A 42,874-nucleotide genomic window follows, 5' to 3' on the forward strand; every position below is an offset into this window, starting at 1 on the left:
AACTTAGTCGTTAGTATCGGATCGTCATTCCGGAGGGATTGTCATAATTCATAGAAATTATTATTAAAAGGGAATATATAATGAAAAGAAAAGTACTGGCACTCATGGTTCCGGCATTATTAATGGCTAGCGCCGCTAATGCCGCCGAAATCTATAACAAAAACGGTAATAAACTGGACCTCTACGGGAAAGTTGACGGCCTGCATTACTTCTCTGACGACGCTTCAGAGGACGGCGACCAGACCTATGTTCGCTTTGGTCTGAAAGGCGAAACGCAGATTACTTCCGAGTTAACCGGCTACGGTCAGTGGGAATACAACATTCAGGCGAACACCAGCGAAAAAGAAGGCGCGAATTCCTGGACCCGTCTCGGCTTTGCCGGCCTGAAGTTTGCCGACTGCGGGTCGCTGGACTATGGCCGTAACTACGGCGTGGTCTACGACATTGAATCCTGGACCGATATGCTGCCGGAATTCGGCGGCGATACCTACACCCAGACCGACGTTTACATGACCGGTCGTACTAACGGCGTGGCCACCTACCGTAACAGCGATTTCTTCGGCCTCGTCGACGGCCTGCATTTCGCCCTGCAGTATCAGGGTAATAATGAAAACGCCGGTTCTGGCGAAGGCACTAATAACGGTGGGAAACGTAAGCTGGCGCGGGAAAATGGCGACGGTTTTGGTATCTCCAGCTACTACGATCTCGATATGGGCATCAGCTTCGGGGCAGCGTATTCGTCTTCTGACCGTACCCATAACCAGCTGGCGGCCGCGCGTAGCAGCCAGCGTTATGCCAACGGCGATAAAGCCGATGCCTGGACCGTCGGCGCGAAATATGACGCCAATAACATCTATCTGGCCGCCATGTATGCTGAGACCCGCAACATGACCTTCTATGGCAACGATAGTTTTGGCGGAATTGCCAACAAAACGCAGAACTTCGAAGTGGTCGCGCAGTATCAGTTCGACGACTTTAATTTACCGCTGCGTCCGTCGGTGGCCTATCTGCAGTCGAAGGGTAAAGATCTCTACGCCTATTCTCGCTACGGCGACAAGGATCTGGTCAAGTATGTCGACGTGGGCATGACCTACTACTTCAACAAAAATATGTCCACCTATGTGGATTATAAAATCAACCTGCTGGATGAAGACGACCGCTTCTACAAAAACAGCGGTATCGCGACCGATGATATCGTCGCCCTCGGCCTGGTCTATCAGTTCTGATCCCCGTCAAAGCCCGCGTTCAGCGGGCTTTTTTATGTTCCCGCTCCGTTGAGATCACTCTTTTCGACATTGCCGCTTTCCAGGCGTACCTTCCCTCTTTATGATGCGTTTAAGCTCGTTCGGGCTAAAAGCGGCGATAAGGTGCCAAAAGGATAAAGCGCGCTACCGCGACTCTACGCTGAAACCAGGACGATGATGATGGTGATACCCCAGCGCAGGCGTTATACCTGAAGCTAACGGTGTTATTGAAGGGAAGGTTAGAGCAAGAAAAGTGGCGGAGAGAGGGGGATTTGAACCCCCGGTAGAGTTGCCCCTACTCCGGTTTTCGAGACCGGTCCGTTCAGCCGCTCCGGCATCTCTCCGCTGTGATGGTTGCTATAATGCCAGGATCTTTGGCATTTTAATAGCTCCCGTTTCGGTAATTGTGTTCAAGTGACGACTTTGCGAGCAATATGATGTTTAAATGGCCCTGGAAAGCAGATGATGAGTCCGGCAACGCAGAGATGCCCTGGGAGCAAGCGCTTGCCATTCCGGTTTTAGCCCATCTTTCGTCCACTGAGCAGCACAAGCTCACGCAGATGGCTGCCCGTTTTTTACAGCAAAAGCGGCTGGTGGCATTGCAGGGGCTGGAGCTGACCCCGCTGCATCAGGCGCGCATTGCTATGCTCTTTTGTCTGCCGGTGCTAGAGCTGGGCATTGAGTGGCTGGATGGCTTCCATGAAGTGCTGATCTACCCTGCCCCTTTCATCGTCGATGATGAATGGGAGGATGATATTGGTCTGGTCCACAACCAGCGGGTGGTACAGTCGGGACAAAGCTGGCAACAGGGTCCTGTAGTGCTGAACTGGCTGGATATTCAAGACTCTTTTGATGCGTCAGGCTTTAACCTTGTGGTGCATGAAGTGGCGCATAAGCTTGATACGCGGAACGGCGACCGGGCCAGCGGCGTGCCGCTTATCCCGTTGCGTGAAGTTGCCGGCTGGGAGCACGATCTCCACGCCGCGATGAACAACATTCAGGATGAGATAGATCTGGTAGGCGAAAGCGCCGCCAGTATTGACGCCTATGCCGCCACCGATCCCGCAGAGTGCTTTGCTGTCCTCTCGGAATATTTTTTCAGTGCGCCTGAACTGTTCGCGCCTCGCTTCCCGGCCCTGTGGCAGCGTTTTTGCCACTTTTACCGCCAGGATCCGCTGGCGCGTAGACGTGAGAATGGCCTGCAGGACGAAGGCGATCGGCGCATTGTTCACTAAAACAACGTGTTGAGCTAAATTTAGCCATTTGAATCAGCAGGTTAATTTTAGTGTTGACACAAAAATGCGAGGCCAGTAGTATGCGCCTCGTTCACACGATTCCTCTGTAGTTCAGTCGGTAGAACGGCGGACTGTTAATCCGTATGTCACTGGTTCGAGTCCAGTCAGAGGAGCCAAATTTAAAAATCCCGCTCAGGGAAACCTGAGCGGGATTTTTGCTTTCCGTGATCCTCTCCGCTCCCCAAGCATGCAATCTTATCCTGGTGTAGGTGCTATTTTCTTGCTATCAGGCAAGCTGAACGGCCGTGAGCCCCACGCTCCCGCAAAGGCTTAAATAAAGGCGGTTTAACCGTGCCGGACCATACCTGGGTGTAAGGCAATAATGCGCGGTTCCAAAAAAGAACGGCAACACCGCCGCTTCTGACATCTCTCCGCCAGCGGGTATAAGCAGCATCGTACCGTAGGTACCGTCCAAGGTTCCGTATGTGATCCCCGCAGGTGAAAAGCAGCGATGCTGCTCCCAACCTTATGGCTACAGACTTTCGATCCGGCGGTAACCGCTGGGTCTGCCGCTGCGTAGCAGACATGGAGGATGCTGAAAACAGCCTGTCCAGTGCGGCGATGACGCCCAGGGGACGGCTACGGGTGGATGTACCGAGTCCGCTGGCCCGCCTTATTCTGGTGCCGGCGCTTCCGGCTTTCCACGCCCGCTACCCTGATATCCAGATCGACATGGGTGTGAGCGACCGGGTAGTGGATCTGATCGGCGACAACGTGGATTGCGTTCTGCGCGGAGGTCAAATCACCGACCAGTACCTAATCGCACGCCATGTCGGCGATTTGCAAATCGGCGTCTACGTCGCCCCCAGCTATGTGGAACGCCTTGGCGCTCCCGCACACCCGCGCGAGCTGCAAAATACTGACCATTGCATAGTGGGATTCTTGTCCTCACGCACCAGTAAGATTGATCCTTTGGTACTGTGCAGTGAGAATGAACGTATTGAAATCACGGGCAACTAGGTACTTGCCGTGGATGATGGCAATGCTTACCTCGAAGCTGGGTTAGTTGGCTTAGGCGTGATTGCGCTGCCCAACTATATGGCGGCAGCGCATCAGGCCGTTGGCGCTTTGATTCCATTATTTACACAATGGCGGATTAGCCCAATGCCTCTGTACCTGGCGTTTCCACCGAACCGCCATGTCAACGCCAAGCTGCGCGTTTTTATTGACTGGATCGTTGAATTGATGCTGCAGCATGTCCCCATTACCAACAATAAGTAACGACATCNNNTGATTCGCTTATCAGCGGCGATGGGGTTCAGCGGTAGTGACTGTGGTCAGGCGTGTTTTGACAATAGGGATTCAGCAGAACTCATCCGTCTTATATTCTGGATAATGGCTATCATAAAGGGGATCTTCGCTTTCATGGACAATGGCAGCCAAAAAAAAGATCCTCAGTAACAATATTAAGTCCATAGATATATTTGCAGACTTTATCATCCCCTCCTGAGCATCTCCTGGCGCCCTCATTAAAACGCCATCACAGCCACTATTGATAAGTTAAGGATCGGTTTCCCGATCCTTATTCCCAACAACGTTGAATGCATCGTCAGCAAAAGAGCCTTCTTACAATAGCCGTTAATCAGACTAAACGACCCGCTACAAACTTCCCTGCGCCGCTGTGGCGCTGATATTCACCGGCATGCCGGAGCGGCGCTGCAGGGTTTGCTCGGCCTGCGAAGGACTCACTCCCGGCCCCTGAGTAAACTCGCGCAGCGCCGAGGTCATCGGCAAGGGGACTTTTCTGTCGGATTCAAACTCCGCGCGGTTGCGCGACAGCGGCTCGTGCACCTCCAGCCAGTGACTGCCGTCCGGCTCCACGCTGTACTTCACCGGCTGATCGATCAGCTGAACCCGCGTCCCAACCGGCACGTTATCAAACAGGAATTTAATATCGTCATTGCGCAGGCGGATGCATCCCTGGCTGACGCGCAGCCCGATACCAAAGTTGGCATTGGTACCGTGGATGGCGTAGAGCCTGCCGATGTAGATCGCATACAGCCCCATCGGATTATCGGGCCCGGGGGGCACCATCGCCGGCAGCGTTTTGCCCTCTTTCGCATACTCGCGGCGGGTATTGGCGGTTGGCACCCAGGTGGGGCCTTCCTGCTTACGCTCTACTGCCGTCACCCAGTTACGCGGCGTTTCGCGTCCCGCCTGACCAATGCCGATTGGCAGGACTTCGACGCTATTGCCCAGCGGCGGGTAATAATAGAGACGCATTTCGGCAACGTTGATCACGATCCCTTCGCGCACGGTGTCGGGCAGGATCAGCTGTTGCGGAATAGTCAGTGTCGAACCGGAGCGTGGCAAATAGACATCGACCCCGGGGTTGGCTTCCAGCATATTGCTTAACCCCTGGCCGTACTGGGCGGCAAAACTTTCCAGCGGCTGGGTGTTATTGTCCGGAACGGCAATGGTAAATGCGCTGCCCACCAAACGGCTCCCCTCCGGCGGCAGCGGATAGCTGACGGCCAGCGCGCCGTGGCTGGCAAGCAGCATCAGCGCCGTACAGAGTAATTTCACACGCCGCATCGTCATTTTCCCTTCCTCAGTCGCGACTCACGTGTGTGAATTATAGCGTTATTTCCACTCCCCGACCCGCTGGCCAGCATTTCCTTAAATCTGATAGTCGATTGCGACCTCTTCCGGCTCCATCGCCTGACGCTTAATCTCATCCAGCGACAGTCCGGCATTGCACAATTCGATAAAACGCCAAACGTAATTCCGCTGCAGCTGGCCCCGCTTCAGTCCCAACCACACGGTATTGGCATCGAACAGATGGCGGGTATCAAGACGCGTAAAGGTGTCCGCTTCCCGGGCATCACCGGACTGCTCGGCGACCAGCCCGACGCCCAGCCCCAGCTCCACGTAGGTCTTGATCACATCGGAATCCTGCGCGCTCAGCACGATATCCGGCATCAACCCCTTGCGGTTGAACGCCTCATCAATGCGCGAACGGCCAGTGATCCCCTGGCGGTAGGTGATTAACGGCCAGCGGGCGATCGCCTCCAGCGTCAGGGGAGAAACCTGCGTCAAAGGATGATCCTTCGGCACCAGCAGGCTGTGATGCCAGCGGAACCAGGGGAAAGCCGCCAGCGTCGGATCGTTGCTCAGGCGCTCGCTGGCGATGCCGATATCCGCTCCGCCGTTATGCAGCAGCGCTTCGATTTCCTGCGGGGTACCCTGCACCAGCTCGACGCGAACATCTGAGAACAGCTCGCGGAAAGCTTTAATGACCGGCGGCAGGCTGTAGCGCGCCTGAGTATGGGTGGTGGCGATAGTTAAGACGCCTGACGCATCGTTAGTGAAGAGATCCGCCAGTCGCCGAACGTTACTGGCTTCATTGAGGATCCGCTCGGCAATCGATAACAGCGCTTTACCCGGCTCGGTCATGCCTAACAGGCGTTTGCCGCGGCGGATAAAGATCTCAATCCCCAGCTCCTCTTCCAGTTCCCGGATATGGCGACTGACGCCTGACTGCGAGGTATAGAGCATATTCGCGACTTCCGTCAGGTTGTAATCCTGACGGGCCGCCTCACGGATAATTTTCAGCTGCTGGAAGTTCACCCTTTCCTCCGGGCCAATGGACTTAACGTATCTGCTATTGTTAAAGTCTGTTGTCCCAGGTAACAAATAATAAAAACCAGCAACTTATTCCTTAAGAGAATATACCCTAACTGACCAGCTGCAGTTCACGGTTTTCCAGCGATGGGCGGCTCACCAGAGACAGCAGGATCTCTTTCACCGCCTGCGCCTGCGGCGACAGACTGCCGCGAGCCGACATGTTCAGCGACAGCGACAGGCTCATTGAAGGCGTGCTGATCCGCGCCATCCAGCCGTTCGCCGCCCCGCACAGGGAACGGGCAGCGGATTCCGGTAACACTGTCGCCCCCATGCCGCTGGCGATGGCCGCGGTCAGGGTGGTAATGGATTCGATCTCGCCGATAATTTTCGCCGATAGACGACGCAGGGTGAATGCCTCGGTGACCCGCGCCCGCACTGCGCTGTAATCGCGCGGCAGGAACAGGTTCATCTCCGCCACCGCCGTGAGATCCACGCTCTGCCCCGGGCAGTCGCGGGTGCCGACCAGGTAAAGGTCTTCTTTCAGCAGCGGCTGGCTGACGATGCCTGCCACCGGCGAACGCTCATAGAGCACCGCCATATCCAGCTGGCCCGCCAGCAGCTTGTCATTCAGCGCTGTGCCGCTGCTCTCCTGCAGATAGACCATCACCTCGGGCAACTCATTGCGCACCGTTTGCAGCAACGGCATGGTAATGGCGGAGGCCGCGGTGCCCGGCGCCAGGCCGATCGACACCTGACCACGCAGCGTCTGGCCGACGTTATTGACCGCCAGCTGCGCCTGCTCGCACTGGCGCAGGATAGTGCGCGCATGGGTGTAGAGAATTTTACCGGCTTCCGTTGGCGTGACCCCTCGCTTGGTGCGTATCAGCAACTGCTGGTCCATTTCACCTTCCAGGGTCGCGACCTGTTGGCTGAGGGCCGGTTGGGCGATATGCAAGACTTCAGCGGCCTGGGTCAGACTGCCGATATCGACGATTTTCACAAAATATTTCAGTCGTCTTAAGTTCATTTTGCCTCCTGTAAGGAACGCCAGCGTCAACGCTGGGAGTATGATGCACTGGCTTTTGCAATTTGCTTGCCAGCTTTGCATTTCCTCGGCTGTCGCCCGCCGCAGGCAGTGTTATAAGGGATAGTGATAGCAATTCGGTTTTTATTTGCCCGGTAAGCAGATTGTGGTATGCCCCATTAGGGGTACATTCGCACTACAACGGTGCAGCATGGTGAAAAAAACAGCGCATGGGTGGCGATTGCTGAAATTGTCAGCAGTCGAACGCAATTCTTTGAATCAGGCTTTGACAAGGCCGGATGGCATCGTTAATATGCGCCCCGTTCACACGATTCCTCTGTAGTTCAGTCGGTAGAACGGCGGACTGTTAATCCGTATGTCACTGGTTCGAGTCCAGTCAGAGGAGCCAAATTTAAAAAGCCTGCTTTCGAGCAGGCTTTTTGCTTTTCAGCGCCGGTACTTCTGCCGGAAGGCGAATGGCCACCCTCCGGCGATTGCGGCTTTAGCGTAAACTCTCTTCCTTCAGATCTATCTCCCGCAGCACCTCATAAAAAGTGATATCGCTGATGTTATGGGCGCGGCGCAGCCGGAACAGCTCCTGACGCTGGGCGATAATGACCTCTCGTTGCATATATTTCTCCAGCCTGGCGCGCTTAGCCAGCTCCAGCCCGACATCCTGCCCCTCGTCATTGTCGTTATAGTGAAGCCGCCGCTGATAGGTTTCGAGCAGCATATTGCCGGCATCGGCCCGCAGGGCCTGCTCACTGGGATCCTCCACCGGCTCGTCCAGTAGCGCGTTAAGACGGTTAATGGCCACCTCGGTCATCACGGCGCCAATGTCGTCCTTACCGGTGTCATGCGGTAGATCATCGGCAAGATAACGGGTCATAAACGGCAGACCGATAGCCGCCACCACCAGCGACATCAGGATCACTGCCATCGAAAGAAAGATCAGTAGTTCACGGCCCGGGAACGGCGAACCATCTGCCAGCACCACCGGCAGCGTCAGAATACCGGCGAGGGTCACAGAGCCCTTCACTCCCGCCAGCGCCATGACGGCGAGGATACTGAAGCGTGGACGGACGGTGATGGCCTTGCCCCGACGTTTACGGCGAAAAATTGTCAGCTTCATCGACAGCCATACCCAGGCGAAGCGCATCAGACCGAGCGCCAGGGTGATGGCCACGGCGTACAGCAGCAGATACCAGGGCGAAGAGACGCCGGCCTGGCTGGCTACCGCCGGCAGCGTCCTGAGCATGCGCGGCAGCTGCTCGCCCAGCATCAGAAAGATCATCCCGTTGAGGGTGGTCTGCAGCATGGACCATACCGCGCTGCTTTTCATGCGCGTCGCCGGAAGCCGGGGCCCCGACAGCTGCTCATAATGCATCGCAATGCCGGCGGCGACGGCGGCAAGAATGCCCGAGACATGGAACGCCTCGGCCAGCAGGTAGGCGGCGAAAGGGATAAGCAGGCTGATCAGGATCTGGATGGCTGGCTCCTCGCGGGTGCGCCGAACCAGAAAGTTATTACATTTGCCGGTGACCCACACCACCACGAGGCCACTGAGGATGCCCCCGAAGGCCATCAGGAAAAATTTCACCACCGCGTCTCCCGGGGAGAAGCTGCCGGTCAGCACCGCGGCGATGGCGAAATTAAAGGCGACGAGCCCTGAAGCATCGTTTAACAGCGACTCCCCTTCGAGAATATGCGCCATCCTTGAGGGAAGCGGCGAGCTGGCGGTCATTGCCGATACCGCCACCGGATCGGTAGGCGACAGAATAGCCGCGAGGGCGAACCCTGCCGCCACGGTGATAGCCGGGATCAGCCAGTGAATAAACAGGCCAATACCGAGAATAGTCACCATCACCAGGCCTATCGCCAGCGATAAAATCGGCTTCATATCGCGGAAAAAAGCGTCTTTGGGGATGCGCCAGCCATCGAGGAACAGCAGCGGCGGGATAAACAGCAGTAAAAAAATATGCGGGTCAAAATCGACCTGAAAGCCACTGGCGGCCAGCGCGGCGCCCGCGGCGATTTGGATCAGCGGTAGCGGCACTTTAACGGGCAGAAGATGGGACAGGAACACGGTCACCACGATGGCCATGATAAAGACCAGCACGATAGCAATTAGCGACATTCATCCCCTCCTCTGACGGCAATATTCATTCTGTACATCAGGCTGTTAATCCTTTTTCGCAGGTGTTGTTTCGGTAACAGATTATTTACCCAGTCACCGATAATTTAAGACAGACGTCATTGTCTGCCGGCGATAATATTTAAACTGAGGTGGCAACCGGTGCCGGATCAGGGGTGACAATGTCTTTTATCAAGCCGCGTTTGTCAATCCGCTATCGTCTGCAAATCATCGCCGGCCGGCATTCCGGGGAGAAGTCCTCACAGGACTGTCGACCGGGGACTTCGCAAATTAGCCTCTTCACATGGACAAAACCACTCAACCGCTCCAGCCCTCCGCTGTTTATATATTCCCAATATTATTAATTCGTATTATGCATTGTGAATATGGATATTAATGACCAGTCTAATATACCCGGCAGAGTTATATTTCGTGCCCCCGCCGGCAGTGCGAACCACGTATTTGCGATAAATAATTCTTAACGCCCCCCAGTTCAGGATGATTGGTCAGCCAGCCTTACGCTACGCGCAATGCTTGCCCTACCCCTAAATTGGGCGTACCCTGACCAACAATTAAACCACACGGTCTAAATCATGAATCCCGATACCTCCGCCGTCCTGAAGCCCCGCCGCGGCCGTCCACCCAAGGTCGATCGCCAGTTTGACGATACGCGTCAGGCGCTGATTCGCTCAGGACTTGAAGTGCTGACCGAAACGGGCTATCTCGCGGCGGGTATTGATGCGGTGATCAAGAATATCGCCGTGCCAAAGGGGTCGTTTTATCACTGCTTTAAAAGCAAAGAGGCCTTTGGCCTCGCCGTGCTTGCCGCCTATGGCGACTTCTTTGCGCATAAATTAGATAAATTCCTGCTGGACGACGCCGTGCCGCCGCTGGAACGAATGGCGGCCTTTGTGCGTCATGCCGGTCAGGGAATGGAGAAATTCCAGTTTCGCCGCGGCTGCCTGGTGGGCAACCTGCTGCAGGAAGCCCCGTTGTTGCCCGAGACGTTTCCCCAACGGTTGATGGCTATCCTGTCGGCATGGGAGTCGCGCGTGGCGCGCTGCCTGCGCGAAGCGCAGGCAGCCGGGGCCATCGCCAGCGACGCCTCACCGCAGGCGCTGGCCCAGGTGTTCTGGATCGGCTGGGAAGGCGCGGTGATGCGCGCCAGGCTGGTCCAGTCTGCCGCACCGCTTAACCAGTACTGGGATTTTTTTGCGCACAGTATGACAACAAAAACACCTGCACAGGACGGCGCTAGCGCCGATAACCCCCTTCCGACGAGGAATACTCTGTCATGAAAGCATTAGTTCTGGACCAGATCGACAACCGCACCGTCGCCACCGTCAAAGATATCGACCTGCCCGCTCTTGCCGAAGGCGACGTCCGGGTCGCCATCGACTGGTCGAGTCTCAATTATAAAGACGCCCTGGCGATCACCGGCAAAGGCAAAATTATCCGTCAGTTTCCGATGGTACCGGGCATTGATTTTGCCGGTCAGGTGAAAGAAAGCCGCGATCCGCGCTTTGTTCCCGGCCAGGCCGTGATCCTCACCGGCTGGGGCGTGGGCGAAAACCACTGGGGTGGCCTGGCCACCGAAGCCTGCGTTAAAGGCGACTGGCTGGTTGCTCTGCCGGAGACGCTCAGCGCGCGCCAGGCAATGATCATCGGCACCGCCGGCTTTACCGCGATGCTATGCGTTGATGCTCTCGTTAGTGCGGGTGTCACCCCTGACAGCGGGGATATCCTGGTCACCGGCGCCAGCGGCGGGGTCGGCAGCACCGCCGTGGTGTTGCTGAAAGCCCTTGGCTACCGGGTGACGGCCGTATCGGGCCGGGAATCGACACACGATTACCTTCGCCAGCTGGGCGCCGATACGATCCTGCCGCGCAGCGACTTCGCGGAGACCCGTCCGCTGGAGAAACAGCTGTGGGCGGGCGCGGTGGATACCGTTGGCGGCTCGGTGTTGGCCAAAGTGCTGGCGCAAACGCAATATCGCGGCTGCGTCGCCGCCTGCGGTCTGGCCGGGGGCTTCGATCTGCCGACCACCGTGATGCCGTTTATTCTGCGCAATGTGCGTCTGCAGGGGGTGGATTCGGTGATGGTGCCGACCGCTGAACGCGACACCGTCTGGCAGCGTCTGGCCCAGCTTCTGCCGGAGAGCTACTACCAGCAGGCGGCCACAGAAATCACGCTGGAGCAGGCGCCAGCGTATGCCGCAGATTTCCTCAGCAATAATATTCATGGTCGGACGCTGGTCAATATCGGCCAGTAATCCTCTTCTCCCGGCGCCCGTGCGGCGCCGGATCCCGAGAGGGATCAAGGCATATCATTTCCTTCCCCACGGGATTATGATGACGCGAACGAATAGCTCTGCGAGTGGTAAAAAAAGTAAATGGATGTCATAAGCATCATTATGGCGGCGGGCAAGTCGTCCGTTGACGTCGCGCTGTATACGCTGTTGCCGATCATGGTGATCATGCTGATCATCATGAAATACCTTGAGGTCCGCGGTATCCTCGATGTGATTGTTCGCTGGGTGGCCCCTCTGCTGAAGCCCTTCGGCTTAACCGGGATGAGCGCCTTCGCCCTGATCCAGATTAACTTTGTCAGCTTTGCCGCCCCGCTCGCCACGCTGTCGATTATGGATAAACGCGGCGTCTCGGACCGACAAATGGCCGCCACGCTGGCCATGGTGTTCGCCATGGGGCAAGGCAACGTCTTCTATCCTCTTACCCCTTTTGGTCTGCACTGGCTGGCCTCGATCGTTATCTCGGTGGTCGGCGGCCTGTGCGCGGCCGCCGTCGCCTGGCACGTCACCGGACGGCGCTTATCGGTCGCCGAGAACCCCCGCGCGGAAGCGCTGCCGAACGCCGAGCAGAACAGCCAGGGAATTCTGGCCGTGATTAATAGCGCCGGCTCCGACGCCATCCGCCTGGCGCTCGGCGCGGTGCCAATGCTGATCCTGTCGTTAACCATCGTCGGGCTGCTGCAGGGCGCCGGGGCTATCGACCTGCTGCAGCAGCTGCTGAAGCCGCTTCTCAGCTGGCTGCACATCCCCCAGAACTTTGTGCTGCCGGCGCTGGTGAAGTGCGTTGCCGGGGGCACCGCCTACTTTGGCGTCATTTCCGAGCTGATCCAGCAGGGCAAAGTCACCGTGGACCAGGTCAACGCCTCGGCAGGTCTACTGATCCAGACCTTTGATCTTCCCGGTATCGGCATTTTTCTTGGCATCAGCTCACGGTTTGTCCGCCTGTTCCGCTTCGTGGCTCCCGCGGCGATCGTCGGTATCCTGCTGCGTACCGTTCTGCACCTGATCCTGTTTTAATGCCTCTGCTCTGGTCTGCGCTTTCAGGCAGGCCGCCACCGCCGCCTGTTCGCCGCAGGCGATGCGCTCATCGACGCGCGTCATCATCCATGGAAAGAATGGATTGGAGGTGACGCGCATTAACGTCTCCAGCCCCACGCTCAGCGTCCCGGTCTCTCCGCGCAGTGAAATGGTGCCCAGGCTAATGCCGTAGCGGTTCTTCTCGTCCGGCTCGCGACCATACAGCGAGTCGCTCAGGGGAAACGGCACCGCCACATGCGACAAAGAGTACATATCCGCCGGCCAGGCCAGGTGTAAAGGATAACGATGCTCTTCCCGTTCCTGGGCCAGCGTGGTCCGGGCGACGGTCTGCAGCGTGTGCGCCGTCGCGTTGGTCACCACCGTGGTGGTATAGGCCCGCGGCGCCGGGGGCAGCAGCGTATTCACCGCCGCATAGAGCGCAGGGCGAAACAGGACCCGGAGATCCGCCGCCTGGTTAATATCGAACACCACCAGCTCGCTGCCGTTATCCGGCAGATAGCGATACAGGGACTCCACCACCGCGCGGGTGCTGACCGTGGAATCCATCACCGACTGAAAGGTGAGGATCGGCGGCAGCGCTTTCAGCTCGCCCTGCCGGGCCGCGCGGATAATCTGCTGCTGCAGCGCCTGGCTCAATAACCACGATTGTCTCGCCGCCTTGACCGGAAAGGAGTTGTACTTGAACGGATTAAACTCAGGCGCCACATTCAGCCAGGCCGCGCGGGCGAACGCCGGGAAGACGGACGGTAGCCCGGCGAGGCCGGCGAAACGGGCAAACGCGGTCACGCCGATCATCGGCGACAGCAGAATAATCTGCTGCGGCTGACGCAGGTGGCTATCCTCCAGGCTATCGAGGGCATACTTGAGCGCCAGCGCGCCGCCGTTAGAGTAGCCGACCAGATGCAGCGGCACGTCCGCCCCGGCAAGGCGGGTCGCTTCGCGTACCGCCAGACGCGTCGCCGCCAGCCAGGTCTCCCAGTCAACCGCCGTTAACGCCCCCGGCGCGGTGCCGTGTCCCGGCAAACGCGGCACCACCGCCACATAACCCCGCTGCTGCCAGAGTTGCGCCAGATAGCGCACGCTGTAGGGCGAATCGGTCAGGCCATGGAGGAGCACCACGCTGCCGCGCGGCTTGCCCAGCGGCATCAGCACAAAAGAACGGTTCCAGTCCTGCTTAAACTGCCCCGGCCAGACCCGGCTGTGACGATAAAAGCGGTTGACCGGGGTTTTATCTTCCTCCGGCAAAGCCTCTGTCACCTCACGCTGGAGATCGGCGAAAATCGTCTTCTCCCGCGCCAGATACTGGGCAAAGGTCGCCTGGTCTATCTCTTCGGCCGACATCTCGTTGCCACTCCAGGTATGCCAGCGATGCAGGGCCGGGCCGCGCTGGGACTCATAGATCCGCCCGGCGAGAAAGACCACCAGCAGCGCCAGTACCGCAATGCTCCCTTTTTTCAGCAGTGAGCCGATAACGGCGCCCGACGTTCGCCAGTGTCGAAATAGATGCTTCATGACGCTCTCTCTTATATTTATTGCGTAGCCGGACTTATCAGCCCTCTTCCTGACAGGCTATTCTCACGGACTGCTTTTCAGCATAGTCATCGCTTCCTGCAAATTAAACCCGGCAGATCATTGCCCCCCGGCATAAAAAAACCTAGCGCACAGATCAACAATCGGTTGCGTATTTTTAAACACTGCATAAACCAAGGGGATAATCTTATTGTCAGATTTTTAAGAAACATGAATTATCGACGCACATGTCGCTATGAGAGGATAAAAAACAGATGGAGTGGTGGGTAAAAAAAGTACAGGACAACGCTTCGGCCAGCCTCTGCCGCGTCGTGCTTCAGAGCGGTGCGCTGGAGATGATCGCAGAGATTGAAGCCTGTCGCCTCCGCCTGCGGGAAGGGGATAAACTCACTCCGCTGGCCGATGCGCGCTATTGTCTGAATAATAATCCGACGCAAACTTTGAAGATCCGCAACGCCACTCATTATAGCAGCGAGCGTTGGACAAACGCCGGCAAATAACACGAGCCCGCTCCCTTTACTGGTTATGGTCTGAGTATCGTCGCATTTGACAGATAAATTCTCCTTCGCCCTTTTCCCGCTGTGACATACTATCGGGAATGTCAGCAGACCTGAAACAAGGAGCGAATCATGAATATCAAGGCCGCCAGTCTGACCCCGGAACAAGCGCTTGCCGAGCTGGAAGCGCGCTATGAAGCCTCGGTCACGGCGTTACGCAAAGCCATCGGCGACTATATCGACCATAATACGCTCCCCGATACCGAAGCCCGCGCGGAAGGTCTTTTTGTCTATCCGCAGCTGTCGGTCTCCTGGGACGGCGCCGATCATAAAGCCCTCAAAACGCGCGCCTGGGGACGTTTCACCCATGCCGGTTGCTATACCACCACCATTACGAATCCGAAACTGTTCCGCAACTATTTGCTGGAACAGCTGACCCTGCTGTATCAGGACTATGGCGCGCATATCAGCGTCGAGCTGTCACAGCATGAGATCCCCTATCCTTACGTGATCGATGGTTCCACCCTGACACTCGACCGCTCGATGAGCGCCGGTCTGACGCGCTATTTCCCTACCACCGAGCTGTCACAAATTGGCGATGAGACCGCGGATGGCCTGTTCCATCCCACCGAGTTCTATCCGCTGTCGCACTTTGACGCCCGCCGCGTCGATTTTTCGCTGGCGCGTCTGCGTCACTACACAGGCACGCCGGCGGAACACTTCCAGCCCTACGTGCTGTTCACCAACTATACCCGCTACGTGGATGAGTTCGTCAGCTGGGGCTGCAGCCAGATCCTCGATCCCGACAGCCCCTATATCGCTCTCTCCTGCGCCGGCGGGATCTGGATCACCGCCGAGACCGAAGCGCCGGAACAGGCCATTTCCGATCTGGCGTGGAAGAAGCACCAGATGCCGGCCTGGCATCTGATCACCCACGACGGCAAAGGGATCACCCTGATTAACATTGGCGTCGGCCCGGCCAACGCCAAAACCATCTGCGATCATCTCGCGGTACTGCGGCCGGACGTCTGGTTAATGATCGGCCACTGCGGCGGCCTGCGCGAAAGCCAGGCCATCGGCGACTATGTGCTGGCCCACGCCTATCTGCGTGACGATCATGTACTGGATGCGGTGCTGCCGCCAGATATTCCGATCCCCAGCATTGCCGAAGTGCAGCGCGCCCTCTACGACGCCACCAAGCAGGTGAGCGGGATGCCCGGCGAAGAGGTTAAGCAGCGGCTGCGTACCGGGACGGTGGTCACCACCGACGACCGTAACTGGGAGCTGCGCTATTCCGCTTCGGCGCTGCGCTTTAATCTCAGCCGGGCGGTAGCTATCGATATGGAGAGCGCGACCATCGCCGCCCAGGGCTATCGCTTCCGCGTCCCCTACGGCACGCTGCTCTGCGTCTCGGACAAGCCGCTGCACGGTGAAATCAAGCTACCGGGCCAGGCTAACCGCTTTTACGAGGGCGCTATCTCCGAGCATCTGCAGATAGGCATCCGGGCGATTGACCTGCTGCGCGCCGAGGGAGATCACATGCACTCGCGTAAGCTGCGCACCTTCAACGAGCCGCCATTCCGTTAATCGTCGATGACGTGGGAATCGTGAGATAAACGCTGACGTTACCCGCCAGGGAGCGTCAGCGTCCGGATAAGCGAAACAAACGACCCGGCGGTGTTTGTCCACGGAAGAAAGGTGGTAGACAGAAAAGCAAAAAGCCTGCTCGAAAGCAGGCTTCTTAAATTTGGCTCCTCTGACTGGACTCGAACCAGTGACATACGGATTAACAGTCCGCCGTTCTACCGACTGAACTACAGAGGAATCGTGTGAACGGGGCGCATATTATCGATGACGCCCGGCGCTGTCAAAGCCTGTTTTCAATAAAATGAATCGTTTGCCGAATTATTCTTCACTTTGCGCAAAAAATGGCGTTTAGCCTCGCAAACGGCTCAGCTTTCCTCCGATGAAGCCTTCACGCGCGGATATTTCCACAGCCAGCGGCCGCTCACCATGCGGAAATAAAACAGCACGCCGCGCACCGCCCAGTCGAGCACCATCCCTAACCAGACGCCAATCACCCCCATCCCCAGCACGATGCCCAGGGTATAGCCCGCCACCACCCGGCAGCCCCACATGCCGAGCATCGACACCCACATGGTGTAGCGTACGTCACGGGCGCCTTTAAAAGCGCAGGGTAAAGTCCACGACAGCGACCAGATCGGCATAAACAGGGCGTTGAGCCACAGTAGCTGTTTAACCACTTCTTTTACATCTTCTTCATGGGTGTAGAACGAGGCGATAAAGCCGGCGAAGGGGGCGCTGCCCCAGGCGATCAGCGTCAGAATAATCGTCGACAGCCAAAATACGTGCCAGGCCTGGAATTCAGCCTGACCAATCTGCCCTTTTCCCAGCCGCTTGCCGGTAATGATCGTCGAGGCAGAGCCGAGGGCGTTGCCCGGCAGGTTAATTAGCGAGGCCACCGAAAAGGCGATAAAGTTGCCGGCGATAACGTTGGTGCCCATCCCGGCGACAAACATCTGGGTCAGCAGCTTGCCGCCATTGAAGAGGACAGATTCGATACTGGCCGGGATGCCGATCCCCATCACCTCCCAGATAATGGCGAAGTTAAAGGGTTTGAAGTAGCCCTTCAGCGACAGCCGCAGCGCCGGATTGAGGCCCACCATCAGCACCCAGATCGTGGCTATCGCGCCAATATAGCGGGCAATGGTCAGCCCAAGCCCGGCGCCGACAAACCCCAGCCCCGGCCAGGAGAAGATGCCGTAGATGAGCACGCTGCTGATTAAGATATTGAGGATATTCATCCCGCCGTTGATCAGCAGCGGGATTTTGGTGGTGCCGGCGCCGCGCAGCGCCCCGCTGCCGATCAGCGCAATCGCCGCCGCCGGGTAGCTCAGCGCCGTCAGTTCCAGATAGGTCAGCGCCAGGTCCTTGACCTGGGCGGTGGCATCGCCGGCGACGAAATCAATAATCTCCTGGCCAAAGGCATGGATCACCCCCGCCAGCAAAATGGAAAACAGCGTCATAATGGCCAGCGACTGGCGCGCGGCCGCCCTCGCCCGCCGCCGATCGCGCTTGCCGAGGCTAAAGGCCACCACCACCGTGGTGCCCAGATCGATGGCGGCAAAGAAGGACATGATGACCATGTTAAAGCTATCGGCCAGCCCCACCCCGGCCATGGCCNCTTTTCCCAGCCAGCTGACAAGGAAGGTGCTCAACACCCCCATCAGCAGCACACAGGCATTTTCCAGCAGAATGGGTACAGCGAGAGGGCTGATTTCGCGCCAGTACAGCACACGATAACGCTGACGTTTTTTAAACCAGGATGTCCGTTCGACAGCCTGGCGTACGGCGGAGGTGACGTTCAAGAGAGACCTTAGTGAGAGATGTTGAAACAACATTTCAAATGATGATTGAGAAATGGATATCCTGCAAAGTATTTTCCGTAATAATTGTCGGAAATGACAACAAATTGTCGATGGAAGCGGCAGTTGCACCTGAACAGGCGAATTGATGTTTGACAAAAGTTTTTTCGCCGCTAAGATACGACTCCACACGATTCCTCTGTAGTTCAGTCGGTAGAACGGCGGACTGTTAATCCGTATGTCACTGGTTCGAGTCCAGTCAGAGGNGCCAAATTTAAGAAGCCTGCTTTCGAGCAGGCTTTTTGCTTTTTTGCATCGCTGACGTTAACTCAGCATCGCATCCAGCCTGGCAAGCACCTCGTTGACAACGACGCCAGGTATGCGTTCCAGACGCTTGCCTTTCCCTACCGCCTTCCTACGCCCCGCGTGTCCTCCGTGAGCGCACCCCAGCTCAGCCTGAAAAAGCGCCTGCCAGTAGGATGAATTCACTATCATTTGCGGGTGAGATAGCGTGGATTATCCACTCTGTCTAACGTTATACCCGGAGGCACCATGAACCTCAGACAACAGCAACAGCAGGCGTTCGATCGCAGCGGAGAACCTCTTATCGTCGGCAACGTCAGCCACTGCCCGCTGCCGCCGGAGACCCTCGCCGCACTGGGCCCCGATTCCCCCTATGTGGTGCAGGTATACGGCTCAGGCCTGACCGGCGAGGTTTATCGTCTGCGCATCGCCGGCAAGGAGTACAATTTAAAGAAACGTCGCGCCGTCGCCGGCGTTGCCAACCTCAACGGCCAGCTGTCGTTTTTAAATGAGGTACAGCGTCGGCAGGCATTGCAACAGCTGAAGGATGACCCGGTCACCGCGCCGCGCTTCACCCACATCGTCCCAACGCTGTATGCCGATTATCGCCTCGGCATCCTGCTCTCCCCCTGGATCGATGGCGAGCCGATACACCAGTTGACCCCGCCGCTGATCGCCCAGCTATTTACTACTCTGGAAGCCTGCGAAGAACAGGGGCTGATGGAGTGGGATCTCTGTAGCGGGAATCTGCTGGTGGACCGGCAGGAGCAGTTATGGCTGTTCGATTTTGGCTATATGTATCCCTTCGACCCGCTGAGAGAATTCAACAGCAATGGTCTGGCCGACCCGCTGTTCCACTTTGTCGAACGTTTTGAGACTCGCTTCTTTTTTAGCTGGCTGATGACCAGGATCCCTGACGCCGAACAGCAGCTGGCGCAATATCGCGAGATGAAGCGGCTGGCGGTCGAAAGCTACCGCCGGAAGCTCGTCTGGCTTCGCGCCCGGCGCGCTGACCCGCTGGTGCTGGTTCACTTTCAGCAGTTGACGGCGCGCTGGGAGTCGGCGCTGGCGGACCCTGCCGCGCTGAGCCGGCTGTTTGCCGTAGAGGCCTTTCGCTCACATGTGCTGGATATTGAAGACGACCTGCATGGTCAGTCCTGTACCTTACTCACCCTGCAACGCATTGACTGGGTGATAAACCAGCTGGAACAGCATTATCGCTTTATCGCCGACGAAGGCGGCCTGTTTTACGATAACGAAGGGAAATCGCAGCAGGCGCTGCTCAGCAGCTATGCGCAGAAGCGGCAGCAGGCGCAGCAGTACCTGTTGAGTGCCACCGCCGCAAAGGATTAACGGCGCTCGCGTCCCTGCTTCTGCTTCGCCTGGTACATCAGGCGGTCAGCGGTGGCCACCAGCGCGTTGAGACTGGGATGGCTGGCGGGATCATATTCGACGCAGCCCCAGGAGAACGCCAGCTGCCAGGGATTGGCCGCCTGCTGGTTGAAACGCGCCACGTTGTGGCTGAGCGTCTCCATCGCCGTCGCGGCATCGTGGCGGCTGGTATTGGCGAACAGAATGATAAATTCGTCCCCACCCTGCCTCGCGAGGATATCGGACTCGCGGAAGGCCGCTTTCATCAAGTCGGCGATGGCGATCAGCGCGCGATCGCCCTCTTCATGCCCCCAGGTATCATTGATGTGCTTGAAGCGATCGAGGTCGACAAACGCCAGGCTCACCGGCTCATGGCGGCGCTGGGCCGTCAGCAGGGCATACTCTGCCAGGGTGAGGAATCCCCGGCGATTAAACAGTCCCGTCAGCTCATCCGAGGTTGCCGCATCCAGCACCTTGAACTCATCCTCCACGATCGCCGCCAGATCGCTTAAGATCTGCATTTCATGGGCGGAAAACGATCGCGGCTGGTGATCCATCAGGCAGAACGACCCGACGGTCGCGCCATCCGGCAGTTGCACCGGATACCCGGCGTAAAAGCGGATAAACGGCGCCTCAATGACCAGCGGGTTATCGTGAAAGCGCTCGTCCTGCTGCATGTCGTTGACGATAAGCGGGTCGGTTTGCAGAATGGTATGGGCGCAAAATGAAATATCTCTCGGCACCGTGTCCACATCGAGACCGGCACAGGACTTGATATGCAGGAGATCTTCCCCCACCAGACTGATGGACGCCACCGGCAGGTTATACAGCGAACGGGCAAGCCTGGTCAGGCGATCGAAGCGTTCTTCTTTTCCGCTATTCAACAGCCCGGAAGAGCGTAGCGATTGCAGGCGACGCTGCTCGTCGGGATGAAGTCCGGCTAATTTCATTGTCTCTCACTTGTCTCTTGCGCAGAATTCCGCCGGGTTTCCGCAGAGAAACCCGGCGTTTTATCCTGCGAGGGGAAAATAGTCGTCAGGTACCCCATGAGTTAAGCAGATTTCCTCTGCACGTCAACCGGCGCGCCCCAGGCGACTGGCGCCCAGGGCGCTGGCGGAATGCCATTAACGGCACTCTGCCCGGCAAATAGGGCAGATCAGGCGCGGATAAACGCCAGCAGATCGGCGTTGATAGTATCGGCGTGGGAGGTATGCATCCCGTGCGGGAAGCCAGGATAAATTTTCAGCTGGCTGTTCGGCAGCAGCTTGTCCTGCAGGATGGCCGCATTTTTATAGGGCACCACCTGGTCGTCATCTCCCTGCATCACCAGCACCGGCAAAGTGATCGACTTAAGGTCTTCCGTCTGGTCGGTCTCTGAAAACGCCTTAATGCCTTCATAATGGGCTTTAGCGCTGCCGATCATCCCCTGTCGCCACCAGTTCTGGATCGTCCCCTGGGATATCTCTGCTCCATCACGATTGAAGCCATAGAACGGGCCAGAGGCGACGTCGAGATAGAACTGGGCGCGGTTCGCCGCCAGCGCTTTGCGGAAACCGTCAAACACCTCGATCGGCGTCCCGCCCGGGTTCTGCTCGGTTTTCACCATTAGCGGCGGGACGGCGCTAATTAACACCGCCTTCGCCACCCGCCCCTGCGGCTGACCATAGCGGGCGACGTAGCGGGCGACCTGGCCGCCGCCGGTGGAGTGCCCGACGTGGACCGCATTGTGCAGATCCAGATGCTCCACCACCGCCGAGACGTCCGCCGCGTAATGGTCCATATCGTGCCCCTCGCTAACCTGATCGGAGCGGCCATGACCCCGACGATCGATAGCGATGACCCGGAACCCTTCGGCAAGGAAAAATAACATCTGGTTATCCCAGTCGTCAGCGCTTAACGGCCAGCCGTGATGAAAAACAATCGGCTGAGCTTCCTTTGGACCCCAGTCTTTAAAGTAAATATTGACGCCGTCTTGGGTGGTGACAAATGCCATATTACAGACTCCTCTTTCAGGATAACCAGCCTGCAGGCCCGTGCCTGGGCTGAACGCCGACGGCGGCCGGCAGGAGTGCCGACCGCACAGGAATGTGATGCCTGTAACAGTGTAGAAGATATTTAACGCCGGGCGGGACAACTTACCCTGTCTCGCTTGATTCGCCGATCCTGGACCAGACCGCGTCTGGTATCAGGCCGCACTCTCCTGCTGGCGGATCCGCACCATCAGCGCGCCGAGCAGCGCCCAGTCAAGCAGCACGGCGAAGGCAAAGCAGACGCCATGGCGTCCTCCTCCCGCAGTATGCCAGGTCAGTAGCGTCGCCGCGATGGCGATAGCTACGCTCAGCACCGTGGCGCCGCTGACCCGCATCCCCGGCAGCGCCGTCCTACCCGCCGCAATGCGCCAGGCGACAGCCGCTCCCGCCCCACCGCACGCCACGCCCGGCAGCAGTGCCGGCCAGTCCTGCCCGCCATACCAGGCCACCAGCGCCAGCAGCCAGCCGGCCGCTGACAGCAGAAAGGCCCAGCGCGTCGCCGCCAGGGGTGAGCGATAAAGCCAGGATTGTCCGCGAGTGAATCCCCACCCGACGCCAAAGGCCGCAATCAGCGCCGTCAGCAGACTCAGCGTGCCGGTCACCCCGATAACCGGGGGCATGATTAACAGCAAGGCCCCGGCGGCGATGACCACGCTAAGGGCGATAGCGCGGCCGCGGGGGTCGATCGTTGCCGCGGCTTCCGCGGCGGTGTAGCGGCTTACAACGTGCATAGTTGACTCCTGACAGGCGAAGCTGCATGAATTTAATTCATGTCATTGTCTTTACATGCCCGTAGCCTATCGCCACAATATCGCTTTACACAAACGCATAGTTTTCAGCCATAGATGAGAAAAACTCAGCCATGAGACCGCCCCGTCTGCCGCCGCTGGGGGCGCTACGCGCTTTTCATGCCGTCGCCCGCCACCGCAGTTTTAAACAGGCCGCCGAGGCGCTCGACGTCAGCGCGACGGCGGTCAGCCATCAGATTAAACTGCTGGAGTCGGTGCTGGAGTGCCGGGTCTGCGAACGCAGCGCGCAGGGCGTCAGTCTGACCGCTGATGGCGAGATCCTTTACGCCGCCACCCAACGCGCCTTTAGCGCCCTGGAACAGGCCGTCGTCCAGATCGCTCATGCCCGTCAGCCGCTATCCTTAACCGTCACCACCACCTCCAATTTTCTCACCCACTGGCTGGTGCCGCGGCTGGCGGATTTCACCGCCCGCTTTCCGGCTATCGACCTGCGGCTACACACCAGCGTCGAACGAGTGGATCTGCATCTGGGCACGGTAGACGCCGCGATTCGCTATCGTGAAACGCCGGAGCCGGACCTGTACTGCACGCTGCTGTATGAGGATCGCTTTATCGTGGTCGCCAGCCCGACTCTGGGCCTCAGCCGGCCTGAAGATCTGCAGCGGGTGACGCTGTTTCACGTTGCCAACCGGCGCGTGCCAGCTGATTCGCCTAGCTGGGAGAACTGGCGTCGGCGCTATGGACCGCCGACGCTGAATATTGATGCGGGGTTAACCTTTAGCGATGAGACCCATGCCCTGCAGGCGGCGGTGGCCGGTCAGGGAGTGGTGATCGCCAGCGAACTGCTGGCGCGGGATCTGCTGCAGCGCGGCGTATTGTCCGCGCCGTTCAGCAACGCATTGCCTGGCGCCCGCTACTACCTGGTCACTACCGAAGCGGTAGCGCAGCGGGCGGATATTATCGCTCTGCGGGAGTGGCTGCTCAGCCAGATGGCGTCGGGCGACGGCGGCCATCCGACTGCGGGATAGCGGGCTTACCAGCCGCAGACGTTGGTCTCTTCATCGGACTCGTAGCCGCGAACGATATTGATCAGATCCTTCACCGCATCAGCCGCGGTGAGTGGGTCGCGCAGCGCCGCCAGCGAGGAAAAGGTTTTATCAACCGAGACGCCGTTATTATTATTGGTGACCGTCAACAGAAACTCCCCCTCTTCCCTGTCGTCCGGCAACTTGCTCAGCAGGTCATTAACGGCCTCCACCGCCTGCTGTGGAATATACAACACCATTGGTTTAAGAAATATTTTTTCCTGCTTCTGGTGAAGTCGGCCATTCTCTAGCGCTAAGGTATAACCTTTATTTTCACTGGTCATCTCTTGTTATCCCTCGATGAGAATTTTTGGATCAACATAAAAGTCGACATTAAAAACCGTGTCCTCTGAGAGGGCCTCAATACAGTGCCACTTCTCCGGCGGAAAGACGCCAAACTGGCCGGCTTCAATAGTCAGGGTTTCAACGGGCTCGGGGCTGGTTTCATCGGCATAGCCGAGATAGCGGATCGCCCCCTGCATCACCGAGAGACGAGGGTAGACGCCCTGCCGGGTGCCGGCATCCAGATGGCGGCGCCAGATAGAGGCCGGGGCGGTCTCTTTGGTCCACAGCGGCGTGCTGCGGGTGTGAACGTAATGGGTGGGAATAATGATTCGCTGCATGATTGTGCCTCACTTTACCGTCTCAAACGCGACGTTCAGAAATAGCCTATATGATGCATATCATATACCCCTTTTAAACGTTAAGGATATTATTTTGTTGTGGAATTTTACGCCTACTCCTTTTTATACCTCGCAGGGATTAGCGCTAAGAGAAAATAAAAAAGGCGATTTCAGGATCCTGAAATCGCCCNNAGAATAAAAATAAACGCGTTAAAAATTTGTTAGCGCAGCGGACTCGGTTTGCCGATTAAATATCCCTGAACCAGGTCACAGCCCAGCGCCTGCAGCGAAGCCAACTGCTCTTCGGTCTCTACACCTTCCGCCACAATGCGCATATGCAGGCTCTTTCCCATGCTGATAATCAGGCGGACGATATCCAGATCGTCTTTTTGTTCCGGAATATTGATGACAAACGAGCGGTCGATTTTAATTTTATCGAACGGGAAGTAGCTTAAACGGGACAGGGAAGAATAGCCGGTACCAAAGTCATCGATGGAGATCTGAATGCCCAGCTCGCGCAGCTGGCTGAGAATTTCCAGCGAACGGGTGTTCTCATTGAATACGTCCGACTCGGTGATCTCCAGATCAAGACGTCGCGGATCGAGGCCGGTCTGATGCAGCACCTCGATAATGGTGTCGGTCAGCGATGTATTCATCAACTGAATTGGTGAAACGTTGACCGAGACCTTCAGCGGCGTCGCCCAGCTGGCCGCTTCGGCACAGGCGGTTTTCAGCACCCATTCGCCAAGGGCATTAATAAGACCGATTTTCTCTGCCACCGGAATAAACACCGTCGGCGGCACGGCGCCACGCACCGGATGGAACCAGCGAACCAGAGCTTCATAGCCGTAGATTTCGCGCGTGACGGTATCGGCGATCGGCTGATAGTAGACTTTGAATTCGTCATGGGCCAGGGCCTGCAGCAGATCGTCTTCAAACGATTTGTTCTCCTGCAGGCGCTGCAGCATCCCCGGCCGGAAGATTTGCACATGGCCGCTACCCTCTTTTTTCGCCTCATACAGCGCGAGGTCGGCGCACTTGTACAGATAATCGGTACGACTTTCACCGTCAGAGATCACGATCCCAATGCAGGCGTCGATATTAATCTGCGCATCGTAGATCTGATAGGGCTGGCTGATCTTCTCCCGGATAACATTGGCCCGCTCAAGGGCCATCTCCTCAGTGAGATCGTAGGAGAGCATCGCAAACTCATCACCGCCAAGGCGATACAGCGTCTCGGAGGTTTTGCGGAAAAAAGAGAGGCGACTGGCCAGATCCTGCAGCAGCTTATCGCCAGCATCATGGCCAAGGGTATCGTTCACATCCTTAAAGCTGTCGAGGTCGAAAAGCATCACCACGGCGCATCCCTTATACGGACGCACCTGGTTGACGATCTCCTGCAGCCGCTGCCAGAAAGAGAGACGGTTGGGCATACCGGTCAGCGAATCATGGTAGGCATCGTACTGCAGTCGGCGGTTCTGCACCTGCAGCTTCTCTTTCGAGGCCTGCAGATCGTTGGCCAGCGTTTTCATACGAACATGGGCGCGACGCAGATTATTATTCTGTCGGAGCATCAGCAGACCGAGAGTTATACACATGGCAATCAGCAGAATGGAGATCACCGAGTAGATATAATAGAGATGCTGGATTTTATCATGGGTGATATTAACGATATTGATATCTTGCGTCAGGGTGGCAGCGGCTATTGAGGTCAGCGGACCATCCAGCTCGCTTAACACCGGCAGGATCTGTCTGACCTGCTCCGGCGTCATGGTATCAACTTGTTTATCGAGCAGATGAAGATTACGAATCAGCGTCGCAACCACCGTCTTCCGCTGCTCGCTTTTATTGATGAATTTACCCAGATCGCCCTCCTGCAGAAGCTCGATCTGGCTCATCATGATCTCAAGACGCAGGCGCACCTCATCGTGGTCCGCCCCTTCGGCCCCAATCGCCATTCCCGCCAGACGAGACTCCAGCCGCATATATTCCGACACCATTTGCGACATTGACCACGAGTCCGTATAGCGGGTAAATTTTTGCAACTCACTTTGTCGCTCATGCACCAGATAAGTAATATATCCGGTGACAACAAATAACGACAAAATAATAGCCGTGAGTATTCGATTCAAGATCCAACCCTTATTCTATAATCATCTTTGAAACTTGCCAGGCCGATCGGGAATAATAGATCTGGTTCTGTAATTCAGCACTGCTGTCGTAAGGGTAGACAATAAATAACGGACCTTTATCACGAATGCGCATATATTGACCGTTCATTTTTAACGCCATAATGACCGGGAATTTATAAAAATCATCAATCGGGATAATGGTGGTGTAGTCGTTCAGCGCCAGCACGCGGGCCGATGTGCCTTTCGCGCCGACTAAATCCATGAGTTTATTAAGGGGAATGCCGTCAAAACGAACCTTGCCGGTGTACCAGGGGGTGGTGGTTTCTATCGTCTTCATCCCCAGTTTTTCCAGCATTGCGAGATCAAAAACGGCCTTGTCGCCGACATTCATATTTCCGATTTTTCCGGAAATGGTCAGTACAGGTTTTCCTGTCGGCGCAGGCAGTTTTTCAGCATAAGCAGAAGGCAACATGACAGAACAAAATAAAACTGCAAGAAGTAGACGCATTTTACTCACCATTCCAGAGAGGGAGACACGTTAAGTGTAAACCATTTACGTCGATTCTTAAAAGGTGTCCATCTTTGTTATCCGTTGATTTAATTAAAAGTATAAGCTGGATGGCAAATTGCCAGAATGTTAAGTCCAGGGTGTGATTTCGACCGTCTTTCCCATCGATTCTTTTTTGCGCCATCTCCCCCGCTTAGCAGGCAAACTACTTTCCTCCACGGCCGCTGCGCGGTAGTCTCAGAGCAGACGCAACGGTAAAAGCGTCTCATTCCAATAACAATGAAGTACGTGACTGACAGGACAGGGTATGGATTCAACAATAAGCGTGCAGCCCGGCGAGGCGCCAGATTCACTACATCGGGCCCGGCGGGCGGCCTGGGGTAGTTTTGCCGGCGCGGTGGTCGACTGGTACGATTTTCTTCTCTATGGCATTACCGCCGCGCTGGTGTTCAACCGCGAATTTTTCCCGCAAATCGGCCCGGCGATGGGAACGCTTGCCGCCTTTGCCACCTTCGGCGTTGGGTTTCTTTTTCGCCCGCTCGGCGGAATTATTTTTGGCCACTTCGGCGATCGCCTCGGGCGGAAACGGATGCTGATGATGACCGTCTGGATGATGGGTATCGCCACTGCCTGCATCGGCCTGCTCCCCTCGTTCAACCAGATCGGCTGGTGGGCGCCGGTGCTGCTGGTGTTCCTGCGAGCGGTTCAGGGATTCGCCGTCGGCGGCGAATGGGGCGGCGCGGCGCTGCTCTCGGTGGAGAATGCCCCACAGGGGAAAAAAGCCTTTTACAGCAGCGGGGTGCAGGTGGGCTACGGCGTCGGCCTCCTGCTCTCTACCGGGCTGGTATCGCTGATTAGCAGCCTGACCAGCGACCAGCAGTTCCTCAGCTGGGGCTGGCGCGTACCGTTCCTGTTCAGCGTGGTGCTGGTCCTTATTGCGCTGTGGATCCGTAACGGCATGGCGGAATCGCAGGAGTTTGAAGCGCAGCAGAGCCAGGACAACGCGCCGCAGATGAAAAAGCGGCTACCGGTAGTGGAAGCGCTGCTTCGCCATCCGGGAGCGTTTTTACTGATTATCGCCCTGCGGCTGTGTGAACTGCTGACGATGTATATCGTCACCGCCTTCGCCCTCAACTACTCCACGCAAAACCTCGGCCTGCCGCGCGAGCTGTTTCTCAACATTGGCCTGCTGGTGGGCGGTCTTAGCTGCCTGACTATCCCCTGCTTCGCCTGGCTGGCAGACCGCTTTGGCCGTCGGCGGATCTATATCACCGGGGCGCTGATCGGCACTTTGAGCGGTTTCCCGTTCTTTATGGCGCTGGAGAGTCAGTCCGTTTTCTGGATCCTGTTCTTCGCCCTGATGCTGGCCAATATCGCCCATGATATGGTGGTCTGCGTCCAGCAGCCGATGTTTACCGAGCTGTTCGGCGCCAGCTATCGCTATAGCGGCGCCGGCGTCGGCTACCAGGTGGCGAGCGTGGTCGGCGGCGGCTTTACCCCGTTTATTGCCGCGGCGCTGGTCACCTTCTCCGGCGGATCGTGGCACAGCGTGGCCCTCTATCTGACCGCAGGATGCCTGCTGTCAGCGCTCACCGCGCTGCTGATGAAAAAGCACCCCGTCGACTGACCCACCAGCGGAGGGCGTAACCCGCGCCCTCCGGTAAGGAGAATGCATGTCTCAGTTAACCCTGGCCGACTGCTGGCCTCGCCGTTTTTCCCCCTCCTCGCTGGCGCTGCAGTTTTGCGAGGATCCCTCCCAGGCCGAACAGCCGCTGTTTGCCAAAGCCAGCGCCGGCGAGGCCGTCGCCCAGCTCTGGCAGGCGCCGCAGGGATTGGTGGTGCCGGGGAGCTATCGTCAGTTTACGGATCTGCCGGCGGTCAGCGCGCATTTTGCCGCGCGCGGCTGGCCGGTATGGCTTCGCCGCTCCGGCGGCGGTCTGGTGCCCCAGGGGCCGGGCATTATCAACCTTAGCCTCGCCTGGCCGGTGCAGCAGCCGCTCGGCGAAGCCGCCGAACCGATCTATCATTCGCTGTGCGCGGTGCTGCAGCGTACCCTCGCGCGCTTCGGCGTTGCCAGCCACGCCCGGACGGTAAACGGTTCCTTTTGCGATGGCCGGTATAACCTCGCCTGCGGGGAGGGCGAGGCGGCGCGCAAGATTGTCGGTACCGCCCAGTACTGGCGGCCGCTGACGGCAGGCCGCGGCCACGTGGTGCTGGCCCATGCGGTGATCCTTATTGACGCCGATCTGAGCGCGGCGCATCAGGCGGCGAACGCCTTCGAAGCGCAGCTCGGCAGCGAGCGGGTCTATTGCGCTGACAAGACCGTTACTCTCGCGCAGCTGCTTCCCGGCGAGCGCCATCTGCTGCCCCGCTTTAGCGAGACGCTGGCGCAGGAGCTGGACGCGGCTCGCTGAAGGTCGCTTTCAGGTAGCGGCTGAAGGTTTCCACCGCGCGCGACACGCGCGGAGTATAGGGCCGAATGACGTACAGCCGATCGGCAAACACCTCTACTGGCTGCCACGCCGGCAGCAGCTCCTGCACCAGCCCGCGGCCAATGGCCTCCCGGGCGCTGAAATCCGGCAACAGCGCCACCCCAAGCCCCGCCAGCACTGCATCACGTAGCGACTCGCTGTTATTGGTGGCGAATGGCCCCTGCACGTTGATGGTCACCCGAGCATCGGGCGACTGACGGGAGGCGAACGTCCACTGCGGGCGCTGTGGCCCACGGGGATAGGTCAGGCATTGGTGGTGGCGCAGATCTTCGGGGGTCTCCGGGCGGCCATGGCGGCGAATATAGTCGGCGGACGCGACGGTAAGCGTCGCGGTGTGACACAGCGGCCAAGCGACGTGGGTATCGGGGAGCGCCTCGCGTCGACAGTGGCGGATGGCGAGATCGAACCCTTCGCTGGCCAGAGAGACCAGCCGGTCGGTGACCTCAAGCTGCAGATGCAGATGGGGATGCTGATGCAAAAACGGCGCGATTGCCGGGACCAGCTGCTGGCGGGAAAAGGCCACCGGCGCGGTCAGGCGCAGCGTTCCCCGCAGCGGCCCGCCTTCATCGCAGGCGCCGGTGAAAATATCCCGCAGCTGACCAAACGGCTCGTTGAGCTCCGCCACCAGCCGCAGTCCGTCGTCGCTGAGGCTCACGCTGCGGGTGGTGCGATGGACGAGGGTTTTACCGGTCACCCGCTCCAGCTCGCTGATTTTCTGGCTGATAGCCGACTTGCTGATCCCCAGCTTTTCCGCGGCCCGGGTATAGCTTTTTTGTTCTTCCAGCACCGTCAGCCAGTACAGATGGGGCCAGTAACTCTCCGGACGACTCTCGCTCATGTGATTGTTCACCAGTAAAAACAATGTATTCAACTATAGCGGTTTTTGCCGGCGGCGGCATCGGCTAGCATCTTGTTGAGCCCATCATTATTCCCTAACGATAAGGAGCACCTGCATGCCATTACTGACATTTGACCTGATTGAAGGCCGTACGGAACAGGAGGTCAAAACCCTGCTGGATGCCGCCCATCGCGCCGTGCTGCGCGCCTTTGAGGTACCAGAACGCGACCGTTACCAGATTGTTCATGAAAACAAAGCCCACCATATGGTGATTGAAGATACCGGCCTCGGACTGACCCGCACGCGGGATCTGGTGGTGGTGCGGGTCTATACCAGCCCGCGCAGCGAGGCGCAGAAGCAGAGCTTCTTCGCCATTTTGCAGGAGGAGCTGGCGGAACACTGCGGCCTGAGCGGCGATGACCTGATGGTGTCGATTATCAGTAACCAGAAAGGCGACTGGAGCTTTGGCCGCGGGGTCGCGCAGTATCTTACCGGCGATCTGTAACCCGCAGCCCGCAGTACACCCTTAGCGGCGGGCTGCCGTCGCGATACGCTGCCGCGCCTGCTGCTCGATATTCTCCAGCAACTCCTGGACATCGTCTTCATCAATGTCGAGGAACTGGCCTTCCAGCAGCGCGGCGTGAATATCTTCCCGGGTGACCGAAATACCCAGCGGCACCGCCCTGGATTTGACCTCCTCTGCCGCCAGCGGATGCGGATAACGGCGGCCAACCAGGTTATTAAACACAATAGCCAGCAGCGCCAGCATCAGCGAGTTGAGGAGCACCGGGGTCAGCACAAAGTGATAGCCTTCGCTGTGCACCCCGGCGCCGCCGAGGATCGCCGTCAGGGCCACCGCGCCGCCGGGGGGATGCAGACAGCGCAGAAAATACATCCCGGCGATGGCCAGAGCCGCCGCCAGACCGCAGGCCAGCGCCGCATCGGGGACCAGCATACCCACCGTGACACCGATCAGCGCCGACAGCACGTTGCCGCCGACAATCGACCACGGCTGCGCCAGCGGGCTGCTCGGTACGCCAAACAGGAGTACCGCCGAGGCCCCCATCGGGGCAATAAACCACAGATTGACTTCGCCGAGCAGCCAGTGGCTGAACATGCTGGTCACCGCCAGTCCGGTGCCGGCGCCAATGGATCCCAGCACGATATGCCGGCGGGCCACCGGCAGCGCGTGCGGCTTCAGGCGGCCAAGGAAAATCCGCAGCCGTGAAAATATCCCCGCAGGAATAACACTCAACATCGCTTCATCGCTCAAATCATAGGAATTACTTATATTTTATTTTCTTTTTTTAACCTTAAATTAACAACCCTGTCTTTCGCAGGGGATAGCGCNNNCGGCGATGTCCGACGGCATTGTGCTGTGAATTCTCGCGGGGGCTGATAGAATCCCTTTTCGGTCAGGGGGATACCCCTTTTGCGAATTGAAGGTCATAACCCAGTGAATAATAAAATCTCTTTAGCGAAAGAAGTGGCATGGGCCAGCCAGAATATGCCGCGTACCCTGCGTCAGGTCGCCGCGCTGCCCGACCTCAGCGGCGTGCGTCTGGCCTGCTGTATGCACCTCGACATGAAAATGATCCCGCTGGTACAGGGGATCCTCGACAAGGGCGCTCAGGTCTTTTTAACCACCTGTAACCCCACCACCGTGCAGGACGACGTGGTGGCCTGGCTGGTGGAGCGCGGCGCCGAGGCCTGCGCGTGGCGCAATATGAGCGATGCCGACTGGCAACAGTCATGGGAAAAAGCGATTGCCTGGCAGCCCACTCACCTGTGCGAGATGGGCGCCGATATCACCACCCTGCTCCACCAGCGCGGCGAGTTTGGGAACATCGTGGCGGGTCTGGAAGCCACCGGCTCGGGCGTCAATCGGCTGGGGGATATTCAGCCAGGCTATCCGATCTTTAACTGGGACGATCTGCCGGTCAAAGAGGGGCTGCACAACCGCCATATGGTCGGTCTCACCGCCTGGCACACCTTCTTCCAGACCACTCACCTCACCCTGCATGAGAAAAAAGTGCTGGTGATCGGCTACGGCCTGGTCGGCCAGGGCGTCGCGGCGGCGGCAAAAGCTTTTGGCGGTCAGGTGATGGTGGCGGAGATCGATCCTGCCCGCCGTCTGCAGGCGGCCTACGACGGCTGGCACGTGGTGGACCTCCAGGAGGCAATCGCCTCGGCGGACGTGGTGGCCACAGCGACAGGCGGTAAAAACGTGGTTAATCGCCAGGCGCTGGACCGCGCGAAAGCGGGAGTATTTATCCTTAACGTCGGCCACGTGGCGGAAGAGATCGACGGCGATTACCTGCGCCAGTACCCCCAGGAAGAGGTGATGCCGTATATCAACGCCTACCGCATGGCCGACAAAACCCTCTATCTGCTGGCCAATGGTTCGATGCTCAATCTGACCGCTGGCTTCGGCGACAGCCTGAATGCCTTTGACGTCACCCTCGCGGTGATGGCCAGCGGCATCCGCCATATTGTCACCGACGGCATGCGCGCCCCGGCGAAGGTTTATCTCCTGCCCCAGGCGGTCTGGCAGCAGGCCCTGTAAACCCGGCGCATCGCCTCCATCGCGGGACGATGCGTTTTACCATCAGGACGACGGCGCGCTATCGGGCAACACAATATTGCTCTGCGCCAGCGTTCCCATCTGGTTGTACATCACGCTGGCGGCATCCAGCAGGTGCATCGCCAGCGCGGCGCCGCTGCCCTCTCCCAGGCGCATGTCCATATCGAGATACGGCCGCAGACCCAGCGCATCGAGGGCGATCTGCGCCCCTTTCTCCGCCGACAGGTGTGAAGGAATAAGATAAGGGTGCGCCGACGGGGCCATGCGGCAGGCGGCCAGGGCAGAGGCATAGGAGAGGAAGCCATCCAGCACCACCGGCAGGCCACAGGAGGCCGCCCCGAGGATCACCCCGGTCATGCCCACCAGATCGTAACCCCCCACCTTCGCCAGGACATCCAGCCCGTCCGCCGGGTTCGGCTGATTATGGGCTATCGCCTGGCGCACCACCGCCACCTTATGGCCCCGCTGCGCCAGCGGCAGATTGGCCCCACAGCCCACCACCGCGTCAGGGTCGCTGCCCGTCAGGACACTGATCGTCGCTGCGGCCGGGGTGGTATTGGCCATTCCCAATTCGCCGACGCCGAAGGCTTTCACCCCGTCGGCAGCGAGCTGGCGGGTGAGATGCATGCTGGCCAGCAGCACCGTCTCCGCCTGCTGGCGGCTCATGGCCGCCGTCCGGGCGATATTCTCGCTACCGCGGGCCACTTTGAGGTTAATCAGGCCCGGCAGCGGGTCGGCATCGATGCCGACATCCACTACCTGCACCCTGGCCCCGGCCTGCGCCGCCAGCACGCAGACGCCGGTGTTGCCCCGCACCATATTGCCGGCATGAATGGCCGTCACCACCTGCGGCGAAGGAGTCACGCCTTCATGCCAGACGCCATGGTCGGCGCACATGACCACAATCGCTTTCTCCGCCAGCGCCAGCTGCCCCTGCAAGCCAGGCAGACCGGCCAGCTGTACCGCCAGCGTCTCCAGACGGCCAAGACTGCCGGGCGGCTTTAACAGGCCATCTATATGCTGCTGAGCGCGCGCCATGCCCGCCACATCGGGCTGCGGAATGGCAGCCAGTAACGCCGAAAATGTTTCCATTCTGTTCCTCACCGTTGGCGTCAGGCCTTACAGCAGCGCCAGTAAAAAGAGTAATTCGCCCAGCTCAATCGCCGCCCCGAGGGTATCTCCGGTCTGCCCGCCGAGGGTTCGCTTCAGCGCCCATCCCAGACCCCAGATCAGCACCAGGGTGATCAGCGCGGCGCGCAGCCCCTGCAGCCCCATCAGGGCGGTGGCCAGCGCGATCGCCATCGCCATCGTCACCAGCGTCTGCTGCAGGCTAATTTTGCCGATAAACAGATTGCCCAGCCCCTTTTCCCGCGCATAGCGATGACGATACATCAGCAGCACCGCCATCCCGCGACCGACGGCGCAGGCCGCCGCCAGGGCTGCGATGGGGTGGATATCACGCAGCAGCAGCTCGCCAATCACCAGCACTTTCGCCACCAGCACGAAGATCAGCGCCAGCCCGCCGTGGGTGCCCAGCCGGCTGTCGCGCATGATCTCCAGCATCCGATCGCGGGTGCGGGCGGAGAAAATGCCGTCGCAGGTATCAGCCAGCCCGTCAAGGTGGAATCCGCCGGTGAGCAGCGCCAGCGCCAGCACGCCGAACAGCGCCGCCAGCGGGACGCCGCACCACGGCTGCAGGAGGAGCGCCACCGCGCCGGCGATGGCGCCGAGCAGTAAACCGACCAGCGGAAAGGTGACGATACTGCGCTGGTACTGTTCGATCTCCAGGCCCTGAGATAACCGCGCCGGGACCGGCAGGCGGCTGATAAACGAGAGTGCAGCAAAGAATGACTTAATCACGTGAGGTTGACTCCTGTCGGCGAAAGCAGCGGAAGAGTTCTGTCGCGCCCGGTCAGCACCTGAATTTGTCTTCTGGCGAATCGATCGTCGGAGAGGTGAGAGGTGTTGAGATATCGCCCTGACGCCGCTGCGTCAGATGCCCGGCCAGGATGAGAGAAACCTTTCCGATATCAATACGTTTTTCGCGGGCCAGTATAGCAAAGTGTCGGTGAGGAGAGGCAGTTGCCGGAACAAAGTTTTCGCAGAAAAAAGCAGGGAAGAGAGGGAAACGCGGAACAGCCCGGCGACGCTGACCGCCGCCGGACCGGCAGGGTTTAGCCTTCGACTTTGGCTTCGCCCATCACTTTCAGTTTTTTCGAGATGTCGCGGCGCTCTTTGGACAGCTCGGCATTTTTGATGATGTAATCATCAACGCGATCTTCGTAATCGCTCTTCATGCTGGCGATGATGCCCTGGATGGCTTCCACGCTCATGCCCGGTTTGATGTAGTCGCTGAGGTTGTCCAGCAGCAGAACGCGCTTCTGGTTATCACGGATCTTTTTCTCAACGTCCTGAATTTCACGCTGCAGTTTGTTCTTACGACGGTACAGACGAACAAACTCCAGTACGTCCTGGAAAGAAGGCTTAGTTGTTTCCATTTTTACACCCCTAATAATTGAGATTCGGATTCGTAAAGCGACTGCGTTATAGGGCTAACATAACTGCTAGCAGCCGCTGATGACAATGTTTTTTCCTTTGCGTTTATCATAACCCTAAACGCTGCTGAATCGAAACAACCCATGTGGTTACCCGGTGCATCTGGTGTTTATTTGCGCAACGCGCGGCAGATCAGATGCGAGAGCAGCTCCAGCTGGCGCGCCAGTTCGATTGAGAGCCAAACATAGCCATGGACCGGGGTTTCCGCCAGGCCGTCATCACCCTGCTCTTTCAGCAGCTGGCGCAGTTCGAGGACGATCTCAGTCAGCTTTTCATTGTTGGCGCGCACAGGCTGAGGGTTCCCTTCGTACAGCGCGTGGGCGATGGACAACAGCGTCTGCTGGGTCATCTGCTGCGTCTCCCGCAGGGTGTGCGCATTGAGCATCACGAAGTGACCCGGACGCGTTGCCCACCAGGCGTTGATCTGCAGCTCCAGCATGCAGACGAGGTTGCGGCTGACGGTCTGGATAGCCTCGAAGATCGCCTTCTGGATGTGCGTCTCTTTGCTGGCGGGGGTGATCAGCCCGCGCATTTTAACCACGTCGTTCAGCGCCTGCTGGAGATGCTTTTCCAGCCGCGGTCGATCCACCAGATTTGGCGAGAAGCCGGCCTGGTAGAGGCGGTTAAAGTTGGTGACATAGCTGGCCATCTGGATGCGCCAGTGGATGAACGCCCGCTGCGGCCAGATGCCGGTAAACAGCATCGCCAGCAGCGAGCCGAAGATCACATCGCCGCTTCGCCACAGCGCGGTATGCATATCGCCGGGCGGCGCCCCGACCACCACCGACAGAGTAATGCCGATCAGCAGCGCCTGATAGGGTTTCTTGCCCAGCGCCAGCCAGCCGCAGAGGAACATCGCCGCCGCGCACCAGAGGACCATCAGCGGCAGGGAGATGAGCTCAAGCTTCAGCGCCACCAGCCCCAGCGCCGAACCGAGGATCGTGCCGCCGATACGCTGAAACGCCCGCGGCACGACGTTACCCCAGAAGGAGATCGGCCCCATCACCACCACCAGAGTGATGAGAGGCCAGGTTCCCTCAGGCACGTTCAGCAGCCGCACCAGCAAAAAAGTGAGCACAAAGGCCAGCGCAATCCGCACACCATGCACCACCCGATAATGGCGATACAAGCGGATCTCAAATGGCTTGAGTGATTTATCAGCGCGCACAACCCTCTCCGGCAAAACGAAAAGGCCAATTGTAACTGCTTTTTCGCCCGGAGCATGCCGGGAATGTAAAAAACCTTGTCCGGAACAGGGGTAAACCGCTACGACGCGACGCGCTCAACGGGAACATACATGTCGATATCCCAGTAGCCGTCGTGGTTGCCGTCGTTAAGATAGACCTCAAAGCAGGGCTGGGGGGCGATGCGATACGCCGTGCTCTGCTGCAGGCTGTCGAAAAACTGCATCCACGGGGTGGCGAAGTCGTAATCCACCACCCGCGCGCGGGCGCAGGCGTAATCCCCGCCGGCAATCGCCGCCAGGATCACCCCTTCGCTGTTGGCGGGAATGACATAATCCTCATCCACGGTGACCGCTGTCGCGCAGCGCAGTTTTTCCGCCGGCACTTCCTCCGGGTTATCGTAGTAGACGGCCACCCATTCGCGGGCGGGCACCTGGTGGTTCTCAACCCACATCATCAGTTGCTCAAACCCCTGCTTGACCGTGTGATCCCAGGGCCCGACCAGATGGAAACCGGCGATGGTTTTCTTGCCGAGGGTGGTGATGCTGTAGTTCATCTTGCCTCCTTTGGAGATAAATCACTGTATGAATATACAGTTAATTTAACAGGAGATCCCCCTTCAGTATGTGCGCGAATTCACAGAGTCGCCACCACACCGCTGTAAAAACAGGCGCCCCGCCAGCACGAGCGACAGGCGAAAAAAAACCGCCTGCAAAGAGGCGGTTGGCGTGGTTACAGCTCGTGATGCAGGTAATCGCTCATTCGCGAGAACACTCCGCCTTTATTGATGCTTTCGAGGGTGACCAGCGGATAGTGCCCCACCACCTTGTCGCCGTCATACAGTGAAATCTCGCCAACCCGCTGATTGGCGGCGATCGGCGCCTCAAGATCCTTCTTATCCAGCACATATTTCGCTTTAATGCGCGACACTTCCGCCTTCGGCAGGGCTAACCAGAAATCCTGATCGGTGCCGAGCTTAATCTGCTCTTTATCGCCGTACCAGATACGCTCGGTGCCGACCTTCTGCCCCTTCTGCAGCACCTGCACGGTATCAAAGTTCTGCTGCCCCCAGTGCAGCAGTTTAGCGGCCTGCTGCTCGCGGCCTTTCGGACTGTCCGCCCCCATCACCACGGCGATCAGCCGGCGCTGGCCATCCACCGCCGAGGCGATCAGGTTGAACCCGGCCCCCGAGGTGTGGCCGGTTTTCAGGCCATCGACGTTCATCGTTTTATCCCACAGCAGACCGTTACGGTTTTGCTGGGTGATCCCGTTCCACGTCAGGCTTTTCTGGCTGTACATGTGGTAGACGTCTGGTTCGCCATGAATAATCGCCCGCGACAGCACCGCGAGGTCATAGGCCGAACTGTGCTGGCCCGGAGCGTCGAGGCCGTGGACGGTTTCGAAATGGGTGTCCCGCAGGTGCAGTTTTTCGACATACTGATTCATCAGGGCGACAAACTGCGGCTGGCCGCCGGCGACATAGTCGGCCAGCGCGACGCAGGCGTCGTTACCGGAGTCGACAATCAGCCCGCGGCTGAGGTCGCGGACGCTGACGCGATCCCCTGGCTTTAAGAACATCAGCGATGACCCGTCGAACACCGGGTTGCCCTTCGCCCAGGCGTCTTTACCCACGGTGACGATATCGTCAAAGGTGATACGATGGCTGTCGATGGCGCGATCGACCACGTAGCCGGTCATCAGTTTGGTCAGACTGGCAGGATTACGCTGCTGATGTTCGTTACCCGCGGTCAGGACCTGACCGGTGGTGTAATCCATCAGCACCCAGGAGCCAGCCTGAATAGAAGGCGGCGCGACCGTAGCAGGTAAGTCGACGGCAAATGCGCAGGAAACGCTCGAAGCGAGCAAAGATACAGCAATAAACAAACGGCCTTTCAACGGCATATCCTCTAGATTTACAGATCCGCCGTCCTTTTTACGGAACTTCGCGTTTCATATCAGGGTTTAATTGCAAGAAAATATGACACAGCGGAGGAAGTTGCTTGCCGCGACCCTTCTGATGACCGGGCAAATCGTTTACCATACCGGTCGCACGCCACCACGGATAATGAACAGACTATGCAAGATAGCGTCAACCAGCCCGGATTTTTATTCCACGATTATGAAACCTTCGGCACCAGCCCTTCCCTCGACCGGCCGGCGCAGTTCGCCGCCATCCGCACCGACGCGGAGCTGAACGTGCTCGGCGAGCCCGAAGTGTTTTACTGCAAACCCGCTGACGATTACCTGCCGCAGCCGCAGGCGGTGATGATCACCGGGATCACGCCGCAGGAAGCGCTGGCCAAAGGGGATAATGAGGCCACATTTGCCCGCCGCATCCACGATCTGTTCACGGTGCCGCAAACCTGTATCGTCGGCTATAACAACGTGCGCTTTGATGACGAAGTGACGCGGAATATCTTCTATCGCAACTTCTATGACCCTTATGCCTGGAGCTGGCAGCACGATAACTCGCGCTGGGATCTGCTCGACGTGATGCGCGCCTGCTATGCCCTGCGCCCGGAAGGGATCGCCTGGCCAGAGAATGACGAAGGGTTGCCCAGCTTCCGGCTTGAACATCTGACCGTCGCCAACGGTATTGAACACCAGAACGCCCATGACGCGATGGCCGACGTATACGCCACCATCGCCATGGCGAAGCTGGTGAAAACCCGGCAGCCGCGGCTGTTTGATTATCTCTACAGCCACCGCAATAAGCGCAAGCTGGCGACGCTTATCGACGTGCCGCAGATGAAGCCCCTGGTGCATGTCTCCGGCATGGTTGGCGCCGCGCGCGGCAACACCAGCCTGGTGGCGCCCCTGGCCTGGCATCCGGAAAACCGCAATGCGGTGATTATGGTCGATCTGGCGGGCGATATGGCGCCGCTGCTGGAACTGGATGCCGATGCCCTGCGCGAGCGGCTTTACACCCCGCGCGCCGAGCTTGGCGATCTGCCGGCGGCGCCGATTAAGCTGGTGCATTTAAATAAATGTCCGGTACTGGCCCAGGCCAATACCCTGCGCCCGCAGGATGCCGACCGGCTGGGGATCTCCATTCAGCGCTGTCTGGAGAACGCCCAGCTGCTGCGGGCGAATCCGCAGGTGCGGGAGAAAGTGGTGGCGGTCTATGCCGAAGCCGAGCCGTTCGTGCCGTCCGAAAACGTCGACGCCCAGCTGTACAATGGGTTCTTTAGCGATGCCGACCGCGCGGCGATGAAAATCGTGCTGGAAACCGAACCGCGCAATCTGCCGGCGCTGGATATTACCTTCGCCGACCAGCGTATCGAACGCCTGCTGTTTAACTACCGGGCGCGCAACTTCCCCGGCACGCTCGATGAACATGAGCAGCAGCGCTGGTTAGAGCATCGTCGTCAGGTGTTTACGCCAGAGTTTTTGCAAGCCTATGCCGATGAGCTGCAGATGCTGTATCAGCAGTATACGGATGATAAAGAGAAGCTGGCGCAGCTGAAGGCGCTGTGGCAGTACGCACAGGATATTGTCTGATTGGCTGAAATTCCCGGGTTGCGGCTAACGCCTTACCCGGGCTACAAACGATGACCGGGGAGGACGCCTGACCGTAGGCCCGCGCAAGCGCAGCGCCGCCGGGCATTGCGTCCCCAGTTCGTGCTTACCTTTTTGCCCGGTGGCGGCTTCGCCTTACCGGGCCTGGGCGCTGGTACCAGAGTAGCCCGGGTAAGACGCCTCGCGTCGCACCCGGGAACGTTGCTTAGCTTTTCGCGCGGCTGGCGATGATTTCATCCGCCACATTACGCGGCGCTTCCGCGTAATGGTGGAACTCCATGCTGTAGGTTGCCCGTCCCTGCGACATCGAGCGCAGCGTGGTGGAATAACCAAACATCTCCGCCAGCGGCACGTCGGCGCGGATGATCTGGCTGCCGAAGCGCTCTTCCATCCCCTGCACCATCCCGCGACGGGAAGAGAGATCGCCCATAATATTCCCGGCGTACTCTTCCGGCGTCTCCACCTCGACGTGCATCACCGGCTCAAGGATCACCGGGTCCGCTTTGCGCGCGCCCTCCCGGAAGCCAAAGATCGCCGCCATGCGGAACGCCATCTCCGAGGAGTCCACGTCGTGGTACGACCCGAAGGTCAGGGTCGCTTTCACGTCAACCACCGGATAACCCGCCAGCACGCCGGTGCCCATCGCTTCGCGCAGCCCTTTCTCCACGGAAGGGATGTACTCGCGCGGCACCACGCCGCCTTTGGTGGCGTCCTCGAAGACGAAACCGCTGCCCGGCGCCAGCGGCTCCAGGGTCAGTACGACGTGGCCATACTGCCCTTTGCCGCCGGACTGGCGCACAAATTTGCCTTCCACGTCCGTCACTTTCTTGCGCAGGGTTTCGCGGTAGGTGACCTGCGGACGGCCAATGTTGGCCTCGACGCCAAACTCGCGCTTCATCCGGTCGACAATGATCTCCAGATGCAGCTCACCCATGCCGGAGATAATCGTCTGGCCGGACTCTTCATCGGTATGCAGACGGAACGACGGATCTTCCGCCGCCAGTCGCTGCAGCGCGATGCCCATTTTCTCCTGGTCCGCTTTGGTCTTCGGCTCAATCGCCAGCGAAATCACCGGCTCCGGAAACTCCATCCGTTCGAGGGTAATCACCGCATCCGGATCGCATAACGTATCGCCGGTGGTCACATCCTTCAGACCGACGCAGGCCGCGATATCCCCGGCGTGCAGTTCGTCAACTTCGTGACGGTCGTTGGCCTGCATCAGCACGATACGCCCGATGCGCTCTTTCTTACCCTTCACCGGGTTCCACACCGCATCGCCTTTCTTCAGCGTCCCGGAGTAGACGCGGATAAAGGTCAGCTGGCCGACGTAGGGGTCGGTCATCAGTTTGAACGCCAGCGCCGACAGCGGCTCATCGTCGCTCGGATGGCGTTCCGCCGGCTGGCCTTGCTCATCAACGCCCTGTATCGCCGGAATATCCAGCGGCGACGGCATCAGCTCCACCACCGCATCGAGCATGCGCTGCACACCTTTGTTTTTAAAGGCGCTCCCGCAGAGCACCGCCTGGATCTCCCCCTTCACCGTGCGTTGGCGCAGACCGGCGACGATCTCCGCCTCGTCCAGCTCACCGGTTTCCAGGTATTTATCCATCAGCTCATCGCTGGCTTCCGCCGCCGCCGAGACCATTTTCTCCCGCCACTGCTGCGCCGTCGCCAGCAGATCGTCTGGGACTGGCCCATAGCTAAAGGTCATGCCCTGGGTGGCGTCATCCCACAGGATGGCGCGCATTTTCACCAGGTCGACGACGCCGGTGAAATGCTCTTCAGCGCCAATGGGGATCACAATCGGCACCGGGTTAGCCTTTAGGCGGTCGATCATCATCTGCACCACGCGGAAGAAGTCCGCCCCCGGGCGGTCCATCTTGTTGACGAAGGCCAGCCGCGGAACGTGGTATTTATTCGCCTGGCGCCAGACGGTTTCCGACTGGGGCTGCACCCCGCCGACGGAGTCATACACCATCACCGCGCCGTCGAGCACGCGCATGGAACGCTCCACCTCAATGGTGAAATCCACGTGCCCCGGGGTGTCGATGATATTGATCCGGTGCGGCTCGAAGCTGCGGTCCATCCCCGGCCAGAAGCAGCTTACCGCCGCCGAGGTAATGGTGATCCCGCGCTCTTGCTCCTGGGCCATCCAGTCGGTGGTTGCCGCGCCATCGTGTACTTCACCCAGCTTATGGCTCATCCCGGTGTAAAACAGGATGCGCTCGGTGGTGGTGGTTTTACCGGCATCGATATGCGCGGAGATACCGATGTTGCGATAACGTTCGAGAGGGATGGGTCGGGGCATGATGCGTCCTTAGTCGTTTTGACGGTCAGTCTGCGGTCGAAATGATCCGCAGTTCATTTAACTGCGTCTATCATAGTACAACTGTACGAGTATATTCGAACTATTTTTGCTATCATTACGATTGGGCAGGTTGCGGCGGCGCGCGTGGTATCAGAACCGGAGTTTGGGTATAGTAGCCGCCAGCCGCCGATATGGGCTGCGGCTACCATGCGCCGCGCCACCGCCGACACAGGATTATTATGATCGCCAATCACCCCGAACGAGAACAAATTCGCCTGGAAAATGTCCTTTCCGCGCTCGGAAACCCGCTGCGACTGGAGATCATTCGTACGCTGGCCGACGGCAGCGAGCTGAGCTGCAACGCCCTGCGCCAGGAGGAGGTGGCCAAGTCCACCATGACCCACCACTGGCGCGTCCTGCGCGACAGCGGTGTGATCTGGCAACGGCCTCAGGGACGGGAGAACATGATTTCGCTGCGCCGGGAAGATCTGGACGCCCGTTTTCCCGGCCTGCTGGATACGCTGCTGAAAGTTATGGTGCAGGCAGGATAAGCTTTTGTGCCGGGTGGC

The 42,874-nt window shown here is 58.5% G+C and carries 37 protein-coding genes, 4 tRNA genes and 3 pseudogenes; 19 read left to right on the forward strand and 25 right to left on the reverse strand.

Annotated elements, in window-relative coordinates; genetic code table 11:
* Positions 1-80: 80 nt before the first annotated feature.
* On the forward strand, positions 81-1,226 hold the full coding sequence (gene ompC, locus VZP09_RS12285) for a porin OmpC (protein WP_002911596.1): 1,146 nt from the start codon (positions 81-83) through the stop codon (positions 1,224-1,226).
* Between the two features lie 272 nt (positions 1,227-1,498).
* Here the strand turns inward: ompC and VZP09_RS12290 are convergent.
* Positions 1,499-1,588 (reverse strand) — tRNA-Ser (locus VZP09_RS12290).
* Positions 1,589-1,678: 90 nt separating this feature from the next.
* On the opposite strand from VZP09_RS12290, the gene mtfA reads away from it, so the two are divergent.
* From mtfA to VZP09_RS12305, 3 genes and pseudogenes are all read left to right on the forward strand, one after another.
* Positions 1,679-2,479, forward strand: coding sequence for a DgsA anti-repressor MtfA (mtfA, locus tag VZP09_RS12295; RefSeq protein ID WP_004227143.1), 801 nt, complete (start codon positions 1,679-1,681; stop codon positions 2,477-2,479).
* Positions 2,480-2,579: 100 nt separating this feature from the next.
* Positions 2,580-2,655: transfer RNA gene (locus VZP09_RS12300), tRNA-Asn, on the forward strand.
* Positions 2,656-3,007: 352 nt separating this feature from the next.
* Positions 3,008-3,760: pseudogene (locus VZP09_RS12305) on the forward strand (LysR substrate-binding domain-containing protein).
* Between the two features lie 378 nt (positions 3,761-4,138).
* Here the strand turns inward: VZP09_RS12305 and ldtA are convergent.
* From ldtA to nac, 3 genes are all read right to left on the reverse strand, one after another.
* Positions 4,139-5,080, reverse strand: coding sequence for a L,D-transpeptidase (gene ldtA / locus VZP09_RS12310; protein WP_004175386.1), 942 nt, complete (start codon positions 5,078-5,080; stop codon positions 4,139-4,141).
* Positions 5,081-5,158: 78 nt separating this feature from the next.
* Positions 5,159-6,109 (reverse strand): HTH-type transcriptional regulator Cbl, encoded by a 951-nt coding sequence (gene cbl, locus VZP09_RS12315; RefSeq protein WP_004175385.1) that lies wholly within the window; start codon positions 6,107-6,109, stop codon positions 5,159-5,161.
* 106 nt (positions 6,110-6,215) lie between these two features.
* On the reverse strand, positions 6,216-7,133 hold the full coding sequence (gene nac, locus VZP09_RS12320) for a nitrogen assimilation transcriptional regulator NAC (RefSeq protein WP_002911729.1): 918 nt from the start codon (positions 7,131-7,133) through the stop codon (positions 6,216-6,218).
* Between the two features lie 330 nt (positions 7,134-7,463).
* Here nac and VZP09_RS12325 point away from each other — a divergent pair.
* Positions 7,464-7,539, forward strand: a tRNA-Asn gene (locus VZP09_RS12325).
* A gap of 93 nt (positions 7,540-7,632) precedes the next feature.
* Here VZP09_RS12325 and VZP09_RS12330 read toward each other — a convergent pair.
* Positions 7,633-9,267, reverse strand: coding sequence for a Na+/H+ antiporter (locus VZP09_RS12330; RefSeq protein WP_004148971.1), 1,635 nt, complete (start codon positions 9,265-9,267; stop codon positions 7,633-7,635).
* Positions 9,268-9,857: 590 nt separating this feature from the next.
* On the opposite strand from VZP09_RS12330, the pseudogene acuR reads away from it, so the two are divergent.
* From acuR to VZP09_RS12345, 3 genes and pseudogenes are all read left to right on the forward strand, one after another.
* A pseudogene (gene acuR, locus VZP09_RS12335) lies at positions 9,858-10,683 on the forward strand (acrylate utilization transcriptional regulator AcuR).
* Positions 10,616-11,536 carry an MDR family oxidoreductase gene (locus VZP09_RS12340; protein ID WP_269562469.1) on the forward strand — a complete coding sequence of 307 codons (921 nt, stop codon included), beginning with the start codon at positions 10,616-10,618 and terminating at the stop codon, positions 11,534-11,536. The pseudogene acuR and the gene VZP09_RS12340 overlap by 68 nt, the downstream one beginning before the upstream one ends.
* Positions 11,537-11,656: 120 nt before the next feature.
* Positions 11,657-12,589: a nucleoside recognition domain-containing protein gene (locus VZP09_RS12345; RefSeq protein ID WP_004184763.1), complete on the forward strand. Its 933-nt coding sequence runs from the start codon at positions 11,657-11,659 to the stop codon at positions 12,587-12,589.
* Here the strand turns inward: VZP09_RS12345 and VZP09_RS12350 are convergent.
* Positions 12,500-14,122, reverse strand: a complete 1,623-nt coding sequence (locus VZP09_RS12350; protein WP_134915415.1) for an alpha/beta hydrolase — start codon at positions 14,120-14,122, stop codon at positions 12,500-12,502. The genes VZP09_RS12345 and VZP09_RS12350 overlap by 90 nt on opposite strands.
* A 272-nt stretch (positions 14,123-14,394) precedes the next feature.
* Between VZP09_RS12350 and pmrD the strand changes: the two genes are divergently transcribed.
* A complete protein-coding gene (gene pmrD / locus VZP09_RS12355; RefSeq protein WP_004141189.1) occupies positions 14,395-14,640 on the forward strand; it encodes a signal transduction protein PmrD in 246 nt (81 codons plus the stop codon).
* A gap of 129 nt (positions 14,641-14,769) precedes the next feature.
* Positions 14,770-16,224 carry an AMP nucleosidase gene (locus tag VZP09_RS12360; RefSeq protein WP_004148975.1) on the forward strand — a complete coding sequence of 485 codons (1,455 nt, stop codon included), beginning with the start codon at positions 14,770-14,772 and terminating at the stop codon, positions 16,222-16,224.
* A 161-nt stretch (positions 16,225-16,385) separates the two neighbouring features.
* Here VZP09_RS12360 and VZP09_RS12365 read toward each other — a convergent pair.
* The 3 genes from VZP09_RS12365 to VZP09_RS24855 all read right to left on the reverse strand — a co-directional run bounded on the left by VZP09_RS12365 (position 16,386) and on the right by VZP09_RS24855 (position 18,213).
* Positions 16,386-16,461 (reverse strand) — tRNA-Asn (locus tag VZP09_RS12365).
* A gap of 128 nt (positions 16,462-16,589) precedes the next feature.
* Positions 16,590-18,026, reverse strand: coding sequence for an EmmdR/YeeO family multidrug/toxin efflux MATE transporter (locus tag VZP09_RS12370; RefSeq protein ID WP_328795174.1), 1,437 nt, complete (start codon positions 18,024-18,026; stop codon positions 16,590-16,592).
* 34 nt (positions 18,027-18,060) lie between these two features.
* Positions 18,061-18,213 (reverse strand): DUF5951 family protein, encoded by a 153-nt coding sequence (locus tag VZP09_RS24855; protein WP_004225945.1) that lies wholly within the window; start codon positions 18,211-18,213, stop codon positions 18,061-18,063.
* Between the two features lie 362 nt (positions 18,214-18,575).
* Here VZP09_RS24855 and VZP09_RS12380 point away from each other — a divergent pair, with 362 nt between their 5' ends.
* Positions 18,576-19,679 carry an AarF/UbiB family protein gene (locus tag VZP09_RS12380; RefSeq protein WP_328795175.1) on the forward strand — a complete coding sequence of 368 codons (1,104 nt, stop codon included), beginning with the start codon at positions 18,576-18,578 and terminating at the stop codon, positions 19,677-19,679.
* On the opposite strand, the gene VZP09_RS12385 is transcribed toward VZP09_RS12380, so the two are convergent.
* From VZP09_RS12385 to VZP09_RS12395, 3 genes are all read right to left on the reverse strand, one after another.
* Positions 19,676-20,647 (reverse strand): sensor domain-containing diguanylate cyclase, encoded by a 972-nt coding sequence (locus VZP09_RS12385; protein WP_002911798.1) that lies wholly within the window; start codon positions 20,645-20,647, stop codon positions 19,676-19,678. The two genes, VZP09_RS12380 and VZP09_RS12385, sit on opposite strands and share 4 nt — an antisense overlap.
* A gap of 206 nt (positions 20,648-20,853) precedes the next feature.
* The gene (locus VZP09_RS12390; RefSeq protein WP_004180471.1) at positions 20,854-21,690 is read right to left on the reverse strand and encodes an alpha/beta fold hydrolase; all 837 of its coding nucleotides are present in this window, start codon (positions 21,688-21,690) and stop codon (positions 20,854-20,856) included.
* A 192-nt stretch (positions 21,691-21,882) separates the two neighbouring features.
* Positions 21,883-22,458: a hypothetical protein gene (locus VZP09_RS12395; protein WP_004175291.1), complete on the reverse strand. Its 576-nt coding sequence runs from the start codon at positions 22,456-22,458 to the stop codon at positions 21,883-21,885.
* Positions 22,459-22,589: 131 nt separating this feature from the next.
* On the opposite strand from VZP09_RS12395, the gene VZP09_RS12400 reads away from it, so the two are divergent.
* Entirely contained in the window at positions 22,590-23,504 is a 915-nt protein-coding gene (locus VZP09_RS12400) for a LysR substrate-binding domain-containing protein (protein ID WP_048332907.1), read from the forward strand.
* A gap of 5 nt (positions 23,505-23,509) precedes the next feature.
* On the opposite strand, the gene VZP09_RS12405 is transcribed toward VZP09_RS12400, so the two are convergent.
* Positions 23,510-23,845, reverse strand: coding sequence for a DUF1869 domain-containing protein (locus VZP09_RS12405; protein WP_002911862.1), 336 nt, complete (start codon positions 23,843-23,845; stop codon positions 23,510-23,512).
* Positions 23,846-23,851: 6 nt separating this feature from the next.
* Positions 23,852-24,184: a DUF1971 domain-containing protein gene (locus tag VZP09_RS12410; protein WP_002911866.1), complete on the reverse strand. Its 333-nt coding sequence runs from the start codon at positions 24,182-24,184 to the stop codon at positions 23,852-23,854.
* 97 nt (positions 24,185-24,281) lie between these two features.
* Here VZP09_RS12410 and VZP09_RS12415 point away from each other — a divergent pair.
* A pseudogene (locus VZP09_RS12415) lies at positions 24,282-24,409 on the forward strand (hypothetical protein).
* Here VZP09_RS12415 and VZP09_RS12420 read toward each other — a convergent pair.
* A complete protein-coding gene (locus VZP09_RS12420) occupies positions 24,406-26,316 on the reverse strand; it encodes a putative bifunctional diguanylate cyclase/phosphodiesterase (protein WP_016831855.1) in 1,911 nt (636 codons plus the stop codon). The pseudogene VZP09_RS12415 and the gene VZP09_RS12420 overlap by 4 nt on opposite strands.
* Before the next feature lie 10 nt (positions 26,317-26,326).
* Positions 26,327-26,824, reverse strand: a complete 498-nt coding sequence (locus VZP09_RS12425) for a molybdopterin-dependent oxidoreductase (protein ID WP_016831857.1) — start codon at positions 26,822-26,824, stop codon at positions 26,327-26,329.
* Positions 26,825-27,131: 307 nt separating this feature from the next.
* On the opposite strand from VZP09_RS12425, the gene shiA reads away from it, so the two are divergent.
* Both shiA and VZP09_RS12435 read left to right on the forward strand, forming a co-directional pair.
* Positions 27,132-28,451, forward strand: a complete 1,320-nt coding sequence (shiA, locus tag VZP09_RS12430) for a shikimate transporter (RefSeq protein WP_004899343.1) — start codon at positions 27,132-27,134, stop codon at positions 28,449-28,451.
* Positions 28,452-28,497: 46 nt separating this feature from the next.
* On the forward strand, positions 28,498-29,238 hold the full coding sequence (locus tag VZP09_RS12435) for a lipoyl protein ligase domain-containing protein (protein ID WP_004899345.1): 741 nt from the start codon (positions 28,498-28,500) through the stop codon (positions 29,236-29,238).
* Here the strand turns inward: VZP09_RS12435 and VZP09_RS12440 are convergent.
* On the reverse strand, positions 29,198-30,154 hold the full coding sequence (locus tag VZP09_RS12440; RefSeq protein WP_110210595.1) for a LysR family transcriptional regulator: 957 nt from the start codon (positions 30,152-30,154) through the stop codon (positions 29,198-29,200). The two genes, VZP09_RS12435 and VZP09_RS12440, sit on opposite strands and share 41 nt — an antisense overlap.
* A gap of 115 nt (positions 30,155-30,269) precedes the next feature.
* Between VZP09_RS12440 and VZP09_RS12445 the strand changes: the two genes are divergently transcribed.
* On the forward strand, positions 30,270-30,659 hold the full coding sequence (locus tag VZP09_RS12445; RefSeq protein ID WP_328795176.1) for a tautomerase family protein: 390 nt from the start codon (positions 30,270-30,272) through the stop codon (positions 30,657-30,659).
* 21 nt (positions 30,660-30,680) lie between these two features.
* Here VZP09_RS12445 and VZP09_RS12450 read toward each other — a convergent pair whose 3' ends face one another.
* Positions 30,681-31,412 carry an HPP family protein gene (locus tag VZP09_RS12450; protein WP_002911879.1) on the reverse strand — a complete coding sequence of 244 codons (732 nt, stop codon included), beginning with the start codon at positions 31,410-31,412 and terminating at the stop codon, positions 30,681-30,683.
* Between the two features lie 198 nt (positions 31,413-31,610).
* Between VZP09_RS12450 and VZP09_RS12455 the strand changes: the two genes are divergently transcribed.
* Positions 31,611-32,720, forward strand: coding sequence for an adenosylhomocysteinase (locus VZP09_RS12455; protein ID WP_040182625.1), 1,110 nt, complete (start codon positions 31,611-31,613; stop codon positions 32,718-32,720).
* A 42-nt stretch (positions 32,721-32,762) separates the two neighbouring features.
* On the opposite strand, the gene cobT is transcribed toward VZP09_RS12455, so the two are convergent.
* The 6 genes from cobT to dacD form a co-directional block, all read right to left on the reverse strand.
* Positions 32,763-33,830 carry a nicotinate-nucleotide--dimethylbenzimidazole phosphoribosyltransferase gene (cobT, locus tag VZP09_RS12460; protein ID WP_048332909.1) on the reverse strand — a complete coding sequence of 356 codons (1,068 nt, stop codon included), beginning with the start codon at positions 33,828-33,830 and terminating at the stop codon, positions 32,763-32,765.
* Positions 33,831-33,857: 27 nt separating this feature from the next.
* Positions 33,858-34,598, reverse strand: a complete 741-nt coding sequence (gene cobS, locus VZP09_RS12465; RefSeq protein WP_032415205.1) for an adenosylcobinamide-GDP ribazoletransferase — start codon at positions 34,596-34,598, stop codon at positions 33,858-33,860.
* Between the two features lie 314 nt (positions 34,599-34,912).
* The gene (locus VZP09_RS12470; RefSeq protein WP_002911883.1) at positions 34,913-35,236 is read right to left on the reverse strand and encodes a DUF496 family protein; all 324 of its coding nucleotides are present in this window, start codon (positions 35,234-35,236) and stop codon (positions 34,913-34,915) included.
* 167 nt (positions 35,237-35,403) lie between these two features.
* A complete protein-coding gene (locus VZP09_RS12475; RefSeq protein ID WP_002911885.1) occupies positions 35,404-36,462 on the reverse strand; it encodes an FUSC family protein in 1,059 nt (352 codons plus the stop codon).
* Positions 36,463-36,560: 98 nt separating this feature from the next.
* Positions 36,561-37,034 (reverse strand): DNA gyrase inhibitor SbmC, encoded by a 474-nt coding sequence (gene sbmC, locus VZP09_RS12480; RefSeq protein ID WP_002911889.1) that lies wholly within the window; start codon positions 37,032-37,034, stop codon positions 36,561-36,563.
* Positions 37,035-37,210: 176 nt separating this feature from the next.
* On the reverse strand, positions 37,211-38,374 hold the full coding sequence (gene dacD / locus VZP09_RS12485) for a serine-type D-Ala-D-Ala carboxypeptidase DacD (protein WP_004153104.1): 1,164 nt from the start codon (positions 38,372-38,374) through the stop codon (positions 37,211-37,213).
* Between the two features lie 180 nt (positions 38,375-38,554).
* On the opposite strand from dacD, the gene sbcB reads away from it, so the two are divergent.
* Positions 38,555-39,979 (forward strand): exodeoxyribonuclease I, encoded by a 1,425-nt coding sequence (sbcB, locus tag VZP09_RS12490; RefSeq protein ID WP_328795177.1) that lies wholly within the window; start codon positions 38,555-38,557, stop codon positions 39,977-39,979.
* Between the two features lie 223 nt (positions 39,980-40,202).
* On the opposite strand, the gene fusA is transcribed toward sbcB, so the two are convergent.
* Positions 40,203-42,305: an elongation factor G gene (gene fusA, locus VZP09_RS12495; RefSeq protein ID WP_009307485.1), complete on the reverse strand. Its 2,103-nt coding sequence runs from the start codon at positions 42,303-42,305 to the stop codon at positions 40,203-40,205.
* A 239-nt stretch (positions 42,306-42,544) separates the two neighbouring features.
* Between fusA and VZP09_RS12500 the strand changes: the two genes are divergently transcribed.
* Positions 42,545-42,856, forward strand: coding sequence for an ArsR/SmtB family transcription factor (locus tag VZP09_RS12500; RefSeq protein WP_002912109.1), 312 nt, complete (start codon positions 42,545-42,547; stop codon positions 42,854-42,856).
* Positions 42,857-42,874: the final 18 nt, after the last annotated feature.

The sequence above is a fragment of the Klebsiella sp. EMBS2024 genome (assembly GCF_036233805.1).
GTDB classification, from domain to species: domain Bacteria; phylum Pseudomonadota; class Gammaproteobacteria; order Enterobacterales; family Enterobacteriaceae; genus Klebsiella; species Klebsiella pneumoniae.

What these genes read in the sequence shown, in the direction of transcription:
- ompC (WP_002911596.1), top strand. Translation starts at nt 81, where the DNA reads ATGAAAAGAAAAGTACTGGCACTCATGGTTCCGGCATTATTAATGGCT.
- mtfA (WP_004227143.1), top strand. Translation starts at nt 1,679, where the DNA reads ATGATGTTTAAATGGCCCTGGAAAGCAGATGATGAGTCCGGCAACGCA.
- ldtA (WP_004175386.1), bottom strand. Translation starts at nt 5,080, where the DNA reads ATGACGATGCGGCGTGTGAAATTACTCTGTACGGCGCTGATGCTGCTT.
- nac (WP_002911729.1), bottom strand. Translation starts at nt 7,133, where the DNA reads ATGAACTTAAGACGACTGAAATATTTTGTGAAAATCGTCGATATCGGC.
- VZP09_RS12330 (WP_004148971.1), bottom strand. Translation starts at nt 9,267, where the DNA reads ATGTCGCTAATTGCTATCGTGCTGGTCTTTATCATGGCCATCGTGGTG.
- VZP09_RS12345 (WP_004184763.1), top strand. Translation starts at nt 11,657, where the DNA reads ATGGATGTCATAAGCATCATTATGGCGGCGGGCAAGTCGTCCGTTGAC.
- VZP09_RS12350 (WP_134915415.1), bottom strand. Translation starts at nt 14,122, where the DNA reads ATGAAGCATCTATTTCGACACTGGCGAACGTCGGGCGCCGTTATCGGC.
- pmrD (WP_004141189.1), top strand. Translation starts at nt 14,395, where the DNA reads ATGGAGTGGTGGGTAAAAAAAGTACAGGACAACGCTTCGGCCAGCCTC.
- VZP09_RS12360 (WP_004148975.1), top strand. Translation starts at nt 14,770, where the DNA reads ATGAATATCAAGGCCGCCAGTCTGACCCCGGAACAAGCGCTTGCCGAG.
- VZP09_RS12380 (WP_328795175.1), top strand. Translation starts at nt 18,576, where the DNA reads ATGAACCTCAGACAACAGCAACAGCAGGCGTTCGATCGCAGCGGAGAA.
- VZP09_RS12385 (WP_002911798.1), bottom strand. Translation starts at nt 20,647, where the DNA reads ATGAAATTAGCCGGACTTCATCCCGACGAGCAGCGTCGCCTGCAATCG.
- VZP09_RS12390 (WP_004180471.1), bottom strand. Translation starts at nt 21,690, where the DNA reads ATGGCATTTGTCACCACCCAAGACGGCGTCAATATTTACTTTAAAGAC.
- VZP09_RS12395 (WP_004175291.1), bottom strand. Translation starts at nt 22,458, where the DNA reads ATGCACGTTGTAAGCCGCTACACCGCCGCGGAAGCCGCGGCAACGATC.
- VZP09_RS12400 (WP_048332907.1), top strand. Translation starts at nt 22,590, where the DNA reads ATGAGACCGCCCCGTCTGCCGCCGCTGGGGGCGCTACGCGCTTTTCAT.
- VZP09_RS12405 (WP_002911862.1), bottom strand. Translation starts at nt 23,845, where the DNA reads ATGACCAGTGAAAATAAAGGTTATACCTTAGCGCTAGAGAATGGCCGA.
- VZP09_RS12410 (WP_002911866.1), bottom strand. Translation starts at nt 24,184, where the DNA reads ATGCAGCGAATCATTATTCCCACCCATTACGTTCACACCCGCAGCACG.
- VZP09_RS12425 (WP_016831857.1), bottom strand. Translation starts at nt 26,824, where the DNA reads ATGCGTCTACTTCTTGCAGTTTTATTTTGTTCTGTCATGTTGCCTTCT.
- shiA (WP_004899343.1), top strand. Translation starts at nt 27,132, where the DNA reads ATGGATTCAACAATAAGCGTGCAGCCCGGCGAGGCGCCAGATTCACTA.
- VZP09_RS12435 (WP_004899345.1), top strand. Translation starts at nt 28,498, where the DNA reads ATGTCTCAGTTAACCCTGGCCGACTGCTGGCCTCGCCGTTTTTCCCCC.
- VZP09_RS12440 (WP_110210595.1), bottom strand. Translation starts at nt 30,154, where the DNA reads ATGAGCGAGAGTCGTCCGGAGAGTTACTGGCCCCATCTGTACTGGCTG.
- VZP09_RS12445 (WP_328795176.1), top strand. Translation starts at nt 30,270, where the DNA reads ATGCCATTACTGACATTTGACCTGATTGAAGGCCGTACGGAACAGGAG.
- VZP09_RS12450 (WP_002911879.1), bottom strand. Translation starts at nt 31,412, where the DNA reads ATGTTGAGTGTTATTCCTGCGGGGATATTTTCACGGCTGCGGATTTTC.
- cobT (WP_048332909.1), bottom strand. Translation starts at nt 33,830, where the DNA reads ATGGAAACATTTTCGGCGTTACTGGCTGCCATTCCGCAGCCCGATGTG.
- VZP09_RS12470 (WP_002911883.1), bottom strand. Translation starts at nt 35,236, where the DNA reads ATGGAAACAACTAAGCCTTCTTTCCAGGACGTACTGGAGTTTGTTCGT.
- sbmC (WP_002911889.1), bottom strand. Translation starts at nt 37,034, where the DNA reads ATGAACTACAGCATCACCACCCTCGGCAAGAAAACCATCGCCGGTTTC.
- sbcB (WP_328795177.1), top strand. Translation starts at nt 38,555, where the DNA reads ATGCAAGATAGCGTCAACCAGCCCGGATTTTTATTCCACGATTATGAA.
- fusA (WP_009307485.1), bottom strand. Translation starts at nt 42,305, where the DNA reads ATGCCCCGACCCATCCCTCTCGAACGTTATCGCAACATCGGTATCTCC.
- VZP09_RS12500 (WP_002912109.1), top strand. Translation starts at nt 42,545, where the DNA reads ATGATCGCCAATCACCCCGAACGAGAACAAATTCGCCTGGAAAATGTC.